This window comes from Lysobacter sp. TAB13 (genome assembly GCF_052113885.1).
GTDB classification, from domain to species: Bacteria; Pseudomonadota; Gammaproteobacteria; order Xanthomonadales; family Xanthomonadaceae; genus Lysobacter; species Lysobacter gummosus.
In genome coordinates, this window is record NZ_JBFRDR010000003.1 from 57,106 (window position 1) to 113,757 (window position 56,652).

The following is a 56,652-nucleotide window of genomic DNA, read 5'->3' on the forward strand; positions in this document are numbered from 1 at the left end:
CAAAGTCCGCAAACAGCTGTACGTGCGGCGCAAGCGCGACCGCTGAATGCCGCCGCGGGCGCGCCGCGCGGGACCGCTTTGAGACGCAAACCAACATTCGTTGCACGCCCCGGAAGTACGGCCGCCGCGCATACAGGCTTGTAAATAAAGGCATAGAAAAGTCACACTACGCGTCACGCGGGCACTGCCGCAGCGTTATGCTGCACAGTCGCGACACGGGGCCGCGAATGTCGAATGTCACACCGCAAAACGATGCAGTCAGCGCGCCGATGCCGGAGATTCCCGGCTACCGGTTGAGCCGGATCATCAACCACGGCGGCTTGTCCACGGTTTACCTGGGCGAGCAGATCGCGCTTGGGCGCGAAGTGGCGATCAAGATCATGCTGCCGCACGCGCTGGCCGACGAGGTCAGCCGCCGCCGCTTCGAAAACGAAGTACGCACCATCGCGCGGCTGGAACACCCGCACGTGGTCAGCATCCACGAAGTCGGCCGCACCCGCGACGGCCTGCCCTACTACGCCATGCCGTTCCTGCCGCGCGGCCATCTGGGCAAGCGCATCGAGCAGGGTTTCGCCCGCGGCGAAGCCGATGTCATCTCGATCATGGAGCCGCTGCTGTCGGCGCTGGAGTACGCGCACGCGCGCGGTGTCGTGCATCGCGACGTCAAGGCCGAGAACGTCCTGTTCGACGTCACCGAGCGGCCGCTGCTGGCCGACTTCGGCATCGCCCTGCGCCGCGGTTTCGGCGCGCGCATGACCGCGACCGGCCTGGCCGTGGGCAGCACCGCCTACATGGCGCCGGAGCAGGCGCGCGGCGAAGAAGTCGATGGCCGCGCCGATCTCTACAGCCTGGGCGTGCTGTGCTGGGAAATGCTCACCGGCCGCCTGCCGTTCGAAGCGCCCGATGCGCTGTCGATGGCGGTGATGCACGCGCAGAACCCGATTCCGAAACTGCCGCCGCCGCTCAAGCACTGGCAGCGCTTCATGAACCGCGCGCTGTCCAAGCAGCCCGACCAGCGTTTCGACGACGCCGCCGAAATGGCCGCGGCGCTGGCCGAGATCAAGCATCGCGGCGAAATGAGCGGCTTCGGCCGCATGATGAGCCACCTGCGTCCGCTCAAGCGCTGGGCCACGCCGGCCTGGGCCGGGCTGGCGGTGGTCGCCATCGCCGTGGTCACCATCGGCTTCGCTCTGAACCGGGTCGAGAAAGACGGCTTCTTCCGGGTCGATCCGGCCACCGCCGACAAGACCAGCGCGGCCGCCGCCGACAACGATCCGACCCAGGCGATGATGGCGCCGCTGCCGCAGGCGCCGCTGCAGGATTCGCTGCAGTCCGCGCGCACCTACATCGCGCAGGGACGGCTGGCCTCGCCGGCCGACGCCAACGCCTACAACAGCCTGTTGACCGCCTGGCATCTGGACAGCACCAATCCGGAAGTCGCGGTGGTGGTCAACGAACTCACCCAGGCCTTCGCCAACGAACTCGAACGCGATCTGCGCGAAGGCCGCGACCAGCGCGCGCGCGAACATCTGGTCAACGCCACCGCCCTGGGCCAGCAGACCGGCACCGCCGATTCCGAGGCGCAGCGCAGCCTGCGCGGGAAAGCCGAGCAGGCCTTGCAGGCGCGGCTGGAACTGGCCGCCCGCCGCGGCGACGGCGCCGACGCCGGCAAGGTGATCGCGCTGGCGGACGAATTCGGACTGTCGCGCGCGGCGTCCAGCAAGTTGATCGCCCAGGCCCGCGGCATCGCCGGCGACGGCAGCGTCGCGCGCGGTCTGAGCACCAGCGCGATCTCCCCGGCCGCCAGCGTCGCGGTGAGCTTCAACCCGCGTCCGGTCAGCCGCGGCGAGTACGCGCGTTTCGCCAGCGCCCATCAGCGTTCGCCAGCGCTGTGCCGCGAACGCGTGTCGCTGCTGCGGATGATCGCGCCGAAGGACTGGAAGGCGCCGGGCTTCGACCAGACCGAATCCGAGCCGGTGGTGTGCGTGTCGATCTCCGACGCCGAGGCCTACGCGCAGTGGTACAGCCAGCAGACCGGCCGCCGCTATCGCCTGCCGACCGCGGAAGAAGCCCAGCGCATGCCCGGCAGCAGCGGCCGCGCCTTGTCGATGTGGTCGGCCGATTGCGGCCGCAACTGCCAGCAGCGTCAGGTCGGCGGCAATTCCTGGCGCAGCGGGACGCCGCAGCGGCCGCTGAGCGCGGGGCGCGGGTACGACGACGTCGGCTTCCGCTTGGTGCGCGAGCGCTGAGGTAGGGCGCGGAGCGAATCCCCCGCGCCTTTGGTATTTCCGGACTTCGTAATGGCGCAAGGCGCCCGCCCCCTTTTTCAAAGTGGGCGACGAATAACGCGCTCGATCACCGGAGCAGCCCGCGACAATCGTCGCCCACTTTGAAAAAGGGGGCGAGCGCCTTGCGCAGCTCCCTGAAACGCCGTCCTCAACCGGCGCGGGGGATTAGCCCCCACATCGCACGAACCCACACCCGCCCCCGTCCCCTACAATCGCGCCCATGCGCTCGTCCAACCTGCAACGCCTGTTCCTCACCGGCCTTCTCACCCTGCTGCCGATCTGGCTGACCTGGGTGGTGGTCAAATTCGTGTTCGTGCTGCTCTCCGACACCAGCCGGCCGCTGATCGGGCCGCTGCTCAACAATCTCGCCACGGCCTCGCCGCAAGCACTGGGCTGGTTGAACGATCAATGGGTGCAGACCGCCATCGCCCTGGCCGCGACGATCGGCGTGATCCTGCTGTCCGGCGCGATGGCGCGGCGCGTGGTCGGCCAGACCGTGCTGCGCTGGTTCGAATCGCTGATCAAGCGCATCCCGCTGGCCAGCACCATCTACGGCAGCGCGCGGCAATTGCTCGACATCCTGCAGACCAAGCCCGACGGCACCCAGCGCGTGGTGCTGGTGGATTTCCCGCATAACCAGATGAAATCGATCGGCTTCGTCACCAAGGTCATGCGCGAGGAAGGCACCGGCCGCGAACTGGCCGCGGTGTACGTGCCGACCACGCCCAATCCGACCTCCGGCTATCTGGAAATCGTGCCGGTGGAACTGATCACTCCGACCGACTGGACCGTCGATCAGGCGATGAGCTTCATCATCTCCGGCGGCGCGGTATCGCCGGCGACGATTCCCTTCTCCGCTCCCGCCGCCAGCGCGGCGACCGATACGGATACTCCCGCATGATCCCTGCCCTGGTTTCCGCTTTGCGCGCGATGGCGGCCGCGACCGCGCTGCTGACCGGCGCCGCGCTCGCCGCGCCGGCCACGGCGCTGACGCCGCATCCGGTCAAGCTCGACGACGGCCGCAGCTTCACTCTCAACCTGCCCGCCAACCTGGACATCGTGCCGGTGGTGCAAGGCCTCAAGCGCGTGCGCTTCTTCGCCCGCAGCCCCGACGGCCGCCTGTTCGTCACCGACATGCACGATCTGAGCGACAACAAGCTCGGCCGCGTGTACGCGCTGGACGGCTGGGACGAGAAAACCGAGCGCTACACAAAGGTATCGGCGTATCTGGACAAGCTGCGCAATCCCAACAGCGTGGCGTTCTATACCGATCCGGCCGGCCAATCGTGGCTGTACCTGGCCAACACCGACAAGCTGCTGCGTTATCGCTATCGCAACGGCGACCTCAAGCCGTCATCGGAGCCCGAAGCGCTGGCGAGCTTTCCCGACTACGGCCTGAGCTACAAATACGGCGGCTGGCATCTGACCCGCACCCTGGCTTTCGGCGGCGGCAAGCTCTACGTCTCGGTCGGCAGCAGCTGCAATGCCTGTGTCGAGAAAGAAGACGTGCGCGCGGCCATCCTGCAGATGAATCCCGACGGCAGCAGCCGCCGCATCTACGCCAGCGGCCTGCGCAACGCGGTCGGCCTGCTGTACCGCGACGGCAAGCTGTTCGCGACCAACCAAGGTTCAGACCATCTGGGCGACCAGAAGCCGGACGAAACCATGTTCGTGGTGCAAGACGGCGCGGATTACGGCTGGCCGTATTGCTATTACAGCAACGGCAAGGTCGCGGCCGATCCCAAGTTTCCGCGCAAGAGCGGCTGCGCGAATGCGCCGAAGACGTTCTCGTATTTCCCGTCCCACGCTTCCGCGCTCGGCTTCGGTTGGTTTCCGGCGAGCGACAACGGCCAGTTGCGCGATGAGTACGTGGTCGCGCTGCACGGCGCCAGCAAGCTCGCGCTCAATCACGGCTACCGGCTGGTGCGGGTCAAGGCCGACGGCCGCAGCGGCGGCGACTTGGTCACCGGTTTCCTGGCGAACGGCAAAGTGCTCGGCCGTCCCTGCGACGTGCTGCGCACCGGCCGCGACAGTTTCCTGTTCAGCGACGACAAAAGCGGGGTGATCTACCGCGTGAGGCCGAAACGATGAGCGCCGGCGAATCCAGCATCCCCTTCGCCACCGGCGAAGGCACGCGCACCTTGCAGGATCGCTCGCTGCGATTGTTCATCGTGTTGTCGTCGTTCTTCTGCGTCAACGCGGCGCTGGCCGAGTTCATCGGGGTGAAGATCTTCGCCCTGGAAGACACGCTCGGGATCGCGCCGCTGCAATGGAATCTGTTCGGCCAGAGCGGCTCGCTGAACTTCACCGCCGGCACCCTGCTGTGGCCGGTGGTGTTCCTGATGACCGACGTCATCAACGAATTCTTCGGCCGTCGCGGCGTGCGCATGATTTCCTGGCTGGCGGCGATCCTGATCGCGTACGGCTTCTTGTTCGCCTTTGCCGCGATCGCGCTGGCGCCGGCCGGCTGGTGGGTCAAGGCCGCGCAGGCGCAGGGCGTGCCGGATTACCAGGCCGCGTTCGCGGCGATCTTCGGCCAGGGCATGTGGAGCATCGGCGGTTCGCTGGTCGCCTTCATGCTCGGCCAGCTGATCGACGTGGCGGTGTTCCATCGCATCCGCAGCGTCACCGGCGACAAGCACATCTGGCTGCGCGCGACCGGTTCGACCGCGGTGTCGCAACTGGTGGACAGCTTCGTGGTGCTGTACATCGCCTTCGTGCTCGGCCCGCAGCACTGGCCGATCCCGCAGTTCCTGGCGATCAGCTCGGTCAACTACGTCTACAAGATGCTGGCAGCGGTGGCGATGATCCCGCTGATCTATCTGCTGCGGGTGTGGATCCACGGCTACCTGGGCCATGCGCGGGCCAAGCAGTTGCAGGACGAGGCGGCGGCGGACTGAGCGGCGCGGCCGGCCGCGCGCCGGCCCCTGCCCGATCGCCGACGCGCGAAGGGTTGCGCGCGTAACCGCGCCGTTGGGCGCGCCGATCCGGCATCCGCGCGCATAACCCGCATCGCAGGCGCCGCCGCATGACCTTCGGCTCTTACGCCCGCCCGCGCCGCGCGCGAGCCTGCCGGTCCATCCGTCCGGATCGCCTGCGACATGACCGCTTCCTCGCTCCGCCCGCGACACCCGCGCGCCCGCGCGCGCTCGACCGTCTGCATCCTCAGCCTCGCCCTCGCCGCCACGCTGTGCCTGTCGGCGCCGGCCTTCGCCGCCGAACCGGCGCCGGCCGCGCCCAAGGTCACCGTGCAGACCAAGAGCCAGAAGCTCGACCGCCTGTACGAGCAGTACTGGGAAGAAAACCTCAAGCTCAACCCGTTGCTCGCCACCATGCAGGGCGATCCGCGCTACAACGACCAACTGCCGAACTTCGCCACCGCCGCGTTCCGCAAGCAGGACCGCGAGTTCACCCAGCGCTGGCTCAAGACGATCGAAGCGGTCGGCTCGCAAGGCCTGTCCGACCAGGATCTGCTGAGCTACGAGATCTTCGTGCGCAGCGCCAAGATCGACCTGGAATCCGACCAGTACCCGAACTGGCTGCTGCCGATCAACCAGTTCTACAACTTCGCCGCCAGCGTCGCCCAGTTCGGTTCCGGCACCGGCGCGCAGCCGTTCAAGACCGTGGCCGACTACGAAAACTGGCGCGCCCGCGCCGGCCACGTGCCGGCGATCTTCGATCAGTTCATCCTCAACAGCCGCGAAGGCGTCAAGCGCGGCGTGGTCCAGCCCAAGTCGCTGATGGTCAAGGTGCTCTCGCAGCTCGACGCGCTGATCAAGGACCGCGCGGAAGACACCTTGTTCTGGAAGCCCGTCGCCGGCCTGCCGGCCTCGTTCTCCGACGCCGACAAGGCGCGCCTGACCGCCGAATACCGGCGCAGCATCGACGGCGAGCTGATGCCGGCTTACCGCCGTCTGCGCGATTACCTGCGCGACGACTACATGAGACATGCGCGCGACACCGACGGCCTGGGCGCGCTGCCCAACGGCGAAGCCTGGTACGCGTTCAACGCGCGGCGCACCACCACCACTTCGATGAGCCCGGCGCAGATCCATCAGATCGGCCTGGACGAAGTCGCGCGCATCCACGGCGAGATGGACAAGGTCATCGCCGAGCTGAAGTTCAAGGGCACGCGGCCGGAGTTCTTCAAGTTCCTGCAGACCGACCCGCGCTTCGTGTTCAAGACCGAGGACGAACTGCTGGCGCATTACCGCGGTCTGGAAGCGACCATCAACGCGAAAATTCCCGCGCTGTTCTCGCTGACGCCGAAGGCGCCGTTCGAAATCCGCGCGGTCGAAGCCTTCCGCGCGCAGTCCGCCGCGGGCGGCTCGTACATGCGCCCCAGCGGCGACGGCAGCCGGCCGGGCATCTTCTACGTCAACACCTACGACCTGCCTACGCGCAAGACCTGGGACGCGGAGGATTTGTTCCTGCACGAAGCAATCCCGGGCCATCACTTCCAGCTGGCGCTGCAGCAGGAGCTCACCGACCTGCCGAAGTTCCGCCGCTTCGGCAGCGAGACCGCGTTCTCCGAAGGCTGGGGCCTGTACGCCGAATCGCTGGGCAAGGACCTGGGCGTGTACCGCAATGCCTACGACTACTTCGGCTATCTGCAGAACGAGTTGTGGCGCGCGATCCGCCTGGTGGTGGACACCGGCCTGCACAGCAAGAACTGGACGCGCGAGCAGGTGATCGCCTACATGCTGGCCAATTCGGCCGAGAGCGAGACCCAATCCACCGCCGAAGCCGAGCGCTACATGGCGATTCCGGGCCAGGCGCTGGCGTACAAGATCGGCGAGCTCAAGATCATGGAACTGCGCAAGCGCGCGGAGAAAGAACTGGGCGCGCGCTTCGACATCCGCGAGTTCCATGCCGAAATGCTCAAGGACGGCTCGCTGCCGCTGGAAATCCTCGACAAGAAGATCGACCGCTGGATCGCAGCGAAGAAGGCCTGAGCCGCGCGGCGGCGTCCGGCTGCGGCGCGAGCGCGGCCCATGGGAGCTGATCGAAACCCGCTGCGATTTGAAAGCCCCTCTCCCGCCCAAGCGGAGAGGGGCCGAGCCTGCGCGCCGGCGGACGCTTTGGAACTTGAGCCCTCACCCGACCGGCACCCGAGGGGAACCGGGCCGCCACGGTTGCGGCCCCCCTCACCACCCGCACAGCATCGGCGCTACGATCAGCCGGCGGGGCGCGCACAACGTGCCTCCCCGCAGCGTCTCACGCACCTGAGAGCCTCATCGGATAGCAACCGGATACGGCCGCCCAGCCGCCGTCCATCCGCCCAGACCGCCGCGCTGGAGGGTACAAAGCAGAAAAAATGTGACTGAAGCCGCATAATTGGGGGTTGCTGTGCCCACAGTCGCCGGCCCGGCCGGTGCTCGCCATCCCACTCAGCCACGGATTACGGATGTCTCCGATTACAGCGCTCCTGTTTCCGTTCACGCCCCGCGCCCCCCGGCGCGCGACCGCGTCCCGGGTCAAGACATCCCGCCGTTTCCTCGTTCTCGCGGCCCTGCTGTTCTGCGTTTCCGGCTTTGCCCAGGCGCAGGACTGGAGCTATCGCGTGCGCCCCGGCGACACCTTGTGGGACTTGGGCGCGCGGCATCTGAAAACCGGCATCAACTGGCGCCGGCTGCAGGAACACAACCGCATCGTCGATCCCTATCACCTGCCGCCGGGCACCAGCATGCGCTTCCCGATCGGCTGGCTGCGGATCGAGCCGGCCAAGGCGCGGGTGGTGGCGGTGCGCGGCGCGGTCAATGTGCTCGCCACCGATAAAACTCCGGCGCTTTTGGTCAGCGAAGGCATGCGCATCGGCATCGGCAGCCGCCTGGAAACCGGGCCCGGCGCCAGCGCGACCCTGGAATTCGCCGACGGCTCGCGGCTGATGGTCCAGGACAACAGCCGCGTGGTGTTCGACGAACTCAGCAGCTACGGCAGCACCGGCATGGTCGATACGCGCATGCGCCTGCAGCGCGGCCGCACCAGCAACCGGGTGATCCCGGCCAAAGGTCCGGCCTCGCGCTACATCATCGAAACCCCGTCGGCGACCTCCAGCGTGCGCGGCACCCACTTCCGGGTCAGCGCCGGCGACGCCGACGGCGGCGACACCGGCGCGATGGACGCGACCGAAGTGCTCGAAGGCAAGGTCCAGGTCGGCGCGCAGCGCGGCCAGGTGCTGGTGACCCCGGGCTTCGGTGCCGTCGCCGGTGCGGGCGCCGCGCCGTCGCAGCCGATCGAACTGCTGCCGGCGCCGACCCTGGCGCGCGCGGCGACCCAACTCGAACAACTGCCGGCCACCGCGAGTTGGGCCGCGGTGCCCGGCGCGACCGCGTACCGGGTCGAAGTGGTGCGCGACGACGCCCCGGAAGTGCTGCTGTTCGAAAGCCGGGTGACCGATACGAAGGTGCGCATCGACGACCTGCCTGCCGGCCGCCAGCGCCTGCTGGTGCGCGCGATCGCCGCCAACGGCCTGGGCGGCCGCGACAGCGCGCAAGTGTTCACCGTCAACGATCAACCGCTGCCGCCGCTGACCATCAGCCCGATCGACGGCCAGGTTCTGCATCAACCCAAGCCGCGCTTCGAGTGGGCGCGCGCGCAGGACGCCGAGCGCACGCGCCTGCAGATCGCGCGCGACGAGCACTTCGCCGAGCCGGTCGCGGACATGGAAGTCGGCGGCTTGCGCGCACGCCCCGAACAGGCCCTGCAAGCGGGCAGCTACTACTGGCGCGTGGCCTCGCGCGACGGCAACGGCCGCATCGGCCGTTTCGGCAACGCCTTGCCGTTCCAGATCAGCGATGCTCCGGTCGATCCCGGCCTGGAACCGCCGCAGGCGGCCAAGGGCCAACTGACCCTGCGCTGGCAGAAAGGCGAGCCCGGTCAGCGTTATCGTGTGCAGATATCGCGCAAGGCCGATTTCTCGCAACTGCTGTTGGAACAGGTGGTGGACGTGCCGCAGATCGAACTCAAGCGCCCCGGCGGCGGAACCTGGCACGTGCGCGTGCAGACCATCGAAGACGATGGCTACGAAGCGCCGTACGGCCCCGCGCAGGAAATCCGCCTGCCCTGCCGCCTGTGCTACGCCGGCGGTGCGGCCGGCGCGGTGCTGTTGCTGCTGGCCTTATGAGCCCCACCGCACTGTCCAGGCTGTTGCGTGGCGGTGCGGCCTTGTGCGCGGCCGGCCTGGCCGCGCTGCTGACCGTCAGCGGCGCCACCTGGCGCCTGGACGACTTCTTCTACGACCAGCACCTGTCGAACTGGGGCTACGTGCCCGACGACGACGTGGTGATCGTCGCCATCGACGATCGCAGCCTCAACGAACTCGGCCAATGGCCGTGGCCGCGCGACATCCACGCGCAGGTGCTCGATCGCCTGGGCTATGCCGGCGTGCGCGGCGTCGCCCTGGATCTGGTGCTGGCCGAAGCCGACCGCAGCGGCGACGACCACGACCTCGTCCTGGCCGCCTCGATGCGCCGGCTGGGCCGCGTCGCCCTGCCGGTGACCACCGCGCCGCTGCGCCAGAACGGCCCGCCGGTGGAAGTGCTGCCCACGCCGGTGATCGCCACCGCCGCCAACACCCTGGGCCACACCGACATCGAACTCGATGCCGAAGGCACCACCCGCGGCATGTACCTCAAGGCCGGCCTCGGCGATTCGCGCTGGCCGGCGCTGGGACTGGCCCTGATCGGCCTGGAACCGGGCGCCGCGCCCAACCCCTTGCCCGGGTTGCGCCGGCCCGCGCTGGTGCAGGGCTCGCCTTATCAATGGACGCGCGACAACTACGTGCGCATCCGCTTCGCCGGCCCGCCGGGCACCTTCGGCCAGGTCTCGTATTCGGACGTACTCAGCGGCCAGGTCCCGGCCGAACTGCTGCGCGGGCGCTGGGTGGTGATCGGCGTGACCGCGACCGGGCTGGTGCCGCGCTACCTCACGCCGATGTCCGACGACGTGCGCATGCACGGCGCCGAGTACCAGGCCAACGTCATCGAGATGCTGTTGCACAATCGCGCGATCGTGCCGCTGTCGCCGTTCTGGCAGGCGCTGCTGGCGGCGGCGATGCTGTTGGCGGTGGTGTCGCTGATGCTGCTGTCGCGCTTCCAGCGGCCGCTGCTGATCACCGGCGCGGCCGCGCTGTTGACCGCGGCCGGCAGCGTGATCGTGCTGCGCCTGGGCAACCTGTGGTTCCCGCCGGCGGCGACGATCGTGATGATCGCGCTGGCGTACCTGGCGTGGATGGTCGGCCATCTGCGTCACTGGCGCCGTGAAGCCAACCTGGACACCCTGACCCGGCTCGGCAACCGCCGTCGTTTCGACCACGTCCTGCAGCGCGAACTGGCCAGCGCCCGCCGCACCCGCGCGCCGATGTCGCTGGCGTTGATCGACGTGGATTACTTCAAGGCTTACAACGACTCGGTGGGCCATCGCGCCGGCGACAAACTGCTGCAGAAGATCGCCGAGATCATCGCCTCGCACGCGCGCCGCCCGCGCGACCTGGCGGCGCGTTTCGGCGGCGACGAATTCGCGGTGATCCTGCCCGACACCCACGTCGAAGGCGCCGCGCGCGTGGCCGACATGATCCTGGCCGACATGCGCAAGCTCGACGCGCGCTATGGCCAGGGCGAGGATCAGAAGGTGAGCCTGAGCATCGGCTTGTACACCTGCGTTCCGGGTGTGCACACGCACGTGCGGACGTTGTTCGACGGGGCGGATGCGGCGTTGTATCGCGCCAAGGAGAATGGGCGCGATCGGCGTGAGGCGGCGCGGTTGGGCGAGTTGTGATCGGGGCTTGAGCTCGGTCTTGTTGCGCCACTAACCGATACTGTTGCGATCGCGACGGGCGAACCGTTGCGGGGCCTTCGTTCAGCCATGCAGTTGCAGTTGCAGTTGCAGTTGCAGATATTTTGCTTCGGCTTCGGCTTCGGCTTTGCTGTGCGCTTCGACTTTGCCGTTGCCGTTGCTGGGCGCCGCTAGTAACTCGCGAGACCAGGGACACCCGGAGGGCGGCGCACATGGACGTGCGCCGGGTGCCACCTTGGGCAGGATGCCCAATGTGGCACCTGCCTGCGCAAGCATCGCACTCGTGGCTCTTGATTCGAAACAGCCAAAGCCCTTTCTTTGGTTACTTTCTTTGTGGCTTTGGACAAAGAAAGTGACCCGCCGCTCTATGGCGGAAGCGTTTAGCGTTTAGCGTTTGATCTTGCTCGAAGCTTCTGATCTTGCTTGATGCTTCTAAGAGCCCAACGATCCCTGATCGAAACAACCAAGCCTGCGCACTCCCTCCTACCGTCATTCCCGCGAACGCGGGAATCCAGGGCCTTTCGTGCGAGAACGCTTGAAGTCGCTGGATTCCCGCCTTCGCGGGAATGACGAGCAAAAAGCAGAAGCCTCAAGCAAGAGCAAGAGCAAGAGCAAGAGCGAGAGCGAGAGCAAGATCAAACGCCTAAAGCTTCCGCCATAGAGCGGCGGGTCACTTTCTTTGTCCAAAGCGACAAAGAAAGTAACCAAAGAAAACGCATTGACTGTTTCGAGTCAAAAGCCACGAGTGCGATGCCGACGCAGGCAGGTGCCACATTGGGCATCCTGCCCAAGGTGGCACCCGGCGCACGTCCATGTGCGCCGCCCTCCGGGTGTCCTTCGGTCTCGCGAGTTACAGGCGGCGCCAAACAACGGCAACAGCAAAGCCGAAGTGCACAGCGAAGCGAAGCCGAGCAAAGCAAAGCAAAGCAAAATCTCGGCAACAGCAACAGCAACAGCAGCAACAACAGCCACAGCGGCAACAGCAACGGCGATGCCGATAGCGACGGCGACGGCGACGGCGATCAGCAACATCAGCCGGCCGCCGAAACCACAAACAAAAAAAGGCCGGCAAAGCCGGCCTTTTTCTTCAGTCTCGATCAGCGCCGATCAATCAACCCGCGCTGCGATCCCGCCGCTGCCCCTGCTGAGCACCGGCACCCGCGCCTGCACCGCCACCGCGATGCTGCTTCGGACCGGCATGCGCATGACGCGGCGCCGGCTTGCCGTGCGGACGATGCGCCGGCTTGCGCGGAGCGTTGTTGCCGCGGTTGTTGCCGCCCGGAGCACCCGGACGACGCGCGCCCGGAGCGTCGGAACCCATGCGGATCGGACGCGACGGCTCGAAGCCGGCGACCGTCACCATCTCGATGTCGTCCTTCAAGATGCGCTGGATCTGACGCAGCAGACCGCCTTCATCCGGCGACACCAGCGACAGCGCCTCACCGGTCAGACCGTTACGGCCGGTGCGGCCGATACGGTGCACATAGTCTTCCGCGACCATCGGCAGATCGAAGTTGATCACCAGCGGCAGGCTCGGAATGTCCAGACCGCGCGCGGCGACGTCGGTGGCGACCAGCACGCGGGCCTTGTTCGCCTTGAAATCGCGCAGGGCTTTCTGGCGCTGCGCCTGGCTCTTGTTGCCATGGATCGCGACCGACTTCAGGCCGGCTTCTTCCAACTGCTCCGACAAACGGTTGCAGCCATGCTTGGTGCGGCCGAACACGATCACCTGATCGTTCGGGCGCGAAGCCAGGATCTGGATCAGCAGGTCGCGCTTGCGGCCGCCATCGACCGGATGCACGCGGTGCGTGATCGCGTCGGCGACGATGCTGTTGGAAGCGATCTGCACCTGTTGCGGCGAGCGCATGAACTCCAGCGCCAGCTGCTTGATCTGCGCCTCGAACGTCGCCGAGAACAGCAGGGTCTGGCGCTGAGGCGGCAGGCGGCCGAGGATGCGCTTGATCGCGGGCAGGAAGCCCATGTCGAGCATGCGGTCGGCTTCGTCCATGACCAGCATCTCGACCGCGTCGAGCTTGGCGCTGCCGCGCTCGAGGTGATCGATCAGTCGGCCCGGGGTGGCGACCAGCACGTCCACGCCGCGACGCAGCGCGTCGAGCTGCGGGCCCATGCCGGCGCCGCCGAAGATGGCGTGCACGTTCAGGCGCAGGTACTTGGCGTAACCGCGCAGGCTGTCGCTGACCTGCAGCGCCAGTTCGCGGGTCGGGGCCAGGATCAGCACGCGCGGCTTGCGCTGGGTGTTGCCCTGGGTGGTGGCCAGACGGTGCAGCAGCGGCAGCCCGAAGGCCGCGGTCTTGCCGGTGCCGGTCTGGGCGCCGCCGAGCAGGTCGTGCCCGGCCAGGGCCAGCGGGATCGCTTCGGCCTGGATCGGGGTCGGGTTGATGTAGTTCTGTTCGGACAGCGCGCGCAGCAGCGCGGGCGCAAGCCCAAGCGATTCAAACGTCATGTTGGAACTCCAGTGGTTCGCGGTGCGCCGACGCGCGCGGCCGAATGAACGGACGCGCGAACGAAGCGATCGCGTGATGACCCCAGCGTTCCCTTGAACCGCGCTGCGAGTATCTAAATTTGACGACGCCGGATGCTCCGGGCCGTGTCGGCGCTACGAAAGACGTGCGGGATAAAAAGTCGCGCCGGCGAATCCGAGAACTCGGTGCGGGGCGACAGGCAACCTGGGAAACGTACCCTTGCGGGAGGCAGCCGTGCGCTGAACGGCGCGAACTCTACGCGAAAGCGGGCAAAACCGCCAGTTGAGCTGGGCGGGAGGTGTTAGCGGGCGGTCATGTGGGCGGGGTTCGGGGGGCTGGGGGTGGGTCGATCGCTGAGTTTCGGGCGAAGCGGCCGTGGGTGGGTTCGGGGGCGAGAGTCATGCCACAGGGGCTCACGGGAGAAGGACGGCGCATGGGCTGGGCCTGGGCGGGGGTGACCGCTCCGGCAATTGGGCCGCGGCTTCATGTCGGCGGCAGATTCGATGCATCTTGCGGTTGCTAATTAACCAAATAGAAACCTGAAGTTGCAATTGTGCGCATCCTCCGTGCGGCTGTTCGGTACTACCTAGCCCCTCCTTCGCTTGGAGGCTGGCCCGCCCTCCTGCCCCGCCCCGGCTTTCGGCTATGACCCGGACCCCGAGGCCCGAGCCCCGCCCCACCCCGGGCTGTGGCTGTGGCCCTTACCGTTGCTGTGGCCCTTACCGTTGCTGTGGCCCTTGCCCTTGCCCTTGCCCTTGCCCTTGCCCTTGCCCTTGCCCTTGCCGTTGCCGTTGCCGTTGCCGTTGCCGTTGCCGTTGCCGTTGCCGAGATTTTGCTTCGCTCCGCTTTTGTTGTTGCCGGGCGCGGCTTGTAACTCGCGAGACCAGGGACACCCGGAGGGCGGCGCACATGGACGTGCGCCGGGTGCCACCTTGGGCAGGATGCCCAATGTGGCACCTGCCTGCGCAGGCATCGCACTCGTGGCTTTTGACTCGAAACAGCCAAAGCGTTTTCTTTGGTTACTTTCTTTGTCGCTTTGGACAAAGAAAGTGACCCGCCGCTCCATGGCGGAAGCTTTAGGCGTTTGATCTTGCTCTTGCCCTTGCTTGAGGCTTCTGCTTTTTGCTCGTCATTCCCGCGAAGGCGGGAATCCAGCGACTTCAAGCGTTCTCGCACGAAAGGCCCTGGATTCCCGCTTTCGCGGGAATGACGGTAGGTGGGAGTGCGCAGGTCGGGCTGCTTCGATCAGGGACGTTGGGCTCTTAGAAGCCTCAAGCAAGATCAAACGCTAAACGCTTCCGCCATAGAGCGGCGGGTCACTTTCTTTGTCCAAAGCCACAAAGAAAGTAACCAAAGAAAAGGCTTTGGGCTGTTTCGAGTCAAAAGCCACGAGTACGGTACTTACGCAGGCAGGTGCCACATTGGGCATCCTGCCCAAGGTGGCACCCGGCGCACGTCCATGTGCGCCGCCCTCCGGGTGTCTCTGGTCTCGCGAGTTACAAGCGGCGCCCAGCAACAACAAAAGCAAAGACAGGGCAAAACACAATCTTGGCAACGGCAACAGCAACAGCAACAGCAACCACAACGGCAACTGCACCCTCAACGGCAAAAGCCACCTCAGCCCTCGCCCCTCACAACCGCTTGCGATTATCCGAAGGCACCCGATCGATCAACTTGTTGTAAGGATCGAACCCCACCTCATACGGCTCGCGATCCACCACCACCGTCACCTTAGTCTCTGCCTGCGTCACCCGCCTGCGCTGCAACGACAACACCTGCTCATCGGCTTCCTTGCCCGACGGCCCGCGCGCGAACACGCCGACTTCGATCCAGTCGTCCACCGCGCCCTGCGTTTCCTTGCCCTTGCCGTCGGCGTAAAGCTTGCCCGCGTGCAACTGCATCGTGACCTCGTACTTGCCGTTGGCGAGCTTCTTCGACGACGCCGACACCACCCGGTTGTCGTAGAAACCGATCTTCTCGAACAAGTCGGTGATCAAGCCCTGCTGATCGGGCCGGGCCTCGGCGCGTATGTACTCCAGCAACTCGGCCGAAGTCGTGTACGGCGGCGACTGATAGCCCTTGTCTTGCAGGAAACGCTTCAGCGCGCGGTTGAGCGCGGCTTCGCCGAGTTCCTCGCGCAGCCGGTAGAACACCAGCGAGCCCTTGCGGTAGTGGATGTACTGCTGGTTCTCCACCCGGTACAGCGGCATTTCCTCGACCCGCTCGCCGCCGCGATCGGACAGGTAGCGGTCCAGTTCGTACTTGAGGAAGCGGCGCATCTTGGCGCGACCGTATTCGTGCTCCATCACCATCAGCGCCGAGTACTGCGACAGCGACTCCGACAGCATGGTCGAGCCCTGCACCTGCGCGCCGATCACCTGATGCGCCCACCACTGGTGCGCGACTTCGTGCGCGGTCACGTAGAACACGTAGTCGATCGCCTCCGGATCGCGCAGGTCGGCGACGAAGCCGATCGATTCGGAAAACGGAATGGTGTTGGCGAAGCTTTGCGCGAAGGTCGCGTAGCCCGGGAACTCGATGATCCGCACCTGCTTGTGCTGATACGGGGTGAAGTTGGCCTGGTAGTAAGCCAGCGATTTCTTCACGGCGGCGACCATGCGATCGACGTTGTACTCGTGCTTGGGATCGTAGTAGATCTCGATCTTGATGCCGCCCGGCGCCTCATCGCTGCGCACCTTCCAACGCGCCGACAAGTACGAATAGAACGGCAGCATCGGCCGGTCCATCGCGTAGTCGAAGCACTGCCGGCCCTCGCGCTGGTATTGCCTGCGCAGATACCCCGGCGCCAGCGCGATCTGGTCCGGCGCGGTGCACACCGTGGTCTTGAAGTCGATCCAGTCCGCGTCGTTGGCGATGTAGTGATTGGCGCGCGCAGCCTGATCCTCCAGCTTGGCCATGCGCTCCACTTCGCCCATGCCGCGTTTGCGCCGCTCGTTGCGATCGGTCAGCTGGCCGCTCTGGTCGTAGCCGAAGTGCGGGAACACCGAGGAATTGAAGAAGCTGCCGTTGCCGACCAGCGCATACTGCGAGGGCTCGTTGGCGAAGCCTTCCACCGCCGAGGACTGGACGAAATCCAAAGTGCGGCGCTCGCCGGGCTGCATCGGCCGGTCGAGCCGGTAGATGCGATAGCCCAGGCGCTCATCGTTGCGGATCAGCTTGCCGCCGCCGAATTCCAGGCGCTCGATCTTCGCCTCGGAATCGACCCTGATATGGAATTCTGCGATCGGCGCCGGATGCGGGTTGACCAGCTCATAGCGGCCGACGGCGCGCATGCGCAGGGTTTCCGGATGCAGATCGACCCGGTTGTCGACCGCGACGATGCGCGGCTGCGGCAGGTTCTTGTACTTTCCGAACTCGCGTTCGTACCGCACCTGCTCGTCCATCGTCACGTCCGACGGCAGGTAGTGGTTGAGCCTGTTGGTGTTCCAGTAAATCCAGGCGCCGGTCGCGACCCAGGCCAGCAGCACCGCGGCCAGGGCGATACGCGGCCGGCCGCGCAGGCGTTCGCGCGCCAGCCGCACGCGGTCGCGCCAGCCGGTGGACACCCCGCGCACCCAGAACGCCGCCGCCAGCAGCATCAGCGCGCCCAGCAGCGATCCCCAGTAACCCTGGAACCACAGCCGCGCGATCAGGAAATGGCCGTAGCCGTTCATGTCCGAATACGGCGCCGCCGGTGCCTGGGCGTAGTTGTAGAGGTTGTGATCGAAGTGCAGCAGGCCGAGCGAAGCCTGCACGATCACCACCAGCACGGTGAGGCCGTAGCCGATGAAGCGGTTGTTGCTCAACACCTGCAGAACCAGCGCCAATCCGCCCATCAGCACGAAGGGAATCGCGCCCAGCACCAGACCGCGCAGATACAGCATCGGTTCCAGCGCGGTATAGCCCTTGATCAACTGCAGCACCATCGCCGCGACGCCGCCGATGCACTGGAACACCGCCACCACCGCGATCAAGGTCAGGAACTTGCTCAGCAGCGGCAGCCAGTTCGGCACCGGCATCGCATCGACCACTTCGGCCAGCTTGGCGTTGCGTTCCTTGAACACCAGCTCGCCGGCGTAGAACATCGTCACCAGCACCAGCATGAAACTGAAACTGGCCTGCAATGCGATCACCATCAACGAGGTGGTCGGATAGGTCTTGGTGCCGAACATGCTCTGCATCGAGCTGACGCCGACCATGAAATTGGTGATCGCGAAGGCCAGCATGATCAGGAACGGCACGCTCTTGAGCACGCCGACCGTATCCAGGCGCAGCGACTGCAGGAACTGCGCGCGCACTGTCGCGGCGCCGAACGACGGCCGCACCCGCGGCGCTTCCACGCCGATGCTGCGCCGCGCCGGCGCCGCGGCCGGCTTGCGGCGGCGGCCGAACCAGGCCTTGCCGGTGCCGCTGCGCTGCGGTTTGAACAGGGCGAACGCGGCCGCGATCATGCCCAGGCCGACGCTGCCCCAGATCAGGCGGTTGACCAGCAGGAAGCCGCTGAACGCCGGCAACTGGCTGTTGAGCTCGACCGACGACCAGTAACGTATCGAGCGCTTGAACGCGGTGGTGCCGAACGGGTCGATCATCACCGCCAGCCACTCGTTGTCCAGGTCGGCGACCAGGGTGCGGGCGAGAAAGCGCAGTATCAGGAAGCCGATCACGCCCAGGTACACGATCAGCAGACTGCGCCCGGTCACCGCCAGCAGCGCCAGCAACGCGCCGATGAAGATCAGGTTGGGCAGCACCAGGACCGCGAAGCTCCAGATGTACGGCCACAGCGAGAACGGCCCGAGCCGCTCGGCATCGACCCACGGCATCGACGGCGCGATCAGCAGCCCGATCACGATCATCGCGTACACCAGCAGACACGAGGCGAGCGCGCCGCAGAAGCGGCCGATCAGGAAATCGCGCTTGCGCATCGGGCTGGAGAAGAACAGATCGGCCGTGCCCATCTCGAAGTCGCGCAACAGCGCGCCGGAGACGAACGCGGCGATCACCAGCATGCTGAGCACGCTGAAGGTGGCCAGGATATCGGCGATGGTGGTCGGCGCGTTGCGGTTGACGTTGCCGATGCCGCCGCCCATCTGCACCGCGTCGGAGCTGGCCACGGCGAAGGCCAGCAGGCCGAACATCGCCGCCAGCAGCCACAGCAGCGGCGAACGCAGTTGTTGCCGCAATTCGAAGCGGAAAAATTCCTTGATCATGATGACCGCCCCGCTCAGGCCGCGACGCGCGCGTGTTCGCGCAGGCGCTGGAAGTACACGTCTTCCAGATCCGGCGCGACGCGTTCGAAGCCCTCCTCGGGCGCATCGGCGCTGAACACGTGGATCACCGGCTGGCCGCCGACCAGGCGCGTGGACAGCACGGTGAAGCGGGTTTCGTAACTGGCCAGTTCCGACTTGGCCACCTGCTTGCGCCACACCTGCTGGTTGAGCGCGTCGATCGCCGCGTTGGGCTCACCGGTCAGCAGCACCTTGCCCTTATCGACGATGGCCATGGTCGGGCACAGGTCGGTGACGTCCTCGACGATGTGCGTGGACAGGATCACCGCCACGTTCTCGCCGATCTCGGCCAGCAGGTTGAGGAAGCGGTTGCGTTCTTCCGGGTCCAGGCCGGCGGTGGGTTCATCGACGATCACCAGACGCGGATCGCCGAGCAGCGCCTGCGCGATGCCGAAGCGCTGGCGCATGCCGCCGGAGTAGGTGCCCAGCTTCTGCTTGCGCGCGTTCCACAGGTTGACCTGATGCAGCAGCGCCTCGACCACTTCGCGCCGCTGCTTGCGCTGGCTCAGGCCCTTGAGCACGGCGAAGTGATTGAGCAGCTCCTCGGCGCTGACCTTGGGATAGACGCCGAAATCCTGCGGCAGATAACCCAGTTGCCGGCGCACGCTGTCTTTGTCGCGCAGCACGTCGATCGGCTGGCCGTCGGCGCCTTCCAAGGTCACGCTGCCCGCGTCGGCCTCCTGCAAGGTCGCCAGGGTCCGCATCAGCGACGACTTGCCGGCACCGTTGGGGCCGAGCAGGCCGAACATCCCGCGCGGGATGTCCAGGGAAATACCGTCGAGTGCGCGCACGCCGTTGGCGTAGGTCTTGGTGAGGTCGCGGATGGTCAGCATGCAAAGGGCTCCGTCGGTTCTATGCGCGGCTCGCAGGTCGGGCGGCATTGCGCTTATGGCCGATGCTAACGGCGAATCCCGCCGCGCCCAATGGGCGGTTGGTGGGCATGACCGATGGCATGGGGTATCGGATATGTATGCGGTATGCCGGGTTGGGTGATTCGAGCTGTGATGTGCGCGGGGAAAGCCGCGGGTTTCTTATGCGGCGGCTGCGCGTTCGCCTACCTGGCGGTGTGCTGGTGGGCAACGCTAATGAGCGCGGGGCGCGGGCCTGGGCGTGGCTGCGCGCGAAAGCACGCTGGGTATTCCGCTCTCTTCCATTTGCGGTGTTCCACTCCCTCTCCCGCTTGCGGGAGAGGGTTGGGGTGAGGGGTGAGCGCCGTAGGCGCGAGAGCTCTTGCATGGAGTTCTACCACTGCCCGCGCCCTCACCCCAACCCCTCTCCCGCGAGCGGGAGAGGGGCTCCAGATCTACATGCGCTCTGCACATGGCCTGCACGCGCCGACACGAACCATGGCCGTGTCGGTCGAGACGGCAGCCGCCGGCGAATTCGTCCGAACCAGTCACCTCCGCCGCGCCGCAGCAAACCACCGCCCCAGGGGAAAACACGATGCATACGATTCTGGTGATACTCGGCGGCTTCGTCCTGATGGCGCTATGCCTGCTCGGTGGCCGCATATTCGGCGGCGCCGGCGTGGCCTCGCTGATCGCCGGATTGAAGCTGTTCCTGCCGCTGTGGCTGCTGGGCGCCGGCATCAACATGTACATCGGCGTGGCCCGCGCCGGTTATTCGGTCGGCGAGGAATTGCCGATCTTCCTGCTGATCTACGCGATCCCGGCGGCGGTCGCCGGCTTGCTGTGGTGGCGACTGGCGCGCGGCTGAGACGCCGGCGGCCGATCCATCGCAACCACCGCGCGCATCGCTTACCGTAGCGAACGCGCCCCGACCCGAATCCGCCCATGACCCCGCCCCTGACCACCTTGCTGCGCATCCGCGAAGGCCACGCCAAGGTCGGCTACGCCGAACTGTTCTTCGATCTGGTGTTCGTGTTCGCGGTCACCCAGCTCTCGCACACCCTGCTCGAACACCTCACCCCGACCGGCGCGCTGCGCACCGGGCTGTTGTTCCTCGCGGTGTGGTGGCTGTGGATCTGCACCTCGTGGGTGACCAACTGGCTGGACCCGGAAAAAATCCCGGTGCGGCTGACCGTGTTCGGCCTGATGTTGGGCGGGCTGATGATGTCGTCGGCGCTGCCCGACGCCTTCGCCGAGCGCGGACTGGCCTTCGCCGTGGTCTTCGCGGCCATGCAGGTCGGCCGCAGCGCGTTCATGCTGTGGGCGCTGCGCGGCGGCCGCAGCCCGGGCAATTTCCTTAATTTCATCCGCATCACCCTGTGGTTCGCGATGTCGGCGGTGCTGTGGATCGCCGGCGGACTGGCCGAGCCCGAGTCGCGGGCGTGGTGGTGGCTGGGCGCGGTGGCGCTCGAATACCTGGGGCCGATCGCGTTCTTCCGTGTGCCCGGCCTGGGCCGCTCATCGCTGTCGGACTGGGACGTGGAAGGCGGCCATCTGTCCGAACGCTGCGGCTTGTTCATCATCATCGCGCTGGGCGAGTCGGTGCTGATCACCGGCGCGACCTTCGCCAAGCTCGAATGGAATCCCGTCACCATCGCCGCATTCTGCATCGCCTTTCTCGGCAGCGTGGCGATGTGGTGGATCTATTTCGACAGCGGCGCGGCGCGCGGCGAACACCGCATCACCCACGGCCACGACACCGCCAGCCAGGCGCGCCTGGCCTATACCTATCTGCATCTGCTGATCGTCGGCGGCATCATCGTGTGCGCGGTCGCCGACGAACTGGTGCTGGTGCATCCCGATCACGCCGAAACCGCCGGCGTGGCCGCGATCATCGGCGGCCCCGCGCTGTACCTGCTGGGCTGCGCGTTGTTCAAGTGGGTGACCAACACCCGCCGCTTTCCGCCGGCCTCGCATCTGGGCGGCTTGTTGCTGCTCGCCGCGCTGGCGCTGGCCGCCGCGCCGATGCATCTGTCGCCGCTGGTGCTGGGCGCGGCCACGACCGCGGTGCTGATGATCGTCGCCGGCTGGGAAACCGCGTCGATGCGGTATTCCGAAGCCGAACTCAAGCATTGAGGCAGCGCCCGCTCAGCCGCGCCCCAGTCGCCGCAGGGCGATGCCCAGGGCGATGCGGTAACTCGCCGCCAGATCGCGATTGATGACGATCGTCGCCATCGGCGCGGCGTGCGCGCGCAGGCGTTCGTCCAGGGTGGTGGCGCTGCCGTCGTGGACTTCGATGTAGGCGCTGGGCAACGCGTCCAGCGCCTGCCGCAGCGGTTCGGGCTGGGCCAGCGCCTGCGAGGCGAGTTCGCCCGGATCGATCAGCACGAACTCGGCGTTGCCGGCGCGCGCCGAGCCCAGTTGCGCGACGAACTCGCGCAGGCTCGCGCACGGCCGCACGTCCAGGCGCCGCCCGACCGCGGCCGCCAGCCGGCGCAGCCCGGCGTAGAAGTCCGCGCCCAACGGCGCCGAGTCGGAATGGGCGCCTTGTACGATCACGATGCTCACGCTTACCGCCTGTTGATGGTCCGGGCCGCAGCTTGCGGCCGGCGGGCATAAACGCGCCATTTCGCCGCGACACGGCGGCGTAAATTCTTCGCATAGCCCGCGCCGCCGATGCGGCGGCGGTCAGATCAACAAGTCTTCGTAGAACGCGCCGAACGCACGCTGCGGATGCGCGATCTGGATCTCCAGGATCCACAGGCCCGCCGCCGGGCAGGATTCGAATTCGCCCAGATCGCCGGCTTTGTAGATCGCGTGCGGAAAGTCGCTGACGCGGTGGCCCTGGATGTCGAGATTGAGAACCCAGCCCATCGCCTCGGCCTGCTCGGCCGCGTAGCGGTACAGCTCCGGGCCGCTCACGCGCTGGTCTTTCCAATAGCCGTGGACGCGATCGAACAAGGTCTTGGCCGCATCGGCGCAAGCGCGCATATCGGTATCGGCGCCGGTGACGAAGGTCGCGCCCGAATCGCCTTCGTGCCCGTCCCAGACCACGCCCATGTCGATGAAGTAGATGTCGTCCTCGCCCAGCACGACATCGCCGTCGGAGCGCTGACGGAAGGTCTTGAGAGTGTTGGCGCCGAAGCGGATCAGCAGCGGATGCCAGATGCGCGCCATGCCCAGGTCTTTCAGCACCGCCTCGCCGATAGTCTTGGCGTCCGACTCGCGCATGCCCGGACGGATCTGCGCGGCGATGCGGTCGATCGCCTGCCAGGTCATGGTGCGTGCGTGCAGCATGGCGGCGGGGTCGAAGGCGGGGCCTACGTTTTCTTTCGTGGTCATGGGTGCGAATGAGCGGATGCAGAGGCGGCGGATGGATTCTGCGCGCCGACGGTTCTCAGGTCGAGACCGAATCGCGCGCGACGATCAGGCTCCGTTGGCTGACGATTCGAACTGCACGTCCCCAGCGTCGTCCTCGCCGCCCAGACGGCCGTCGCGGCCCAGCGAGAACAGCACGAAACCCTTGCCGTCGTCGTCGGCGCGGTAATACACCGGCCGCTGCCACGGATCGGTCAGCTCCCACTCTCGCGCATACGGCCCGAGGCCGTTGGGCCAGGTCAGCTCTTTCAACGACAGCGGCAGCCGGCCGGTGTCGCTGCGGAATCCGTCGATCTTTTCGCCCAGGGTTTTGATTTGCGCCCGGGCCATGCTGTGATCGGTGCGGGTACAGCGCGGCATCATGAAGATATTCCACGCCACCGACAGCACCGCCAGCGACAACATCGAAATCGCGGCGATCTTCCACCCGCGCACGAAAGTCCGCTGCCGGCTGGACGGCATGTGCGTGGAATCGTCCCTGCTTTCGTCAGCGTCCATGTCCGCACCTAGACCTGCAAAGTCATCCCTGGCCGCGCCAGTTCCACCTTGACGCCGAAGCGCTCGCCGATCTCGCCGGCCAGCGCTTCGCGCGCCTTGTCTTCGCCGTGCACCAGCGCCAGCGGCGGATGGCCGGCGATCTGGCCGTACCACTCGATCAAGCCGTGTTGATCGGTATGCGCCGACAGTCCGCCGATGGTGTGGCGCTGCGCCAGCGCGCGCACGTCGCGGCCGTGGATGCGCACCCACTTCGCGCCTTCCACCAATCGCCGGCCGATCGTGCCTTCGGCCTGATAACCGACGAACACCACATGCGTCTGCGGCTTGCCCAGGTTGTGCTTGAAGTGATGCAGGATGCGCCCGGCGTTGGCCATGCCGGAACCGGCGATCACGATCGCGCCGCGTTCGAGCTGGTTGATCGCCATCGAGTCCTGCGCCGATTCGGTCAGCTGCAGATTCGGCAGATGGAAGGGATTGGGTTTCTGCTTCCACACCCGCACCGCGTCTTCGTCGAACAGATCGGTGTGGCGGTCGTAGACGGCTACCACCTTGGCCGCCATCGGGCTGTCGAGAAAAATCTTCCAGCGCCCGACGTTCCATTCGTCCCAATACTTGGCGAACCAGTACAGCAGTTCCTGGCTGCGGCCGACCGCGAACGCCGGGATCAGCACGTTGCCGCCGTCGTTCCAGGCGCTTTCGAGAATGCGCCCGAGTTCGAGGATGGTCTCGGCGCGGTCCTTGTGCAGACGGTCGCCGTAAGTGGATTCCATCAGCACCAGGTCGGCGCGATCGATCGGCGCAGGATCGCGCAGGATCGGCGTGCCCTTCGGGCCCAGGTCGCCGGAGAACACCAGCTTGCGATCTTCGGCGTACAGCTCGACCACCGACGAACCCAGGATGTGCCCGGCCTCGCGAAACGCGACCTCCACGCCGGGCAGAATTTCGCGGCGCGTGTCGTAGGCCAGCGGCTGCACGCGCTGCATGGTCGCTTCGACATCTTCGCGGGTGTACAGCGGAATCAGTTCGGGCTCGCCGTGCTGGCGTTTGCGGTTGCCGCGTTCGGCTTCGCTTTCGGCGATGGAGGCCGAATCCAGCAGCATGATCCGCATCAGGTCGGCGGTGGCTTCCTGGGCGTGGATGGCGCCGCGGAAACCGCGCTTGAGCAGCAGCGGCACGCGGCCGATGTGATCGATATGGGCGTGGCTGATCACCAGCGCGTCGAGCGCGGCGGCGTCGAAGGCGAACGGATCGAGATTGCGCCGTTCGGCCTCGGGACTGCCCTGGATCATGCCGCAATCGAGCAGCACGCGATGGCCGGCGGCCTCGACTTCGTGCAGGGAACCGGTGACCTCGCCGGCGGCGCCGTGGAAATGAACGCGCATGGGTGTGCTCCTGAGTGGACCGGCCGCGGTGGCGGCCGCGATCCAGGCGTCGAACTTAGCATGCGCGCGGCCGGGCTCCGGGTCCGGGCCGCGCCCTCGTTGCGCAACGGCTCAGCGCACAAATCGCAAGGCCGCCGGGCACCCCACATGACTGACGACACCCTTCCGGGCCTGCGAACCGGTCTATCGTCGGGGGATCGCGCTGGGGACCGACGACGACGGCCCGCAACGAGAGCCGCTGTTTCGTCATCTATCCCAAGTTCGCCCGGCCGGAGTGCGCCATGACCCGATTCGTCACGACCCGATTCAAATCCTCCCCACTGCTGCTGTCGCTCGCCATCGCCGCAGCCCTGAGCGCCTGCGCCAAGCCCGAAACGCCGGCGCCGGCGGCGAGCGCGCAAACCGCCGCGCCGCCCGCGGCCGCGCCCACGCTGAAGATCGACGAAAGCAAACTGCTGCAGCCGGTGCGCTTCGCCATCGGCGATCTGGACGCGTCCAAGAACGTCTGCGACGACCTCGGCCAGTACGTCAACGACAAATGGTTCGCCGCCAACGCGATTCCGGGCGATCGTTCGTCCTGGGGCGTGTCGGACGTGTTGGCCGAACGCTCGCTGGCGGTGCAGCACCAGTTGGCCGAACAGGCCGCCCAGGACGCGAACGCCGGCGGCATCGAGAAGATCGTCGGCGACCTGTGGGCCACCGGCATGGACGAGGCCAAGATCAACGCCCAGGGCATCGAGCCGCTGAAGAACGATCTGAGCGCGATCGCCGCGCTCGATACGCCGGAAAAGATCGCCGCCTATCTGCGCACTTCCGCCGCCGAGGGCCGCGGGGTGATCTTCGATTTCGGCGCCGAGGCGGACTTCAAGAATTCCTCGATGAACATGGCCTTCGCCACGCAAAGCGGCCTGGGCCTGCCGGACAAGGGTTATTACTTCGATCAGGACAAGCGCGACAAGCAGGCCGCGTATCAGCAGCACATCGCCAAGGTGCTGGAGTTGTCGGGCACGGCCGCGGCCGATGCGGCGGCGCAGGCCAAGGCGGTGATCGCGTTCGAAACCCGGCTGGCCAAGGCCTCGCTGTCGCGCGAGCAATTGCAGCGCGATGTCGCCTTGTACTACCAGCCCATCAGCCCGGCCAAGGCCAACGAGCTGACGCCCAACTTCTCCTGGACCGAGTTCTTCAAATCGCAGGGCGTGGAAGTGCCGGCGCAGTTCTCGCTGGCGATGCCGGACTTCCACAAGGAAGTCAGCAAGATGCTCGCCGACACGCCGGCCGCGGATTGGCAGGCGTATCTGCGCTATCACACCGTCGATGGCGCATCGCTGTATCTGAGCGATCCCTTCGTCGCCGAGCACTTCGAATTCCACAGCAAGGCCATGGTCGGGCAGAAAGAACAAAAGGCCCGCTGGAAACGCGTGTTGAACGCCGTCAACGGCTCGGCCGGCGAGGCGATGGGCCAGTTGTACGTGAAGGTCGCCTTCCCGCAGCAATCCAAGGCGCAGATGGACGCGCTGGTGCAGGGCCTGCGCACCGCGCTGAAGGCGCGCATCGAAAACCTGAGCTGGATGAGCGCCGACACCAAGAAGAAAGCGCTGGAGAAGTGGGCCAGCTTCACGCCCAAGATCGGTTACCCCGACAAGTGGCGCGACTGGAGCGGCCTGAAGACCGGCCGCGACAGCTACTACGCCAACGCCCTGGCCGCGGAGCAGTTCAACTACAAGTGGAACCTGGGCAAGATCGGCAAGCCGGTGGACAAGACCGAATGGGGCATGTCGCCGCAGACGGTCAACGCTTACTACAACCCGTTGCAGAACGAAGTGGTGTTCCCGGCCGCGATCCTGCAGCCGCCGTTCTTCGATCCCAACGCCGACGAGGCGATGAATTACGGCGGCATCGGCGCGGTGATCGGCCACGAGATGATTCACGGCTACGACGATCAGGGCAGCCGCTTCGATCCGTCCGGCAACATGGTCAACTGGTGGACGCCGGAGGACGCGAAGGGTTTCGCCGCGCGCAGCACCAAGTTGATCGAACAGTTCAACGGCTACGAAGCCGCGCCCGGCCTGCACGTCAACGGCAAGCTGACCCTGGGCGAGAACATCGCCGACCTGGGCGGCCTGGCCACCGCTTACGACGCCATGCGTCTGGCGGTCGGCGACAAGCCCGATCCCAAGACCGACGGGCTGACCCGCGACCAGCGTTTCTTCTACGGCTTCGCCACCAGCTGGCGCGATCGCTACACGCCGGATCTGCTCAAGGTGATCGTCAATTCCAACGAACACGCGCCGGCCAATTTCCGCGCGATCGGCGCGCCGTCGAATCTGCCCGCGTTCGCGGCGGCGTTCTCGTGCAAGGCGGGGCAGCCGATGGTGCGTGCTGCGGATAAGCAGGTGGTTATCTGGTGAGTTGAGAGCCAGTCGGCCTGATTCCCTCTCCCGCTTCGCGGGGTGAGCGGATGCGGCTTGCGAGCCGCTGGCTCGCGCGTCCGGGAACGCTCAAACGCCCAACGTTTGAGCCAGGGCGGGGCTAGGGTGAGGGCGCGCGAGCCGACACGCCCTCGCCCTCATCCGGCCCTGCGGGCCACCTTCTCCCGCCAAGCGGGAGAAGGCAACGGCCGCCCGAACCGCTGCATCGCGCTCATCCGATGCGCAAACCGGGCAAAACTGAACATTCCCGCGCCACCCCACATGACCTTCGACACCCTTCTCACGCCCGGATCGGGACTATCGTCCGCCCGGTGTCCCGGCCCGAGCCGCGTCAATCCGGCCCGAAATCCGCGACAATCCCCGTTCGTATCTCGCCAACGCCCTTCCGGCCGGAGCTCTTTGTGACCTTCAACAAACCGCAAGTCCTGCTGTTGTCCCTCGCCATCGCCGCCGCGGTGGCCGCCTGCGGCAAGCAGGAAACCTCCACCCCGGCCGCGGGCGGCGACGCCACCGCCGCCAAGCCGGCCGAAGCCGTCCAGTTCAAGCTCGACGAAAGCAAGCTGCCGCCGGTCAACCGTTTCCTCATGAGCGACCTGGACACCACCAAGGACGCCTGCACCGACTTCGGCGGCTACGTCAACGGCAAGTGGCTCGCCGCCAACGCCATCCCGGGCGACCGCACCTCGTGGGGCGCGTTCGAAATGCTCGACGAGCGCTCCGACGGCGTGCAGCGCCAGCTGGCCGAACAGGCCTCGGCCGACACCAAGGGCACGGGCGTTGAGAAGATCGTCGGCGACCTGTGGGCCACCGGCATGGACGAAGCCAAGATCAACGCTCAGGGCATCGAGCCGCTGAAGGCCGACCTGGGCAAGATCGACGCGATCAACAGCCCGGAAGCCATCGCTGCCTACCTGCGCGAAGTGTCCAAGACCGGCGACAACCCGCTGTTCGGCTTCGGCGCCGAAGCCGACTTCAAGGATTCGGCCAACAACATCGCCTACGCCTCGCAGGGCGGCCTGGGCCTGCCGGACGCGCCGTACTACACCGACGCCAAGTTCAAGGACAAGCTGGACGCCTACGAGCAGCACATCGCCAAGGTGCTGGAACTGGGCGGCGTCAAGCCCGAGGACGCGGCCAAGCAGGCCAAGGACGTGATCGCGTTCGAAACCCGCCTGGCCAAGGCCTCCAAGACCCGCGAGCAGCTCTCGCGCGACGTCTCGCTGTACTACAACCCGATCGCGCCGGCCAAGGCCGACGAGCTGACCCCGAACTTCTCCTGGACCAAGTACTTCGAGTCGCAGGGCGTGGCCGTGCCGAAGATGTTCTCGCTGGCGGTGCCCGGCTTCCATGAGGAAGTCAGCAAGATGATCGGCGAAACGCCGGTCGCCGCGTGGCAGGCCTACCTGCGCTTCCACACCATCGACGGCGCCTCGCCGTACCTGTCCGACGCGTTCGTGCAGGAGAACTTCAACTTCTACAACAAGACCCTGCGCGGCCAGAAGGAACTCAAGGAACGCGGCAAGCGCGTGCTCAACGTGATCGAAGGCCAGGCCGGCGAAGCGATGGGCCAGTTGTACGTCAAGGTCGCCTTCACCCCCGAGTCCAAGCAGCGCATGCAGGCGCTGGTCGAGAACCTGCGCCAGTCGCTCAAGACTCGCATCGAAAATCTCTCCTGGATGAGCGCGGACACCAAGAAGAAGGCGCTGGAGAAGTGGGCCAGCTTCACGCCCAAGATCGGCTACCCGGACAAGTGGCGCGACTTCAGCGGCCTGAGCACCGGCCGCGACAGCTACTACGCCAACGTCAAGGCCGCCAACGAATTCAACTACAAGTGGAACCTGGGCAAGGTCGGCAAGCCGGTGGACAAGACCGAATGGGGCATGTCGCCGCAGACGGTCAACGCCTACTACAACCCGCTGCAGAACGAGATCGTGTTCCCGGCCGCGATCCTGCAGCCGCCGTTCTTCGATCCCAAGGCCGACGACGCCACCAACTACGGCGGCATCGGCGCGGTGATCGGCCATGAGATGACCCACGGTTACGACGACCAGGGCTCGCGCTTCGGACCGACCGGCAACATGGAAGTGTGGTGGGCCCCGGCCGACGCCAAGGCGTTCTCGGGCCTGACCGCCAAGCTGATCAAGCAGTTCGACGGCTACGACGCCGGCAACGGCCAGCACGTCAACGGCACCCACACCCTGGGCGAGAACATCGCCGACCTGGGCGGCCTGGCGACGGCGTATGACGCGATGAAGAAGGCCGCGGGCGACACGCCGGACCCGAAGACCGACGGCCTGACCCGCGACCAGCGCTTCTTCCTCAACTGGGGCACCGTGTGGCGCCGCAACTTCACCCCGGAAGAGAAGAAGGTGCGTCTGCAGACCGACGAGCACGCCCTGGCCGACTTCCGCGCGATCGGCGCGCCGTCGAACCTGCCGAGCTTCGCCGCGGCGTTCTCGTGCAAGCCCGGCCAGCCGATGGTGCGCGAAGGCGACAAGCAGGTGGTGATCTGGTGATCGCGCCGGCGCGGCTGATTGCCGCGCCGTGACGATGTGCAGAACGAAGAAGGCCCGGGGATTCCCGGGCCTTTTTTTGTTTGCGCGAGGTGCGAGCGGATGCTTTTGTGGGAGGGCCTTCAGGCCCGATGCTTTTCGATCAAATCGCTGCGATCTGAGACAAGAGCATCGGGGCTAAAGCCCCTCCCACAACAGCAGCCGCGTCAGCCGCGGGATTTTTTGTCGGAGGGCCTGTTTTTGTGGGAGGGCCTTCAGGCCCGATGCCTTTCGGTCAAGTCGCGGCGATCTGTGACAAGAGCATCGGGGCTAAAGCCCCTCCCACAAAAGCAGCCCCTCCTGCACCAGCAACTCTTACACAACATCAATCGGACGACCGCTCGCGCGCCTGCATCAATGCAGCGATTTCACGGCTGGCTTCGCGCGGTTGCGCGGCCAGTTCGGCGGCCACCGCGACGCGGTTGGCTTCGGGATGGTTCTGACTGAGCTTCCACTTCATCACCGTGCCATCGGCGATGAAACGAAACCCGACGATGCCACGCAACTGGCTGAGGTGATCGGCGCGCTCGGGCTCGAAACGCCAATCGCGGCCGACCGAGGCTTCGTGCTTCACGCTCAGGTCCGACACCACGGCGGCCAGGAACTCGGTGTCCTCGAAGGTCTGCAACTGCCCGCGCAGATGCGCCACGGCGTAGTTCCAGGTCGGCACGCGCGCCTGCTCTTCCTTGTCGGTGTACCACGACGGCGACACGTAGGCGTGCGGGCCGTGGAAGATCAAGGTCGCCGGGCCCGGATGCTTCGCCTGCGGGTTGGGACGCGCCCAGTGGCCTCGGATCTCGATGCGGTCGCCATCGCGGCGATACAGCACCGGCAGATGCGAGATGGTCGGAACGTCCTCGCGCACGGTGATCACGGTGGCGAAGTTGTCGCGCGCCACCAGCGCGTCCAGCGAGGCGAGATCGGCTTCGGCGAAAGCTCTGGGCAGGTACATGCGCGTTCCGGTGCGGCGTTGCGGGAGCCGTCGATACTATCCCAGCGCACGCGGCGCCGGCTTCGGACGCGCGCTCGTTCCGGCATCGCGCCACCGCAACAGGCAACCAGCGTTGAAAGTCGCGGCACGACGACGCACCACGCACTCACCCGCCTCGCACCACAAAGCTGTACAGGCACCCGGATTCCACCCCCAGCCACCGCCGCCCGCCCCCGCCGGCCGCGCCGCCCCGCGCAACCCGAACCCCAAACCCGTTCACCGCCCACCCCACCCCAGTTGTTAAACTCGCGCATCCCCAGGATGGAATACGCGATGTCGAACCTACGCCCGCTTGCCTGTGCCCTCGCCCTGAGCCTGATCGCCGGCCTGGCCTCGCCCGCCGCCGATGCCGCCAAGAAGAAGGCTCCCGCCAAGTCCAAGGCGCCGGCCGCCGCCAATGCCTGCACCGATTTCTACGCCAGCGCCAACGCCGACTGGCTGCGCGCCAATCCGCTGTCGGGCGCCAGCTCGGTGTCCTCGCTGGAAACCCTGGCCGCCAACGCGCGACGCCAGCAGTTGGAACTGCTCAACACCGCCATGACCGCGCCGCAGGGCAACGTGCAGAAGCTGCTCGGCGACTTCTGGGCCAGCGGCCTGGACGAAGCGGCGGTCGAGCGCGACGGCTCGCAGCCGATCGCCCCGCTCCTGGGCCGCATCAACGCGATCAAGAAGGCGAAGGAAATCCCCGCCTCGATCGCCGCGCTGCATCAGGTCGGCATCCCGGTGCTGTTCAACTTCGGCGCCGACATCGACCTGCAGGACCTGGAACGCCACATCGGCTACTTCAGCCAGGGCGGCCTGGGCCTGCCCGATCCGGCCTACTACACCCGCAGCGATGCCGACACGCGCCAGTTGCTGGGCCACTACAACAACTACGTGCAGAAGATCCTCACCCTGACCGGCACGCCCAAGGAAAAGCTGGCGGCCGAAGCGCAGTTGGTGATCGATCTGGAAACCCGCATCGCCCGCGCCTCCAAGCCGCTGCCGGACCTGCGCGATCCGCGCGCCAACTACGCGCCGGTGCAGGTCGCCGCGCTCGCCAAGACCTACAAGGGCCTGCAGCTGGGCGACTTCCTCAAGGCCCAGGGCGTCAGCGACGACAGCGTCTCGCTGGCCAATCCGCAATTGTTCGCCGAACTCGACAAGCTGATCGGCACGCTCAAGCCCGACCAGTGGAAGGTGTATCTGCGCTGGCGCATCGGCGATTCGATGGCGCCGTACCTGGCCAAGCCGTTCCGCGACGCCGAGTTCGATTTCCGCGGCAAGGTGCTGCGCGGCCAGCGCGAGCAGCCCGCGCGCCAGCAGGCGGTACTCGACGCGATCACCCTCGCCGCCGGTCCGATGGTCGGCCACGAGTACGCCGCGCGCTACCTGCCCGCCGCCACCGATGCGCGCGCCGAGCAGATCGCAGGCCAAGTGCGCGAAGCGCTCGGCAAGGCCATCGACGCCGACACCCGTTTCAGCGACAGCGCCAAGGCCGAAGCGCGCGCCAAGCTGGGCAAGCTCAAGATCGAAGTCGGCACGCCCAAGCGCGATCTGGACTACAGCGTGCAGCCGATGGGCCGCGGCAGCTTTGGCAGCAACATGCTGATCGCCTCCACCTGGCGCCATCGCGAGGAAATGAAGCGCATCGGTCGCGGCAACGCCGACCGCCGCTGGGACGTGCTGCCGCAGGAGCCGTCGCTGGCCTACGACATCGCCCAGAACCGTTTGATCGTGACCGCGGCGATGCTGCAGGCGCCGGTGCTGGACCTGAGCAAGCCCGAGGCCGCGCAGTACGGCGCCTACGGCTCGCTGGTCGGCGCCGAACTCACGCACGGCTTCGACAGCCGCGGCCGCTACGTCAACGCCAAGCAGGAAGTGCGCGACTGGTGGACCCCGACCGAAGTCTCGGCCTGGGACGCACTGGGCAGCCGCGTCGCCGCGCAGTACAGCGCCGAGTCGTATCCGGGCCTGAGCGCGACCAAGGTCAACGGCAATCAGGTGCGCGAAGTCGCCATCGCCGATCAGGCCGGCGTCGAGCTGTCCTGGGCCGCCTACCGCGCCGCTCAGCCGGCGGCGAGCAAGGACGCCAATCAGGCCTTCTTCAAGGGCTGGGCCGGCCTGTGGGCGCAGCAGCTGAGCCCGGAAGTGGCGGCTCAGCGCTCGGCCTCGGGCATCCACGCGCCGGGCGTGTGGCGCACCAACCTGCCGCTGTCGAATCTGTCCGCCTTCGGCGAGACCTTCGGCTGCAAGGCCGGCGCGGCGATGACCCGCAAGGCCGATCAGCAGATCAAGATCTTCCCCTGATCGACCGGCGGCCTCGCACAAGCAAAAGCCCGGCGAATGCCGGGCTTTTTCGTTGTGGCCAGTACGGCTACAGCAAGGTCAGCGAACGCAGCTTCGAAGTCTGCGTATCGATCTCCATCACCCGCCCTTCGCGATCGAACAACACCAGCCGGTCGGGTTGCTCGCGCACCTGCACCTGGGTCTGCGGCCAATCGATTTCGGCCACGCAGCGCGCGCGCATCTCGGCGCCGCGGCGCACCAGGTACAAGCGCATGTGGTACACGCCGTAGACCATCACCAGGAACCCGTTCGCGAGCGGAATCACGCCGCATTCGGGATCGCCCGTGCTCGGCTCCGGCGCGGCCAGATCGATGCTGCAATCGTGCGGGCCCACCGTGCAGCCGAAATGCACGCCTCCGTTTTCGTTCGCGCCCAGCCGCAGCTTGGCGGTGATCATCTGCGGATCGAGCAGCGCCGACTGGCCGTCGTCGAGCGCCACCGGTTCGCGCGACACCAGCGAACGCCGCGGCACGGTGCGGTAATGCCAGACCACGATCTGCGCGCGTCCCGGCACCAGGAACAATTCGTCGTGTTGCAGGAACCGCGCCTGCGCGACCGGGCCGCCGAGATCACCGACGCTCCACAGCACGTCCAGCGACGGCCGCGTCGCGTCGATCACCGCGATGCGCTCGCCAGTCACCACCGACCAGGCGATGCCGTCGAAGCAATCGGCGAAGAACTGCAGCGGCATCGCGCCCAAATCGATGATTTCGTGACTGACCAGATCGAGCCGTGCAATGCGCCACACCGAATCGCGCTTGGCCAAGGCCAGCGCGATCTGACCGCTGTCGCCGATCACCAGACGGAACGCCGGCACCGCGTAACGGCGCAGGCAGCGCCCATTGCGATCGAACACCGCCGCGCCGGCTTCGCCCAGCGCGACCAGATAACGGCCTTCGCCGAGCGCGACCACGTCGCTGGGCGCGCGCAGGCCGATCTCGTCGGGCATGCGTTCGGACACCGGTTCGGTCGCCATCCACAGCCGCCGCACCGGAGCCACCGCGGGCATCTTCCACGCCGGCAGATCGGCGCGCAGCCACGGGTCGTCGGACAGGTCGCGGATGCGGTTGAGCTCGCGCACGTCCAGCTCGTTCGCGCCGAACCCGCGATCGGCGGCCAGCGCCGGCAGCACGTGGGTGGCGAGCAGGCTCAGCGCCGGATTGCGCGACTGGCAATCGGCCAGCGCGCGCCCGAGCGCGGCGCGCGGCGCCGCCGGCGAAGACGGATCGGCGTAGGCGGCGATGCGTTCGGCGTAGTGCTGCAGCGTATCGGGCAACAAGGTGGCGCGCTGCACCAGCGCGCGCGCCGACAGCAGCGAGCCAGCCGATTCGGCCGCGAGCAGCCAGCGCGCGGCCTGTTCGCGCGACTCCACGTCCGGCCAGACCGCATCCACCGCCGCCAGCCATTGGCCTTGCTCGACCAGCGCCTGCCCCCACTGCCGGCGCAGGCTCAGCGCGTGTTCGGGGTGCGTGGATTCCAGCATCGCGATCGCCGCGGCGAAAGCGTTGTCGCGGCGCGCGACCAGCACCGCGCGCTCGCTGTCGCCGGCCAGCATCAGCAAACGGATGATGGTGTCGGCCGGCATGTCCCAGCCCAGCGCCAGTTCCGCGGCCTGGGCGAAACGTTCGTGGCGGATCAGGTAATCCAGCGCTTCCTGACGCGCGTTGAGCAGCTCGGCGAGCACGAACACCGCTTCGTCGATCTTGCCTTGCCGGTCCAGCGCCCCGAACGCGGCGCGGTAGCGCTTGCGCAACAGCTCGCGCGCGTAGTCGCCGAAATCGAAACTGGCGTGAGCGCTCTTGCCGCTGCTCAGGCTCAAGCGGTCGCGGCGCCCCGGCAATGAGAACGCCTGGCCGAGCGAATCGTGGCCGTCGCCGTCGATCGGCAAGGCGTGGCGCAGCGCTTCGGTCAGGTCGCCTTCGTCGAAGCGCTGCATCAGCCGGCGCAGATACAGACTGTGGCGCATGCCCATCAGCTTGGAGGCGTGACTGGCCATCGCCGCCTTGACCAGCCACTCGCGCCAGCGCTGCTGCTGCACGGCGCCGCCGCGCGCCGACACGCCGCCTTGCGAACCCCGCTGGCCGCCGCGTCCGCCCTGCCCCGCGCCGCCGCCGGCCAGCGACGGGAACCGGTTCAGCAGCCAACCGGCGATGCCGTCGCGGGTGCCGATGACTCTTTCGCGCAGGCTTGCCTTCGATGCGCCGCCGCGTCCGGCTTCGCGCTCGCTGGCCGAATGCAGGAACGATTCGCGCTCCGCGCTCGGCGGCGGAATGCGCTTGCCGAGCACCTCGCGCAGCGCCTTGCTCGCCAGCCGGTCCTGGCGCGGCGCGGGCAGGATGCGGCTGCAGTCGAAAGTGTCGTGCAGCGCGTAGTCGTCGATGTCGACAATCAGCGACGGATCCAGCGCCTGCGCCTGAGCGAAATTCAGCGAATGCAGGCGCCCGCCGATCACCAGATGCACATCGGCCGGCGCCAGCGCGGCCAGTTCCTGCGCCGTCAGCGGCCCGCCGTACAGGCCGTGCGCGCCGATCCTGCACAGCGGCGTACCGCCGGCCTGCTCGCACTGCATCGGCCGCGGCGCGTCGAAGTACAGCACGTCGCCCTCATCGAAGCGCCAGGCGCGGCAGCCCGGCGTCCAGGCGCGCAGGATGCGTTCGAGCCGCCGTTGCGGCGGCATCGGATCGGCTGCGAACCACAGGCCCGCGACCGTCTGCCAGCCGCGCCAGAGCGGATGACGCACGTCGCTGCGCGCGTCTGGCGGCATGTCGCCGCCGGTGGAAGTTTCAGCCGGCACGTTTTCCCCCTTCGTACACCAGCACCCGCGGGTCGCGCTCATGCACCACGATCAAGCGCCCGCTTTGATCGATCAACGCAATCAGGTCACTGCCAGCGGCCACGCTGACCTGAACGATCGGCACCGGCGACTCGTACATCGTCCGGCGATGCCGGGCGCCGACGCGCATCAGGCCTTTGCGGTCCGGGCGCAGCGCGATCAAATACTGCTCGCCCCGGTGCAACATACCCAGGCCGACGACTTTCCAGTCGGCCGGAAGCACCACTTCGTACCCGTTCAGGACCTGCGCATTCGACGTTGCGCCGGGATTGCTTGTGAACACCTTCCAGACGCTGGAGCGCTCGCCGCCACGTCCGCCGACTGCCTGCTCGACGCAGAAGCCGCCGACCCAACCTTTTCCCCACGATCGCGCATGGATGAATGCCGCGCCCACGGCCTCCCGCATCGGCGTGCGCTGCAGCGTGTGCTTGTTCGCGTCGCAATCGATCTGCTGCAGGTCGAGATAACCGTCGGCATGGCGCAGATAGGCGATGTGTTCCTGCCCGCTCTGGGCGACGGCCAGGGTATCGGTGGCGACGTGGTAGTGGTCCGGGCCGAGGAAGCTAGCGTTCCACAGCTTCGGCCCGTCTGGCCCGCTGCTTAATCCAAGACCCCTCGTCCACGACAGCAGTTGCCCGTTATTGAGCAGTACGAACAGGCGCGGGACTCGGTCGCGATTTCTTTTCAAGAAAACCGCGCGCAAAATTTTTACGTTCTTTGGCGACACGCCCGGCCCGACGGCGCCAGAGAATTGATTGCTCCATCGCCTCAGCAACTGCCAGAAATCCACCTGATCGTGCTTCACCGTCACGCCGACCAACGCTCGGCCGTTCAAGGCCATGGCCTGCCAGCTCTCGTCCCGTCGCCACCACCGGCTCATCCTCGGCGGCCTGGAGCGGTACTGATTGACACCCGGCATCACGTAGATATTCGCCGCGCTCCAATCCGCCAATACCGCCGCGACATGCGGCGTGCCGTAGGAAATCATCGGCGCGTGACTCAGCGACAGCTTGCCGCTGCCGCGATCGTGTTCCCGCACCTGCGCCTGGGCCTGCACTTTCGTGCGCAAGGTCAGGTCGAACTCGCCGCGAAGCAGCAACAAGGACGGGCCCGGTGCCGGCAACCGCAACCGCGTCTCGCGCCGCGCCTGTCGCGAGGCGATCGTCACCGACAGTTCCTCCGCGCCGGCGCGCAGCACATCCACTCGATGGCCCAGGCCGTAACCGGGCGTGTGCAGGCCGATCGACCAACGCTCGCCCGGGCTGGGATCGGCCTGATCCAGTGCGATGACCCACTCGCGCTCCAATCGTTCGCGCGGCGACAACGCGGCCGCGCCGGCCTGCGCGTCGCCCGCGGCGCAGTCCGGTTCGAAGGTGCGCGATGCGAACAAGCGCCGCAGTTGCTCCGACGAATCGGCCGTGTGCAACTCGCCGGGCTTGTGCGCCACGCCCCAGGCGAAACGCGCCTTGGCCGCCTGCGCGCGCTGCGCCAGCAGAATCCACATCGCCGCGTGCACCAGACGCATCGCGCCCAGTTGCGAAGGGCCGCAGTCGAACACCGCCACGGTCAGCGCATCGACTTCGCGCGCGACCAGTTTCGGATTGAGAAACAGATGCTCGCCGCCGGCGGCGCGGCGGTCGAATTCCTCCGGCGCCGCGTCGGCCAGCGCCCATTCGCTGAGCAGCAGGCGATCGTAATTGCCGCGCCGGCGCAGATCATCCACACCCTCCGGCTCGGCCCGGCCGTCGTGCGCGCGCAAGCGGAACGCGCCCAGCAGCGGATGCAGGCGCAGCAGCAGGCCGCCGACGATGACCGCCAACTCCGGGTCGAACCAATCCAGCCAAGCGCGCCAGGGCGTCAGGGTTTCCGGCAGCTGCATCGCTCAGTCCTGCCACATCGCGCGGATCTGCGCGATCAGCGCCGCACTGGCCGGCAGCGCGCGATGCAGGGGCACGATCTGCGCCGGTTCGCGCAGCAACAGCAGCGGCGCCTGCGGATGGCGGCGGGCGATCTGGCGCTGCAGCAGATCCAGCGGCAGGTCCGGGCATTGCGTGGTGACCAGCCACAACGACGGCGCCTGTTCGCACGGCGCGACATACGCCACGCCCTCGAACCACGGCAGATTCGCGGCCGCGCCGGTGACCACCGCGACATCGGCGTTGGCGGTCAGCATCAAAGTCTCGCGCACCTCATCGTCCAGTCGCTCCAGCGCGCGCAGCAGCGCGCGCGAAGCCTGCGGACCGATGCCGACCGCGCCCTGCGGCGGCGGCGGCGGGTCTTGCGGGCGCCAATCCCACTTCATGCCGAAGCCGACACCCGCTGGATCAGGCGCGTGCGTTGCGCGGCGAGTTCGGCCGGAATCGATTGCGGGTTGAAGTTGGCGTCGATCTCTCGCAACAGCGCTTCGGCGATCACGCCGGCGCCGGGCGCGGCGGCGTCGCTGTCCAGGCAACTGCGCGCCGCCTCGATCAGCCGCGCCACCCGCGACACCGGCTGCAGCACCGCGTGCTCGACCGCCGCGCGCAGGGTCGGATTGGCCGCCGCGCTCAGCGAGTCGCGCAGCACGTCCTGCGCGGCGGCCTGCGCCTCGCGGGTCGGCATGACGTAGAACAGCGGCCACAAGTCGGCTTCGTCCGCGACCTCGCGCCCGGCCAGCACCGTGGCCGCGGCGATCAGCCGCTGCACCTTGACGATGCGCCGGTCCGACAGACTTAGTCCTGCGCCGCGCAGTTTTCGGATGGCATCGGCCAGCAGGCTGCGCGCGCGCTCCATGCCGACCTGCGGTACGCGCTGGCTCAGCGCGTCGATATCGCCCAGTTCGGTGCGGTGGGTCAGGGTCGCGCGCTCGGCCTGCCAACCGCCGGCGAGCAAGGCTTCGAGTTGATGATCCGGCACCGGCTCGACGAACAGATGCAGCAAGAAGCGGTCGCCGAAGGCGGCCAGCGATTCGTCGTCGGGCAAGGCGTTGGAGGCGCCGACGCAGACCCGCAGCGGACAGGCGATCTGGGTGTGGCCACGGCGGAAGCGGCGCTCGTTCAGCACGCCGAGCAAAGTGTTCAGGATCGCGGTGGAACCCAGGAACACTTCGTCCAGGAACGCGACCTCGGCCTCGGGCAGCATGCCGGTGACGTCGGTTTCGACCACGCCCTCGCGCAGCCGGCGCAGATCGACCGGGCCGAACAACTCCGACGGCTCGGTGAAGCGGCCCAGCAGGTATTCGAAATAGCGCCCGCCCAGCGCGGCGGCGACCCGGCGCACCACCGCGCTCTTGGCGGTGCCGGGCGGGCCCAGGATCAGCAGGTGCTCCTGCGCGACCGCCGCCAGCACGATCAGCTCGGCCAGCTGCTCGCGCTCGACCAGGCCGGTGGTGGCCGCGTGCACCGCGTCGCGGACGCGGGCCGCGGCCTGTTGCGCGTCGGCGGGAAGATTCGGAAGACTCATGTCGGGCGGCCTGGATCCTTGGCGGCGCGCGAGCGGCGCAAGCGGCTGAAGGGACGGCACGCGTTCCCGAGGCCTCGTCCCCCCTGGAATACGGCCGCTGTGACGAACTGTAGGCGCGAGCCTTGCCGAACCGCAACTGATGTCGCGGTACGATTGTGAATCCCGACCGGTTTGTCACGGTCATTTCAGTACGCTGCCGCGACCTCACCGTCCGGCCAGGATGCCTTCATGCCCGACACCTCCCTGGACGATCTGTTGGCCGCGCTGGCGGCCAGCCCGCACAACCCCGCGCTGGGGATGTTGGTGGTCAACGCCTGCCTGGCCGAGGCCGACCCCGATGCGCTGAGCCGCGCGCTGGACCTGTCCGGCGAGGTGCTGCTCAGCGACGCCACCCAGCGCGACGCCGCGCTGCGCCTGCTGCTGCAGCACCGGCGCGACGAACTGGTGCTGCGGGTGGCGCCGGAAAATTCCGCGGCCGGCTTGTTCGCCCGCGCCCGCACGCTGCTGGCGCAAGGCGAGCGCGATCAGGCGCGCGGCCTGTACCAGCAGGCGGTCGCGCTCAATCCGGCGCTGGAAGATTCGGCGCTGGCGACCGAACTGGCCGGCAAGGTGATTTCCTTCGCCAACGCCAAGCGCATCCAGTCCGGCCAGCTGCAGGCCAGCCTCGCCAACGACGACACCGACGCCGACGACGTCTCGCGCCTGTTGCAGCCGCCGCAGGCGCGGATCGGTTTCGACGATGTCGGCGGGCTGGATGAGGTGAAGCACCAGATCCGCCGCCGCATCATCACCCCGTTCCTCAAGCCGTCCTTGTTCGAGCGCTTCAAGCGCCGCTCCGGCGGCGGCATCCTGCTGTACGGCCCGCCCGGCTGCGGCAAGACCCTGCTGGCGCGCGCCACCGCCGGCGAATGCGGCGCGCGCTTCTACAACGTGGCCATCACCGACGTGCTGGACATGTACATCGGCGAGTCCGAGCGCAAGCTGCACGCGATCTTCGAAACCGCGCGCCGCACCGCGCCGGCGGTGGTGTTCTTCGATGAGGTCGAGGCGATCGGCGGCAAGCGCCAGTATTCGCGCGAAGCCACTTCAGCGAAATTGGTCAGCCAGTTCCTCACCGAACTCGACGGCTTCGCCCAGAACAACCAGGGCGTGCTGATCCTCGGCGCGACCAACGTGCCGTGGGCGGTCGACGCCGCGTTCCGCCGTCCCGGCCGTTTCGACCGCGTGCTGTTCGTGCCGCCGCCGGACGATTCGGCGCGGCGTTCGATCCTGGACCTGCTGCTGCGCGAGCGCCCACTGGCCGACGGCATCGAGACCGCCGAACTGGCGCGGCTCACTTCCGGTTACTCCGGCGCGGACCTGCGCAATCTGGTCGAGACCGCGATCGACGAAGCGATCGAGGATTCGATCGAACAAGGCCGCGAATCGCCGCTGACCATGAACCACCTGCGCAGCGCACTCAAGGACACCCGTTCGACCACGCTGGAATGGCTGACCACCGCGCGCAACCACGCGCGCTACGCCAACCAGGGCGGCCAGTACGACGAAGTGCTGGAATTCCTCAAGCGCCACGGAGGCGGCTGATGGCGGCCAGCGCCTATCGCCTGCCCGATGAGCCTTTGCCGTCGGGATGGTCGCGCTACGCGGTCGATCCGCTGTGGCCGTTGCTGACCTTGATGCTGGCCGGCGGCGGCTTCGGCCTGCTGTGGTTCGCCTTCAACACCGCCGCGCTCGGCAGCCCGACGCGCTGGCGCGAATGGGGCTGCATCGCCGTCAGCGTGATCGGCGGGCCGCTGCTGGCGCTGGCGATCTACGCCGGCGAATACCACGACCTGCTGTCGCCGGCGCAGGTGCCTTACGCGATGCTGTCGATCCTGCTGCTCAAGCTCGGCGTGGCCTATGCGCTGTACCTGATGCAGCAGCGCTGTTTCGAAATCTGGGAGTACTACGGCGGGCAGGCGCGCAACGGCCTGCCGTTGATGATCCTGCTGGCGGTGGTCGGACGCGGCGCGCTCGACATGTCGCAATGGCCGCCGATGCTGAAGTTGGTGCTGCAATGAGCGCGCGCGGCGGCGACTACCTGTATCGCATGGCCGAGCGCTACTACGCGCACGGCCAGATCGACGAAGCCATCGACGCGCTGCTGCGCCTGCTCGGCGAAGACGCCGAACAGGCCGACGCGCACGCCTTCCTCGCCCTGTGCCTGGTCAAGCGCAAGCGCTTGCACGCGGCCAATCTGGAAGCCCAGCGCGCGCTGGAGCTGGAGCCCGAATCTTCGTTCGCGCACTTGGCCGCGGCGATCGCCGCGATCGCCAAGCGCAACCTGAAAACGGCCGAATCGCATCTGCAGGCGGCGCGCGCGCTCGATCCGGATTCGGCCCAGATCGCCGACTCTTTCGCGCGTCTGTATCTGGCCTGGGGCCGCGATGCGCAGGCGCTGGAACAGGCGCGGCTGGCCTGCGAACTCGATCCGGACGATCCCGACTACCCGGCCCTGCTCGCCTCGCTGGAACTGCGTCGCGGCGACCGCGCGCGCGCCGAAGCCTTGGCGCGCGAAGTGCTGCACGCCAATCCGGAACACGTCGAAGCCCTGTGCGTGCTAGGCCATTGCGAACTCGCCGCCGGCCGCACCGACAGCGCCCGCGATCACGCCGTGTGGGCCTTGCAGATCGACCCGACCGACAGCGACGCGCTGACCCTGATGGCCGCGGTCAAGGCGCGCCGCAGCTGGCTGCTGGGCCTGTGGTGGCGCTTCCAGAGCTTCGTCAGCGCCGGCTCGCGCACCCGCGCGGTCGTACTGCTACTAGGCATTTTCCTGATCTACCGCGTCGCCCTGATCGCCCTGCCGCAACAAGGCTATCCGCAGTGGACCGGCCCGATTTCCTACGCGTGGCTGGCGTTCTGCGCCTATACCTGGATCGCGCCGGGGTTGTTCTGGCGGTCGCTGAAGAAGGAACTGGAGCAGGTGAAGCTGCGGCCGGGGTTTTAGCCGGCCGGCTCGAACTCAGCGCATCGCCGGTTCGGCCTGGCCGGGCCGGCGCATCAGGCTGGCGCGAACGGTCGGATCGAACTGGATGTCGCGCACGGCGATGAGTTCATCCGCGGCCGCCTCGCCCGCGATCGAACCCGCATCGAAAGCGGCGCGCGCCGCGTCGGGCTCGTTGCCGACGAACTTCGCGCGGAAGTACGGCGAATAGTCGTCGGCGTCGGCGTCGTCGTCGAACCGCGATTCCAGCAGCCAGAAGCCGTGGTCCTGGCCGCCTGCCAACAGCCATCGCGGGATATCGTAGAAATCGGCGTAGCTGAGGATCGGCAACCACGTCGCGGAGGGTATCTGCATGGACCTCGCTCCTTCTCGGTTCACGGAACTACCGTGATGGAGGCCGGCGCGACCGAGTGCAAGGCCCTTACTTCACCACCCGCAACTTCGACGCCTTGCGCCGCTCGCGCAGCGCTTCCACGCGCGGGTCGCGGCGCGGGCCGCCGCCGGGGCCGCCGCTGCCGGGCGGATGCGCGCGCCAGTAACGGATCACGAACCAGCCGACGATCATGCCGCCCAGATGGGCGAAGTGGGCCACGCCGGTGCCGGTGGTGAACACGCCGTAGAACACCGAGGCCAGCGCGTAGATGATCACCAGCGTGCGCGCCTTGAGCACGATCGGGAACGGCAGCAAGGTCACGCGGCGGTTCGGGAACAGCATGCCGTAGCCCAGCAGCAGACCGTAGATCGCGCCGGACGCGCCCAGGGTGAGGTAGAGCTGGCCTTCGTAGATTGCGATCGAGGCGAACAGCAGCTGCAGCAGCGCCGAGCCGATCAGGCAGATGAAGTAATAGATCGCGTAGCGCCTGGCGCCCCATTCGTATTCCAGCGACGCGCCGAACATCACCAGCGCGAGCATGTTGAACACCAGGTGGCCGACGCCGCCGTGCATGAAGCCGGAGGTCAGCAACTGCCAGGGCATGAAGCCCGGGCCATCGACGCTGAACTGCGAAGGCACCCACGGCCACATTTCGAACCACAACGCCCAGCCGCGCGTGGACTCGCTCAGGCTCAACAGGGATTGCAGCAGAAATACAACGACATTGGCGATCAGCAGTTTCCTGGTGACCGACGGAATACTGGAAAACATCGCGGCTCCTCGAATCGGCCGCTATGGTAGCCGCGGCGAAGCCGCGATGACGTGAGTACGGCGTGCAGAACGCGCTCGCGCACGATCCCCGTTCAGTCCTGTGGCGGTCCCCAGATCTGCGCGTCCACGGTCGGCGCGGCGCGCTGGCCGCGCACGCGCCCCTTTTCGACCCGCACGCCCTCCGCGCGCAGGCGCTGGGACTGTTCGCGATAGCCCTTGGAGCCCTCCGGGAAGGCGATGCGCCCGTCCGAGCGCAGCACCCGGTGCCAGGGCAGCTTGGCGTCGTCGTTTTCGCTGAGCAGGCGCGCGACCAGACGGGCGCGTCCGGGCAGGCCGGCGCGGCGCGCGACCTCGCCGTAACCGGCGACCTCGCCCTTGGGAATGGCGCGGATCGCGGCGCGGATGAGTTTGGCGGCAGTTTCGCTGTCCATCGCGGTAGCATATGCGCTGCAATGCGCTGGAGTCGCCCCCATGCAATTCGAACAGATCCGCCATCAACTGACCCGGTCCGGGTTCCATCTCACCGTCCACGACGAGGGCGTGATCTGCATCGAGCTCTCGCTCGAACAGGGCACCCGCCATCAGGCCATCTTCCTGTCCGAACTCGAGGACGACGACGGCCGCCCGTTCCTGCGGGTCAGCACCGCGATCGCGCCGACCACCGGCCTGGACGCGCGCCGCGCGCTGGCGTTCAACTGGGAAAGCCACGTGGGCTATCTGGCCATCGGGGACCTCGACGGCGTGCCCTATCTGCAACTGTGCGAGAACCGCCCGCTGGAAACGCTGGACGCGGCCGAAGTGCAGCGGCTGGTGATGGAGATCGGCGGTGTGGGCGACCGGATGGAGCGCGTGTTGTCGGCAGACGGCGATTTGCTCTGATCGCGTTTTGCTGTCCGAAAGGCCCTCCGATTATCGGGGGGCTTTTTGTTTGTGGGAGGCGGCTTTTGTGGGAGGGCCTTCAGGCCCGATGCTTTTCTTTCAGATCGCCTCGATCTGAGCCGAAAGCATCGGGCCTGAAGGCCCTCCTACAAAAGACTTCGCGGCCGCGCAAAGAAAAGGCCCGCGATCAGCGGGCCTTTTCGTATCCCTTCGCCGGGCTCAGATCCAGCCCAGGAACCGCATCGTCTCGAACAAGATGTAAGCGATGCCGCCGGCCGCCGGGATGGTCAGAATCCACGCCCAGATCATCTTCTCGACCACGGTCCACTTGATCGAGTTGAAACGCTTGGCCGTGCCCACGCCCATGATCGCCGCAGAGATGTTGTGCGTGGTCGACACCGGAATGCCCAGCGACGAGGCCAGCATGATCACCGAGGCGGCACTGGTCTCGGCGGCGAAGCCGTGGATGGGATGCAGCTTCACCAACTTATGACCCAGGGTCTTGATGATGCGCCAGCCGCCCGCGGCGGTGCCGGCGGCCATGACCACGGCGCAGGTCAGCTTGATCCACAGGTCGATGTCGTTGTTGGCGATCGCGCCCGGTGAGGGATGCAGGAAGGCCAGCCACGACGGCAGGTTGTCCAGGGTGCCGGCGGTCTGCGCGCTCATCAGCGCCAGGGCGATGATGCCCATGGTCTTCTGCGCATCGTTCATGCCGTGGGCGAAGCCCATGCCGGCGGCGCTGACCAGCTGCGCCTTGCCGAAGAAGCCGTTGACCCAGCGCGGCCGCGCGGCGCGGCGCAGGAAACCGCCGCTGCGCGCCATGAACGAGATGATCGCGAACAGCACGCCCATCACCAGGAAGCCGGCGGTGAAGCCCAGCACGGGCGAGGTGAACATCGGCACGATCACCTTCCACAGCACGCCGGCGCTCTTCCAGATCGGCTCGGCCGGATGCGACCACACCACCGCGTGCCAGTTGTTGGAAGCCGCGGCCAGCGCCGCGCCGCACAGGCCGCCGATCAGCGCATGCGAGGACGAGGACGGCAGGCCCAGCCACCAGGTGATCAGGTTCCAGATGATGCCGCCGAGCAAGGCGCACAGGATCAGCTGCGAGCCGACCTCGACCACGCCGGCGTCGATCAGGCCCGAGGCGATGGTCTTGGCCACCGCCGTGCCCCACAGGGCGCCGACCAGGTTGGTCGATGCGGCCAGGATCACCGCCTGCATCGGCGAGAGCACTTTGGTCGCGACCACCGTGGCGATGGAGTTGGCGGTGTCGTGGAAGCCGTTGACGTATTCGAAGATCAGCGCGGCCAGCACTACCACGATGACGAGCGTAAGCATCGCGCGCGCCTCAGGAGTTTTTCAGGACGATCTGGTAGGCGACCACGCCGGCCTCGCGGCAGCGGTCGATCGCCTTTTCCAGGATCTCGAAGAACTCCTTGAGCAGGAACATCTGCAGGTTGTCGAGTTGGCCGGAGTAGATGTCGCGGTACAGCTCCAGCATGAGGCGGTCGGCCTCGTTCTCCAGCGCGCGCAGTTGATCGTTGAGCGCCTTCATCGGCTCCAGCTTGAGATGGCGCAGCTGGTGGACCATCTTCACCACCACGCCCGCGGCCTGTTCCAGCATCGCCGCGCGCGGCGCGAAGTCGATGTGTTCCAGGTGACGGGTGGCCAGCGAATAACGGTCGGCGAACTTCTCGACCTGCTTGGGGATCTTGTACAGCGCGGTGGACAGCGACTCGATGTCCTCGCGCTCGATCGGGGTGATGAAGCTGTCCACCAGTTCCTGGCTGATCTTGTCGGAGGCCTCGCGCTCGCGCTGGCGGGCCAGCTTGAAGGCGTCCAGGGCCGGCTGGCGGTCGGCCGCCTTGAGCATTTCGTGCAGGGCCTTGGTGCTGTCGTGAGCCGCCACCGCGGCCTCTTCGAGCAGGGTGTAGAACTGGTTGCCTTGGCCGAAAATCGTCTGCAGGGAGAACATGCTGGGGAGCCTCTGGGCCAGGGACGGTGTAGGCCGGCCACGGCGGATTCGGGGTTCGGCACGGCGGCGCCGGACCGGTGGTGGGCGCCGCGGCGGGCCGGGGCGGGGTTTGCGGGCGCGATTATGACGGTTTGATGTCCGCCCGCCCACCTCGGCGGCCCGTTCCTGCGACCCCGGGAACCGATTGGACCGCCCGAGTTTGCAGTTCCGCCCACGCCGGCGGCTTTCACGAAGGGCCGCCGCGCCGGCCTGCTAAGATCGGCGCCGGCCCCGTTTGGCTTGTTCAGGCTCGGCCACCCTTCCCTTCCCCGCACCACACAATGGACGACGACCCAAAACCGCCGCCTGGCCACGCATCGCTGGCCCCTTCCCATCACCGCCCCCGCTGCTTCCGTGAACCCACAGGCCACTGGAGGCGCTGCTGATGCTGGAATTACTGATCGTCCTGGCCCTGATCGTGCTCAACGCTTTCTTCGCGATGTCGGAGATGGCGCTGATGACCTCGCGCAAGCTGCGCCTGAAGCAGATGGCCGAGACCAGCCGCGGCGCGCGCATGGCCCTGCAACTGGCTGAGCACCCGGATAACTTGCTTTCGACTGTGCAGGTCGGCATCACCCTGATCGGCGTGCTCACCGGCACCTTCGGCGGCGAGTCGATCGGCCTGGCCATCGCCGGCTGGCTCGGCGGCGTGTTCCCCGGCGCGATCGAATACGCGCGTCCGATCGGCATCGGCACCGCGGTCGGCCTGATCACCGCCGCGCAGGTCATCTTCGGCGAGCTGATTCCCAAGCGGCTGGCGCTGACCAATCCGGAGAAGATCGCCAGCTCCGTGGCGATCGTGCTGGCCGGGCTGGCGCGCTTCGCCAAGCCGGTGGTCGCCACGCTCGGCGCCATCAATCGCCTCGTGCTGCGCTTGCTCGGTATCAAGGACGACGCGCGCAGCGAAATCAGCGAAGAAGAGATTCGGCTGTTGGTCAGCGAAAGCCACGAGCAGGGCGTGATCGACGCCGACGAACGCAAGATGATGAATCGCGTGCTCAGCCTCGGCGACCGCACCACCGACAGCCTGATGACGCCGCGCACCCGCATCACCTGGCTCGACGCCGGCGCGAGCATCGAGGACAACCTGGCGACCATGCGCGAATCGCCGTTCTCGCGCTTCCCGGTGTATCGCGGCAGCGATCAGGACGTGCTCGGCGTGCTCGAAGCCAAGTCGCTGCTGGCCAGCCTGGGCGAGGACCGGCTGCCGGACCTGTTCGCGCAGCTCACCGAAGCCTTGTTCGTGTCCGAATCCACCCACGCGCTGAAGCTGCTGGAAATCTTCCGCGAGGAACAGCAGTCGCTGGCGCTGGTGGTGGACGAATACGGCGACGTCACCGGCCTGATCACGGTCAACGACCTGATGGGCGCGGTGATCGGCCGCGTGCAGACCACCGAATCGGACGATCAACCCGGCCCGGTGGTGCAGCGCGAGGACGGCTCGTATCTGGTCGATGGCGCGCTGGGCCTGGAAGAACTGCGCGAAGTCATCGGCGGCGGACGCCTGCCGAACGAGGACGAGCACGACTTCCACACCGTCGCCGGCATGGTGATCGCCCACTTCGGCCGCATTCCGCACGTGGGCGAGCATTTCTCCTGGACCGGCTGGCGGATCGAGGTGATCGATCTGGACGGCCCGCGCATCGACAAGTTGCTGCTGCAGCGGCAACAGCAGCAGCAAGCCAAGCCTGCCGAGTCCAACGACGATGACGTCGGCGGCTGATCGCGGCGGGCACGGCGGGCGCGATCCGCAGCACGAGGGTCGCGACGGCGGCGACGACGATCGCCGCCGCCGCGAGCGTCCGCACGAAGCCGGCACCCGCGCCCTGCTCGACGCCATCGTCGCCGGCGACCCGGATGAGGTCGTCAAGTTCGGCGACGTGTTCAACGGCCTGGGCAATCGCTCGTTCGGCATGCTGCTGTTCGTCTCGACCCTGCCCGCTTTCATCCCGATCCCGGGCGTGGGTGGCGCCATCAGCGGCCCGCTGGTGGTGCTGGTGGGGCTGCAACTGCTGATCGGCCTGCGCAAACCGTGGCTGCCGGGCTTCATTGCCCGGCGCGGACCGCATCGCAGCGCGATGGTGAAGTTCCGCAATCTGCTCGCGCCGTGGCTGACGCGGCTGGAGCGTTTCGTCAGCCCGCGCGCGTCGGCGCTGCTGGATCATCGTGCCGCCAATGCCTTCACCGGCTTGTTGCTGGTGCTGCTCGGCATCTTGTTGTCGCTGCCGATTCCGTTCACCAATTTCTTGTTCGGCGCCTTGCTGCTGTTGTTCGCGTTCGCGTTGCTGGAACGCGACGGGAAGCTGATGGCGATCGCCTGGGTCGCGGGAAGCATCGCGGTGGTGGTGTTCGGGGTGTTGTCGGGCAGTCTTGCGAAGGCGGCGGCGGAGTGGATTGCGTTGGCTCGGGCTAAGTTGGGCTGAGGGGATTGCCTGTGTCGCTGCTTCGAGTTTTCGAAGCCGTGACGTCATCTCCCCCAATTGCTTCGGCCTTTCGAAGCAATGAGGCCCTCTCACCCGTTGCGCCGAATTTCCCAAGTCGTCATTCCCGCGAACGCGGGAATCCAGGGCCTTTCGTGCGAGAGCGTTTGAAGTCGCTGGATTCCCGCTTTCGCGGGAATGACGGCCTGGAAGGGCGACGCTTAAGTCTCTGGATTCCCGCGTTCGCGGGAATGACGGTCTGGAGGGATGGCGCTGAAGTCTCTGGATTCCCGCCTTCGCGGGAATGACGGCCTGGAAGGATGGCGCTAAAGACTCTGGATGTTCGGCTCCGCCGAAGTAAAGCGGAGCCCGCATTCGCGGGAATGACGGCCTGGGAAGATGCGGCGCAATGACAACGTAACTACGCCCCAACATCCAACCATCACCCCAACAACGCCAAAAACTCCTGCGCATTCACCGGATGCCCCAGCCAATACCCCTGCGCCAGATCGCAGCCGCGTTCGCGCAGCACCGCGTATTGCCCTTCCTTCTCCACGCCTTCGGCGACCACGATGATGCCCAGCGAATGCGCCATGGCGATGATCGCGGTGGTCAGCGCCAGATCGTCCGGATCGCGCAGCACGTCGGCGATGAAGCTGCGGTCGATCTTGACGCCGTCCACCGGCACGCGGCGCAGATGGCTCAGGCCGGAGAAGCCGGTGCCGAAATCGTCCAGCCACACCTTGACGCCGCTGGTGCGCAGCCGCGACAGCAGGTTGCTGGCGTGGGTCTCATCGCCGATCACCGCGGTCTCGGTCAGTTCCAGATGCAGATGCTGCGCCGGCAACCGGGTTTCGTGCAGGCAGGCGGCGACCACGTTGGGCAGGTCGCCGCTGCGCAGTTGGCGCGGCGATACGTTGACCGAGACGAATAAAGGGTCCTTGCCCGGCTGCGCTTCGTGCCAGCTCACCGCATCCTCGCAAGCCGCGCGCAGCACCTGCGGGCCCAGGGTTTCGATCAGGCCGCTCTGCTCGGCGACATCGATGAACACCGACGGCGCGATCAAGCCCTGCTCGGGATGCTTCCAGCGCAGCAACGCCTCGGCACCGACCATCTTGCCGTCGCCCAGTCGGAACACCGGTTGGTAGACCAGGCTGAGTTCGCCGCGATCCCAGGCGCCGCGCAGTTCGTGTTCCAGATGCACGCGGCGCTCGACCGCCTGATCCATCGCCCGGCTGTAGAAGCGGTAGCAATTCTTGCCGGCGACCTTGGCCTGGTACATGGCGATGTCGCCGTTCTTCATCAGCGCGGTGGCGCCGGAAGCGTCTTCCGGATACAGGGTCACGCCGATCGAGGTGCCCAGGAATACCTGGCGCTCATGCACCATGATCGGCTGGCCGAGTTCGGCCACCAGCACCTCGGCCAGATGGCTGGCGACGGTGCGCGCCTCGCCGTTGCGCTCGCGGCGGCCCTCGACCAGGATCACGAACTCGTCGCCGCCGAAGCGCGCGAGCAGGGCCAGTTCGCCGCCGATGCGGCGCACGGTCTCGTCGATGCGGCGGGCGAACTGCAGCAGCACTTCGTCGCCGGCGTCGTGGCCCAGGGTGTCGTTGACGCGCTTGAAATCGTCGATGTCCGCGAACAGCAAGGCCAGCTGGCCGCCGTCGCCGCGCAGATGCAGCAGCCGCTGATCCAGCGATTCGCGGAACGCCAATCGGTTGGCCAGCCCGGTCAGCGCATCGGTGTAAGCCATGCGGCGGATGTCGCGATCGTGCCGGGCCAGGCTTTGGCTCATGCGGCCGAAGGCGCGCATCAGGTCGCCGACTTCGTCGTTGTGATCGCCGGCCGCGGGCACGTGGTCGAACTGGCCGAACTGGCCGTCCTCGATCGCGCGCGCGGCATCGGCCAGTTCGCGGATCGGCTTGACCAGCCAGCTCTGGATCAGCCACACCATCAGCGCGCCCAGCGCGAGCAGGCCCACGCTCAGCAATCCCACCCACAGCAACTGCAGGCGCCCCAACGCGTCCAGGCGCTGGCGCAGTTTGTCGAGCGCGCTGTCCTGATAGGTGCGCATGGCCTTGAGGTCGTAGCCCACGCGCACGCCGCCCAGCCGCTGCTGGCCGATCTTGATCGGCGCCGACACGTCGAAGGTGTTCACGCCCCACTGCGTGTGCATGGTGCGCGCGGCGACGACCTGCGCCGCCATCGCATCGTCCATGCGCTTGCCGTAGCTGGGAATTTCCTCGCTGCCGTCGTGGACGATATTGCCTTCGTTGTCGTAGACGATGACGTAACGCACGCCCGGGTTGGTCATGGCCGCGCGGCTGAGTTCGCCGATCGCGTCCAGGTCGAAGTAGTACACCGGGTTGGTCAGCGAACCGGCGAGCTGGGTGACTTCGCCTTCGCCGTGGCGGCGCAGGCTCTCGACGAAGCTGTCGCGCATCGCGTCGCGGCTGACCCCGACCACTTCGCTCTGGATCCGCTCCTGCCGGTGCAGCAGCAACAGGATCAACACCACCACGACCAGGAAGGCCAGGCCCATGATCGACAGGAACTTGGCCTGCAAGCCCGCGCGCAGTCTCATTCGACCTCCGCGCGCACGCGCGCCACGCCCAGGGCGAGGTGATCGAGCGCGCGTTGCGAGGCCGGGTCGATCGGCATGAAACGCGTGGTCTTGAAGAAGCGCAGCAACGCCTCGCCGGCATCGGGATCGCCGGCGGCGTCGATCAGCACCTCGCGCAGGCGCGCGGCGACTTTCGGGTCCAGATCGCGGCGCACCACTTCCATCGCGCGCGGATATTCCTCGCTGCGGCCGATCTCGACCAGATCGCGGCGGAACGCGTCGGGTACCCGGCGCGGGTTGTTCCAGTCCAGATTGCTCATCACCCCGGCATCGACCAGGCGCTTGTGCACCCAGGTAGAGATGTTGAGTTCCGAACGCGCGAACAGGTAGCCGACCGCGCCCTGGTTGATGCGGTCGGTCGGCGACAGCAGGATTTCCAGGCTCAGCCCGCGTTCGAGCAAGGTCGCCGCCGGCACGAAGTAGGCGCTGGTCGAGGACGGGCGCTGGAAGGCGACGTTATGCCCGCTCAGATCGTCCAGCGAACGCAGTCCGCTGTCGCGGCGGGCGAAGAACACGCTGTGGTAGTGGCTGACGCCGTCGCGCTCGGTCAGCAGCATCGGCCGGGCGTCGGCGCGCTGATGCAGCAGCATCGCGGTGCCGGCGGTCTCGCTGACCCAATCGACCCGGCCCCGGCGCAGATAGCTGCCCATCTGCTGCACGTCCTTGGCCATCAGGATGCGGCCTTCGCGGATGCCGACGTCGGCCATGCGCGGGACGACATAGTCCAGCAGCGGCTTGAGCTGCTCGTAATGGGCCTTGGGGTCGTCGCTGATCCGGCCCAGCACCAGCACGTGGGCGTCGCTGCCTTGTTCGGCACGGCCGCGCGCATCGGCCGTCGCCGGCGACGCATCCGCCGGGCCCCCGGCCCCGAGCAGGGCGAGCCCGAACAACCAACCGAAACACCGAGCGCTAGCGATCAACCGTCGTCACCTGGCTGGATTGCCAGGGCAGCGTAATCGAAACCGCGGCCTTGCAGATACTTTCCACCCATCCCCCTCGCCGGCCGCGCTAGCGGCAGCCGGCGTATTCCAACGCACACGCGCTCAGCGGCGCTGCCCGGCCAGCATCGCCATGCGCTCCACGTCGGCCAGCACGCCGCGCAGCAGGCGCACCTCGCGCTCGTCCAGGTCGGCGCGCAGGAACAGCCGGCGCAGCTTGCGCATGGCCGATTCGGGCGCGCGGCCCTTGTGGAAGTCGATCGCGTCCAGGGCCTCGCCGAGCTGGCTGAAGAAGCCCTCCAGCTGCGCGTGCGAGGCCGGCGGGTCGAGGCGCTCGAAGGCGCCGCCGGCGGCGGTCGCGGCCAGCGCGGCCATGCGCAGCTCGTAGCTGAGCACCTGCACCGCCGCGCCGAGGTTCAGCGAGCTGTAGTCGGGATTGGCCGGGATATGCACGGCGGCGTGGCACAACTGCAACTCTTCGTTGTCCAGGCCGGTGCGCTCGCGCCCGAACACCAGCGCGACCTCGCTGCCGCCGCGGGCGCGGGCGTCCACCCGCGCCGCCGCGTCGCGCGGCACCAGTTCCTCCAGCGCGATCCGCCGGCTGCGCGCGGTGCAGCCCAGGACCCAGTGGCAGTCGGCCACCGCCGCGGCCAGATCGGGCAGGACGATGGCCGCTTCCAGCACGTCGTCGGCGCCGGCGGCCATGGCGTAGGCGTCGCGGTCCAGCGGTTTTTCCGGGGCGACCAGGACCAGGCGCGACAGGCCCATGGTCTTCATCGCCCGCGCCGCCGAGCCGATGTTGCCCGGATGCTGGGTGCCGACCAGGACGATGCGGGTGTGGGCGGCGGCCGGATCGACCGGTCCGGCCGGGGTGGGCGTGGGGGCGGCGGCGGGCGCGGCTGCCTCAAGTGAGTTGGCATTTTCGGGCGCCTGGGCGCCGGCGAGTTCGTCGCGGGGATCGTGGTTCATGCGCAAATGGTAAACTCCCCGCCCCGGCCACAGGTGCCGGCCCGCTCTTTACCCCCGTCAGTCCTTCTCCACCTCATCCGTTCGAGGCCGTAAGCCATGCAGAAACCCGCCGTCACCCTCATGGTCAAAGCCGCCCGAGCCGCCGGCAACGTCCTGTTGCGCCACATGCACCGCGTGGACGCGCTCAACATCGTCGAGAAGGACCGCATGGACTACGCCAGCGAAGTCGATCGCCTGGCCGAAGCCGAAATCATCAAGGAATTCCGCCGCGCCACGCCCGACTACGCCATCCTCGGCGAAGAAAGCGGCCCGCTCGGCCAGGCCCGCTTCACCTGGGTGATCGACCCGCTCGACGGCACCAGCAACTACCTGCACGGGTTCCCGCATTTCTGCGTGTCCATCGCCCTGTGCGAAAACGGCGAGCCGACCCACGGCGTGATCTTCGATCCCCTGCGCAACGACCTGTTCACCACCAGTCGAGGCAGCGGCACCCAGCTCAACGAAAAGCGCGTGCGCGTCGCCGAGCGCAAGGATTTGAACGGCGCCATGCTCATCACCGGCTTCCCACCGCGCGAACGCGCCCGCGCCAGCGCCCACCTCAAGTGCCTGGACAACCTGCTGGTGGATGCCGAAGACGTCCGCCGCACCGGCTCGGCCGCGCTCGACCTGGCCTACGTCGCCTGCGGCCGCGCCGACGCCTACTTCGAAGCCGGGCTAAAGCCCTGGGACGTGGCGGCCGGCGTGCTGATGGTGCGCGAGGCCGGCGGCAAGGTCACCGACTTCAAGGGCCGCTCGACCGGGCCGATGGACAACCGCGGGCTGCCGCCGCGGCAGATCGTCGCGGGGAATTTGAAGATTGCCGATGCGTTGCAGAATCGGATTGTTAATACGGGGTATGCGGCGGTGTTTGATTCTTGAGCGTTTGATCTGCTTAAACCGTTACACACAAAAACGCCGCGATTATCGCGGCGTTTTTTATTGGCCGGCCGAACAGCCGAGTTATCGAACCTGGAGCCGCATAAAAACTCTGGACGCGTCGTTGGCGGGTGGCCGCGCCGCTCATAAGACAGTGCCAATACCCAATGGCTCATCCCAATCAGCAAACGATAGATCCAATTCGTCGCCAGGGGAGATAGCCTCTCTAGAAAACATGATCAAACTCAGGCCTGAAGCATCGCTGGTCAACAATCCAAGAATCCCATCCGCTCGCACAGGATAAGGATCTCCTGACTTCGCACTAAAAATTCTATGGGCTTCGACGCCAGCCTGCATATCCAATGCAACACGAATGGGACCGCGCAACGTCAAATCACTTGACACAAGAAAAGGCACGACTGGTGGTTCTTCAACCCTCAGGCTCCATAGAAGTCCACGACCGGACAGATGAAACATCGTTACTTCTGCAGTCGTTTCTTCGCGTCCAGCAGCCGATAGCAACACCACCGGCCCATCGTAGCTTCGAAGATCATCGCCGCCGAAGCCAAAAGCCCCATCGAAAGAAACGCCTTCAGCAACCGGTTCATCGTTGACGACTTCTAAACGAGTGACCCATATGTTCAAGTTGACCTCGGCAGCCATGTCCAACCTCGCACCTCTTCAGTTGCCCGATCTGATTTTCAAGAGAATTCTGCAGCGGCTGACCCAACCTCAGCAATTTCGGCTTCTTGAAACCAGGCAGCCGAGCTGAAAAGCGACGTTTGATTCGTGAGCGGGTGAATTCATACAACAACGCCGCGATAATCGCGGCTCTATTTTTGGCGACTGCAGATCAAGGCGACCTCGCCGTAACCACCCAAGTCGCGCCGCCCACCTCGATCCCCTGCTCCGTGGCGATAGCCGCCAAGGCCGCGCGAATCGCTGCGGTCGCTCGCTCGCGAATCTCCTCGCTCTGCGCCGCCAGCAGGCGCGAGATCGGGCCGACGCGGAACACCTGCTCCAGCGCATCCTCGGCGACGGCTTCGCGGGTATCACCGCGGCCGCAATAGAACGGTGCCTGGAAAGGCTCCAGTTCGATCTGCTCGAAGCCCGCCTCGCTCAGTATCCGCCGCACTCGCTGCGGATCGCTGAAATTGAATGGGCCGGGCGCCTGAGTGTCGATCGGCGCCTGTTCGACGATGCCGCGGATGGCGTTCAACGGCAGCACGTACCAATCGTTCTTCGCCGGTTCCTGCCAGCACGCGAATGCGAGGCGGCCGCCAGGTTTGAGCGTCTTGCGCAACTCGGTGAAGGCCGCGACCGGGTCGTCGAAGAACATCACGCCGAAGCGCGAGAACAACAGGTCGAAGCTTTGCGGCGGAAACAGCGGCGCGCTGGCGTCGGCCAGACGAAACTCGACCGACAGATCGAGCGGCTGCGCGCGGTCGCGCGCGCGACCGACCAGCGGTTCGGACACGTCCACGCCGATCACCGACCCGCTCGCGCCCACCGCCCGCGCGAGTTCGAGCGAGGTCGCGCCGGCGCCGCAACCGATGTCCAGCACCGCTTCGCCGGGCTGTACCGCGGCCGCCTCGAACGCGGCGCGGCCGTAGGCGGCGGTGCGCTCGTCGAGCCACTCGTTATAGGTCAGCCAACGCTCGCCGATGGGGCCGTTCCAGTCGTTGATCTGTTGCTGGTTGTTCGCGCTCATGAAATCTCGCCGAATGGATGTCTGCGTTTAGCCTCAGCGCCCACGCAAGTCGGCGCGCCCTGAACATGCCTCATGTTTAGACCGGTTCGAAATCCAACCGCGCGGCCGTAATCGCGATGAATCCGCGAGCCAGATGGATATACGTCGTGCCCGGGCCTTGCGAAGGCAGCCAACTCACGACATTGCCCGCCCAGGCGTTGCCTTGCAGTTCTTCCAGGTCGGCGGTTTCCTGCATCCGCACGACATCGAAGAACTTCAACCGCGCATCGACGCGCTGCCGTGTGGCGGACACCGGGTAATACGCCAACGTCACGGTCACCGTACGCTCGCGGTGATCGGTGGCGATCGAAAGCAGATTCGCATCGTGAAGCTCGATGTCGTTGAGATCGCTTGCCATGTCCATCCGGCCCAAAGAGGGTGCAGCGGGGAGAATAACCGCTCCGCACAGGCGGCACCCGTTACCCGGCGCCATCGGGAACACCCACGAAAAAGGCCGCGACATGCGCGGCCTT

At 67.0% G+C, this 56,652-nt stretch carries 48 protein-coding genes and 1 pseudogene (1 of these 49 only partly in view); 23 read left to right on the top strand and 26 right to left on the bottom strand.

Annotated elements, in window-relative coordinates; all coding sequences use genetic code 11:
- The 8 genes from AB4Y92_RS04910 to AB4Y92_RS04945 form a co-directional block, all read left to right on the top strand.
- Positions 1-46, top strand: partial view of a DUF4442 domain-containing protein gene (locus AB4Y92_RS04910; RefSeq protein WP_441818620.1) — the 3' end only. Its footprint begins 404 nt before the window's first position; only the last 46 of its 450 coding nucleotides appear in the window; its start codon lies beyond the left edge, outside the window; the stop codon is at positions 44-46.
- A gap of 181 nt (positions 47-227) precedes the next feature.
- Positions 228-2,249, top strand: coding sequence for a bifunctional serine/threonine-protein kinase/formylglycine-generating enzyme family protein (locus tag AB4Y92_RS04915; protein ID WP_441818621.1), 2,022 nt, complete (start codon positions 228-230; stop codon positions 2,247-2,249).
- Positions 2,250-2,508: 259 nt separating this feature from the next.
- Positions 2,509-3,189, top strand: a complete 681-nt coding sequence (locus AB4Y92_RS04920; RefSeq protein WP_441818622.1) for a DUF502 domain-containing protein — start codon at positions 2,509-2,511, stop codon at positions 3,187-3,189.
- The gene (locus tag AB4Y92_RS04925) at positions 3,186-4,379 is read left to right on the top strand and encodes a PQQ-dependent sugar dehydrogenase (protein ID WP_441818623.1); all 1,194 of its coding nucleotides are present in this window, start codon (positions 3,186-3,188) and stop codon (positions 4,377-4,379) included. The genes AB4Y92_RS04920 and AB4Y92_RS04925 overlap by 4 nt, the downstream gene beginning before the upstream one ends.
- A complete protein-coding gene (locus tag AB4Y92_RS04930; protein ID WP_441818624.1) occupies positions 4,376-5,188 on the top strand; it encodes a queuosine precursor transporter in 813 nt (270 codons plus the stop codon). Before AB4Y92_RS04925 ends, AB4Y92_RS04930 begins: the two co-directional genes overlap by 4 nt.
- Positions 5,189-5,389: 201 nt before the next feature.
- Positions 5,390-7,243 carry a DUF885 domain-containing protein gene (locus AB4Y92_RS04935; protein ID WP_441818625.1) on the top strand — a complete coding sequence of 618 codons (1,854 nt, stop codon included), beginning with the start codon at positions 5,390-5,392 and terminating at the stop codon, positions 7,241-7,243.
- A 452-nt stretch (positions 7,244-7,695) separates the two neighbouring features.
- A complete protein-coding gene (locus tag AB4Y92_RS04940) occupies positions 7,696-9,414 on the top strand; it encodes a FecR domain-containing protein (protein WP_441818626.1) in 1,719 nt (572 codons plus the stop codon).
- The gene (locus AB4Y92_RS04945; RefSeq protein ID WP_441818627.1) at positions 9,411-11,066 is read left to right on the top strand and encodes a CHASE2 domain-containing protein; all 1,656 of its coding nucleotides are present in this window, start codon (positions 9,411-9,413) and stop codon (positions 11,064-11,066) included. Before AB4Y92_RS04940 ends, AB4Y92_RS04945 begins: the two co-directional genes overlap by 4 nt.
- An 81-nt stretch (positions 11,067-11,147) precedes the next feature.
- Here AB4Y92_RS04945 and AB4Y92_RS04950 read toward each other — a convergent pair whose 3' ends face one another.
- From AB4Y92_RS04950 to AB4Y92_RS04975, 6 genes are all read right to left on the bottom strand, one after another.
- Positions 11,148-11,360, bottom strand: coding sequence for a hypothetical protein (locus AB4Y92_RS04950; RefSeq protein ID WP_441818628.1), 213 nt, complete (start codon positions 11,358-11,360; stop codon positions 11,148-11,150).
- A gap of 456 nt (positions 11,361-11,816) precedes the next feature.
- A complete protein-coding gene (locus AB4Y92_RS04955; RefSeq protein WP_441818629.1) occupies positions 11,817-12,116 on the bottom strand; it encodes a hypothetical protein in 300 nt (99 codons plus the stop codon).
- Positions 12,117-12,195: 79 nt separating this feature from the next.
- Positions 12,196-13,548, bottom strand: a complete 1,353-nt coding sequence (locus AB4Y92_RS04960) for a DEAD/DEAH box helicase (RefSeq protein ID WP_441818630.1) — start codon at positions 13,546-13,548, stop codon at positions 12,196-12,198.
- A 662-nt stretch (positions 13,549-14,210) separates the two neighbouring features.
- Positions 14,211-14,633: a hypothetical protein gene (locus AB4Y92_RS04965; protein ID WP_441818631.1), complete on the bottom strand. Its 423-nt coding sequence runs from the start codon at positions 14,631-14,633 to the stop codon at positions 14,211-14,213.
- 565 nt (positions 14,634-15,198) lie between these two features.
- Positions 15,199-18,774, bottom strand: a complete 3,576-nt coding sequence (locus AB4Y92_RS04970) for an ABC transporter permease/M1 family aminopeptidase (RefSeq protein WP_441818632.1) — start codon at positions 18,772-18,774, stop codon at positions 15,199-15,201.
- A gap of 14 nt (positions 18,775-18,788) precedes the next feature.
- Positions 18,789-19,685: an ABC transporter ATP-binding protein gene (locus AB4Y92_RS04975; RefSeq protein WP_441818633.1), complete on the bottom strand. Its 897-nt coding sequence runs from the start codon at positions 19,683-19,685 to the stop codon at positions 18,789-18,791.
- Positions 19,686-20,295: 610 nt separating this feature from the next.
- On the opposite strand from AB4Y92_RS04975, the gene AB4Y92_RS04980 reads away from it, so the two are divergent.
- Both AB4Y92_RS04980 and AB4Y92_RS04985 read left to right on the top strand, forming a co-directional pair.
- Positions 20,296-20,568 (top strand): hypothetical protein, encoded by a 273-nt coding sequence (locus AB4Y92_RS04980; RefSeq protein WP_441818634.1) that lies wholly within the window; start codon positions 20,296-20,298, stop codon positions 20,566-20,568.
- Between the two features lie 77 nt (positions 20,569-20,645).
- Positions 20,646-21,836 carry a low temperature requirement protein A gene (locus tag AB4Y92_RS04985; protein ID WP_441818635.1) on the top strand — a complete coding sequence of 397 codons (1,191 nt, stop codon included), beginning with the start codon at positions 20,646-20,648 and terminating at the stop codon, positions 21,834-21,836.
- Between the two features lie 12 nt (positions 21,837-21,848).
- Here AB4Y92_RS04985 and AB4Y92_RS04990 read toward each other — a convergent pair whose 3' ends face one another.
- The 4 genes from AB4Y92_RS04990 to AB4Y92_RS05005 form a co-directional block, all read right to left on the bottom strand.
- The gene (locus AB4Y92_RS04990) at positions 21,849-22,268 is read right to left on the bottom strand and encodes a hypothetical protein (RefSeq protein WP_441818636.1); all 420 of its coding nucleotides are present in this window, start codon (positions 22,266-22,268) and stop codon (positions 21,849-21,851) included.
- A gap of 120 nt (positions 22,269-22,388) precedes the next feature.
- Complete coding sequence (locus AB4Y92_RS04995; RefSeq protein ID WP_441818637.1) at positions 22,389-23,042, bottom strand: M24 family metallopeptidase; 654 nt, start codon at positions 23,040-23,042, stop codon at positions 22,389-22,391.
- An 84-nt stretch (positions 23,043-23,126) separates the two neighbouring features.
- Entirely contained in the window at positions 23,127-23,576 is a 450-nt protein-coding gene (locus AB4Y92_RS05000) for a type II secretion system protein GspG (RefSeq protein ID WP_441818638.1), read from the bottom strand.
- Positions 23,577-23,584: 8 nt separating this feature from the next.
- The gene (locus AB4Y92_RS05005) at positions 23,585-24,958 is read right to left on the bottom strand and encodes an MBL fold metallo-hydrolase (protein ID WP_441818639.1); all 1,374 of its coding nucleotides are present in this window, start codon (positions 24,956-24,958) and stop codon (positions 23,585-23,587) included.
- 320 nt (positions 24,959-25,278) lie between these two features.
- Here AB4Y92_RS05005 and AB4Y92_RS05010 point away from each other — a divergent pair, with 320 nt between their 5' ends.
- The 4 genes and pseudogenes from AB4Y92_RS05010 to AB4Y92_RS05025 form a co-directional block, all read left to right on the top strand.
- Positions 25,279-27,366, top strand: a complete 2,088-nt coding sequence (locus tag AB4Y92_RS05010) for a M13 family metallopeptidase (RefSeq protein WP_441818817.1) — start codon at positions 25,279-25,281, stop codon at positions 27,364-27,366.
- 422 nt (positions 27,367-27,788) lie between these two features.
- Complete coding sequence (locus AB4Y92_RS05015) at positions 27,789-29,903, top strand: M13 family metallopeptidase (protein ID WP_441818640.1); 2,115 nt, start codon at positions 27,789-27,791, stop codon at positions 29,901-29,903.
- A gap of 107 nt (positions 29,904-30,010) precedes the next feature.
- Positions 30,011-30,061 carry a DUF6053 domain-containing protein gene (locus AB4Y92_RS05020; protein ID WP_441818818.1) on the top strand — a complete coding sequence of 17 codons (51 nt, stop codon included), beginning with the start codon at positions 30,011-30,013 and terminating at the stop codon, positions 30,059-30,061.
- Positions 30,062-30,142: 81 nt separating this feature from the next.
- Positions 30,143-30,232, top strand: a pseudogene (locus AB4Y92_RS05025) (DUF6053 domain-containing protein); the annotation flags it as partial.
- A gap of 32 nt (positions 30,233-30,264) precedes the next feature.
- Here AB4Y92_RS05025 and AB4Y92_RS05030 read toward each other — a convergent pair.
- Positions 30,265-30,891, bottom strand: coding sequence for an FMN-binding negative transcriptional regulator (locus AB4Y92_RS05030; RefSeq protein WP_441818641.1), 627 nt, complete (start codon positions 30,889-30,891; stop codon positions 30,265-30,267).
- Positions 30,892-31,203: 312 nt separating this feature from the next.
- Between AB4Y92_RS05030 and AB4Y92_RS05035 the strand changes: the two genes are divergently transcribed.
- Complete coding sequence (locus AB4Y92_RS05035) at positions 31,204-33,219, top strand: M13 family metallopeptidase (protein WP_441818642.1); 2,016 nt, start codon at positions 31,204-31,206, stop codon at positions 33,217-33,219.
- A 67-nt stretch (positions 33,220-33,286) separates the two neighbouring features.
- Here AB4Y92_RS05035 and AB4Y92_RS05040 read toward each other — a convergent pair whose 3' ends face one another.
- From AB4Y92_RS05040 to AB4Y92_RS05055, 4 genes are read right to left on the bottom strand one after another with little or no spacing between them, the layout of a single operon-like run.
- Complete coding sequence (locus AB4Y92_RS05040) at positions 33,287-36,052, bottom strand: bpX6 domain-containing protein (protein ID WP_441818643.1); 2,766 nt, start codon at positions 36,050-36,052, stop codon at positions 33,287-33,289.
- Positions 36,042-37,970: a hypothetical protein gene (locus AB4Y92_RS05045; RefSeq protein WP_441818644.1), complete on the bottom strand. Its 1,929-nt coding sequence runs from the start codon at positions 37,968-37,970 to the stop codon at positions 36,042-36,044. The genes AB4Y92_RS05040 and AB4Y92_RS05045 overlap by 11 nt, the downstream gene beginning before the upstream one ends.
- A 3-nt stretch (positions 37,971-37,973) precedes the next feature.
- Positions 37,974-38,393 (bottom strand): bpX5 domain-containing protein, encoded by a 420-nt coding sequence (locus AB4Y92_RS05050; protein ID WP_441818645.1) that lies wholly within the window; start codon positions 38,391-38,393, stop codon positions 37,974-37,976.
- Positions 38,390-39,532 carry an AAA family ATPase gene (locus tag AB4Y92_RS05055; protein ID WP_441818646.1) on the bottom strand — a complete coding sequence of 381 codons (1,143 nt, stop codon included), beginning with the start codon at positions 39,530-39,532 and terminating at the stop codon, positions 38,390-38,392. Before AB4Y92_RS05055 ends, AB4Y92_RS05050 begins: the two co-directional genes overlap by 4 nt.
- Before the next feature lie 228 nt (positions 39,533-39,760).
- On the opposite strand from AB4Y92_RS05055, the gene AB4Y92_RS05060 reads away from it, so the two are divergent.
- From AB4Y92_RS05060 to AB4Y92_RS05070, 3 genes are read left to right on the top strand one after another with little or no spacing between them, the layout of a single operon-like run.
- A complete protein-coding gene (locus tag AB4Y92_RS05060; protein ID WP_441818647.1) occupies positions 39,761-41,116 on the top strand; it encodes an AAA family ATPase in 1,356 nt (451 codons plus the stop codon).
- Complete coding sequence (locus AB4Y92_RS05065; protein ID WP_441818648.1) at positions 41,116-41,592, top strand: hypothetical protein; 477 nt, start codon at positions 41,116-41,118, stop codon at positions 41,590-41,592. The genes AB4Y92_RS05060 and AB4Y92_RS05065 overlap by 1 nt, the downstream gene beginning before the upstream one ends.
- On the top strand, positions 41,589-42,521 hold the full coding sequence (locus tag AB4Y92_RS05070) for a tetratricopeptide repeat protein (protein ID WP_441818649.1): 933 nt from the start codon (positions 41,589-41,591) through the stop codon (positions 42,519-42,521). The genes AB4Y92_RS05065 and AB4Y92_RS05070 overlap by 4 nt, the downstream gene beginning before the upstream one ends.
- A gap of 15 nt (positions 42,522-42,536) precedes the next feature.
- On the opposite strand, the gene AB4Y92_RS05075 is transcribed toward AB4Y92_RS05070, so the two are convergent.
- The 3 genes from AB4Y92_RS05075 to AB4Y92_RS05085 all read right to left on the bottom strand — a co-directional run bounded on the left by AB4Y92_RS05075 (position 42,537) and on the right by AB4Y92_RS05085 (position 44,093).
- Positions 42,537-42,872 (bottom strand): hypothetical protein, encoded by a 336-nt coding sequence (locus AB4Y92_RS05075; RefSeq protein WP_441818650.1) that lies wholly within the window; start codon positions 42,870-42,872, stop codon positions 42,537-42,539.
- Between the two features lie 67 nt (positions 42,873-42,939).
- A complete protein-coding gene (locus tag AB4Y92_RS05080) occupies positions 42,940-43,662 on the bottom strand; it encodes a rhomboid family intramembrane serine protease (RefSeq protein ID WP_441818651.1) in 723 nt (240 codons plus the stop codon).
- 92 nt (positions 43,663-43,754) lie between these two features.
- Positions 43,755-44,093 carry an MGMT family protein gene (locus AB4Y92_RS05085; protein WP_441818652.1) on the bottom strand — a complete coding sequence of 113 codons (339 nt, stop codon included), beginning with the start codon at positions 44,091-44,093 and terminating at the stop codon, positions 43,755-43,757.
- A 40-nt stretch (positions 44,094-44,133) separates the two neighbouring features.
- On the opposite strand from AB4Y92_RS05085, the gene AB4Y92_RS05090 reads away from it, so the two are divergent.
- Positions 44,134-44,541 carry a hypothetical protein gene (locus tag AB4Y92_RS05090; protein WP_057943630.1) on the top strand — a complete coding sequence of 136 codons (408 nt, stop codon included), beginning with the start codon at positions 44,134-44,136 and terminating at the stop codon, positions 44,539-44,541.
- A gap of 67 nt (positions 44,542-44,608) precedes the next feature.
- Entirely contained in the window at positions 44,609-44,659 is a 51-nt protein-coding gene (locus tag AB4Y92_RS05095) for a DUF6053 domain-containing protein (protein WP_441818819.1), read from the top strand.
- A 101-nt stretch (positions 44,660-44,760) separates the two neighbouring features.
- Here AB4Y92_RS05095 and AB4Y92_RS05100 read toward each other — a convergent pair whose 3' ends face one another.
- Together AB4Y92_RS05100 and AB4Y92_RS05105 are read right to left on the bottom strand one after the other, a co-directional pair.
- Positions 44,761-45,888 (bottom strand): anion permease, encoded by a 1,128-nt coding sequence (locus AB4Y92_RS05100; RefSeq protein WP_441818653.1) that lies wholly within the window; start codon positions 45,886-45,888, stop codon positions 44,761-44,763.
- A gap of 10 nt (positions 45,889-45,898) precedes the next feature.
- Positions 45,899-46,525, bottom strand: coding sequence for a DUF47 domain-containing protein (locus AB4Y92_RS05105; RefSeq protein ID WP_441818654.1), 627 nt, complete (start codon positions 46,523-46,525; stop codon positions 45,899-45,901).
- Between the two features lie 424 nt (positions 46,526-46,949).
- Between AB4Y92_RS05105 and AB4Y92_RS05110 the strand changes: the two genes are divergently transcribed.
- Both AB4Y92_RS05110 and AB4Y92_RS05115 read left to right on the top strand, forming a co-directional pair.
- Positions 46,950-48,287, top strand: coding sequence for a hemolysin family protein (locus tag AB4Y92_RS05110; protein WP_441818655.1), 1,338 nt, complete (start codon positions 46,950-46,952; stop codon positions 48,285-48,287).
- Positions 48,271-48,987, top strand: a complete 717-nt coding sequence (locus AB4Y92_RS05115; RefSeq protein ID WP_441818656.1) for an exopolysaccharide biosynthesis protein — start codon at positions 48,271-48,273, stop codon at positions 48,985-48,987. The genes AB4Y92_RS05110 and AB4Y92_RS05115 overlap by 17 nt, the downstream gene beginning before the upstream one ends.
- 439 nt (positions 48,988-49,426) lie before the next feature.
- On the opposite strand, the gene AB4Y92_RS05120 is transcribed toward AB4Y92_RS05115, so the two are convergent.
- The 3 genes from AB4Y92_RS05120 to AB4Y92_RS05130 form a co-directional block, all read right to left on the bottom strand.
- Entirely contained in the window at positions 49,427-51,568 is a 2,142-nt protein-coding gene (locus tag AB4Y92_RS05120) for a putative bifunctional diguanylate cyclase/phosphodiesterase (RefSeq protein WP_441818657.1), read from the bottom strand.
- Positions 51,565-52,398: a phosphate/phosphite/phosphonate ABC transporter substrate-binding protein gene (locus AB4Y92_RS05125; RefSeq protein WP_441818820.1), complete on the bottom strand. Its 834-nt coding sequence runs from the start codon at positions 52,396-52,398 to the stop codon at positions 51,565-51,567. The genes AB4Y92_RS05120 and AB4Y92_RS05125 overlap by 4 nt, the downstream gene beginning before the upstream one ends.
- A gap of 252 nt (positions 52,399-52,650) precedes the next feature.
- The gene (locus tag AB4Y92_RS05130; protein WP_441818658.1) at positions 52,651-53,514 is read right to left on the bottom strand and encodes an RNA methyltransferase; all 864 of its coding nucleotides are present in this window, start codon (positions 53,512-53,514) and stop codon (positions 52,651-52,653) included.
- Between the two features lie 96 nt (positions 53,515-53,610).
- Here AB4Y92_RS05130 and AB4Y92_RS05135 point away from each other — a divergent pair, with 96 nt between their 5' ends.
- Positions 53,611-54,432, top strand: coding sequence for an inositol monophosphatase family protein (locus AB4Y92_RS05135; protein WP_441818659.1), 822 nt, complete (start codon positions 53,611-53,613; stop codon positions 54,430-54,432).
- 141 nt (positions 54,433-54,573) lie between these two features.
- Here the strand turns inward: AB4Y92_RS05135 and AB4Y92_RS05140 are convergent, their stop codons facing one another.
- The 3 genes from AB4Y92_RS05140 to AB4Y92_RS05150 form a co-directional block, all read right to left on the bottom strand.
- Entirely contained in the window at positions 54,574-55,092 is a 519-nt protein-coding gene (locus AB4Y92_RS05140) for a hypothetical protein (RefSeq protein WP_441818660.1), read from the bottom strand.
- Between the two features lie 190 nt (positions 55,093-55,282).
- A complete protein-coding gene (locus AB4Y92_RS05145; protein WP_441818661.1) occupies positions 55,283-56,140 on the bottom strand; it encodes a class I SAM-dependent methyltransferase in 858 nt (285 codons plus the stop codon).
- Between the two features lie 76 nt (positions 56,141-56,216).
- The gene (locus AB4Y92_RS05150; RefSeq protein WP_441818662.1) at positions 56,217-56,537 is read right to left on the bottom strand and encodes a hypothetical protein; all 321 of its coding nucleotides are present in this window, start codon (positions 56,535-56,537) and stop codon (positions 56,217-56,219) included.
- Between the last annotated feature and the right edge of the window lie 115 nt (positions 56,538-56,652).

What these genes read in the sequence shown, in the direction of transcription:
- AB4Y92_RS04915 (WP_441818621.1), top strand. Translation starts at nt 228, where the DNA reads ATGTCGAATGTCACACCGCAAAACGATGCAGTCAGCGCGCCGATGCCG.
- AB4Y92_RS04920 (WP_441818622.1), top strand. Translation starts at nt 2,509, where the DNA reads ATGCGCTCGTCCAACCTGCAACGCCTGTTCCTCACCGGCCTTCTCACC.
- AB4Y92_RS04925 (WP_441818623.1), top strand. Translation starts at nt 3,186, where the DNA reads ATGATCCCTGCCCTGGTTTCCGCTTTGCGCGCGATGGCGGCCGCGACC.
- AB4Y92_RS04930 (WP_441818624.1), top strand. Translation starts at nt 4,376, where the DNA reads ATGAGCGCCGGCGAATCCAGCATCCCCTTCGCCACCGGCGAAGGCACG.
- AB4Y92_RS04935 (WP_441818625.1), top strand. Translation starts at nt 5,390, where the DNA reads ATGACCGCTTCCTCGCTCCGCCCGCGACACCCGCGCGCCCGCGCGCGC.
- AB4Y92_RS04940 (WP_441818626.1), top strand. Translation starts at nt 7,696, where the DNA reads ATGTCTCCGATTACAGCGCTCCTGTTTCCGTTCACGCCCCGCGCCCCC.
- AB4Y92_RS04945 (WP_441818627.1), top strand. Translation starts at nt 9,411, where the DNA reads ATGAGCCCCACCGCACTGTCCAGGCTGTTGCGTGGCGGTGCGGCCTTG.
- AB4Y92_RS04950 (WP_441818628.1), bottom strand. Translation starts at nt 11,360, where the DNA reads ATGCTTGCGCAGGCAGGTGCCACATTGGGCATCCTGCCCAAGGTGGCA.
- AB4Y92_RS04955 (WP_441818629.1), bottom strand. Translation starts at nt 12,116, where the DNA reads ATGTTGCTGATCGCCGTCGCCGTCGCCGTCGCTATCGGCATCGCCGTT.
- AB4Y92_RS04960 (WP_441818630.1), bottom strand. Translation starts at nt 13,548, where the DNA reads ATGACGTTTGAATCGCTTGGGCTTGCGCCCGCGCTGCTGCGCGCGCTG.
- AB4Y92_RS04965 (WP_441818631.1), bottom strand. Translation starts at nt 14,633, where the DNA reads ATGGAGCGGCGGGTCACTTTCTTTGTCCAAAGCGACAAAGAAAGTAAC.
- AB4Y92_RS04970 (WP_441818632.1), bottom strand. Translation starts at nt 18,774, where the DNA reads ATGATCAAGGAATTTTTCCGCTTCGAATTGCGGCAACAACTGCGTTCG.
- AB4Y92_RS04975 (WP_441818633.1), bottom strand. Translation starts at nt 19,685, where the DNA reads ATGCTGACCATCCGCGACCTCACCAAGACCTACGCCAACGGCGTGCGC.
- AB4Y92_RS04980 (WP_441818634.1), top strand. Translation starts at nt 20,296, where the DNA reads ATGCATACGATTCTGGTGATACTCGGCGGCTTCGTCCTGATGGCGCTA.
- AB4Y92_RS04985 (WP_441818635.1), top strand. Translation starts at nt 20,646, where the DNA reads ATGACCCCGCCCCTGACCACCTTGCTGCGCATCCGCGAAGGCCACGCC.
- AB4Y92_RS04995 (WP_441818637.1), bottom strand. Translation starts at nt 23,042, where the DNA reads ATGACCACGAAAGAAAACGTAGGCCCCGCCTTCGACCCCGCCGCCATG.
- AB4Y92_RS05000 (WP_441818638.1), bottom strand. Translation starts at nt 23,576, where the DNA reads ATGGACGCTGACGAAAGCAGGGACGATTCCACGCACATGCCGTCCAGC.
- AB4Y92_RS05005 (WP_441818639.1), bottom strand. Translation starts at nt 24,958, where the DNA reads ATGCGCGTTCATTTCCACGGCGCCGCCGGCGAGGTCACCGGTTCCCTG.
- AB4Y92_RS05030 (WP_441818641.1), bottom strand. Translation starts at nt 30,891, where the DNA reads ATGTACCTGCCCAGAGCTTTCGCCGAAGCCGATCTCGCCTCGCTGGAC.
- AB4Y92_RS05035 (WP_441818642.1), top strand. Translation starts at nt 31,204, where the DNA reads ATGTCGAACCTACGCCCGCTTGCCTGTGCCCTCGCCCTGAGCCTGATC.
- AB4Y92_RS05045 (WP_441818644.1), bottom strand. Translation starts at nt 37,970, where the DNA reads ATGCAGCTGCCGGAAACCCTGACGCCCTGGCGCGCTTGGCTGGATTGG.
- AB4Y92_RS05050 (WP_441818645.1), bottom strand. Translation starts at nt 38,393, where the DNA reads ATGAAGTGGGATTGGCGCCCGCAAGACCCGCCGCCGCCGCCGCAGGGC.
- AB4Y92_RS05055 (WP_441818646.1), bottom strand. Translation starts at nt 39,532, where the DNA reads ATGAGTCTTCCGAATCTTCCCGCCGACGCGCAACAGGCCGCGGCCCGC.
- AB4Y92_RS05060 (WP_441818647.1), top strand. Translation starts at nt 39,761, where the DNA reads ATGCCCGACACCTCCCTGGACGATCTGTTGGCCGCGCTGGCGGCCAGC.
- AB4Y92_RS05065 (WP_441818648.1), top strand. Translation starts at nt 41,116, where the DNA reads ATGGCGGCCAGCGCCTATCGCCTGCCCGATGAGCCTTTGCCGTCGGGA.
- AB4Y92_RS05070 (WP_441818649.1), top strand. Translation starts at nt 41,589, where the DNA reads ATGAGCGCGCGCGGCGGCGACTACCTGTATCGCATGGCCGAGCGCTAC.
- AB4Y92_RS05075 (WP_441818650.1), bottom strand. Translation starts at nt 42,872, where the DNA reads ATGCAGATACCCTCCGCGACGTGGTTGCCGATCCTCAGCTACGCCGAT.
- AB4Y92_RS05080 (WP_441818651.1), bottom strand. Translation starts at nt 43,662, where the DNA reads ATGTTTTCCAGTATTCCGTCGGTCACCAGGAAACTGCTGATCGCCAAT.
- AB4Y92_RS05085 (WP_441818652.1), bottom strand. Translation starts at nt 44,093, where the DNA reads ATGGACAGCGAAACTGCCGCCAAACTCATCCGCGCCGCGATCCGCGCC.
- AB4Y92_RS05090 (WP_057943630.1), top strand. Translation starts at nt 44,134, where the DNA reads ATGCAATTCGAACAGATCCGCCATCAACTGACCCGGTCCGGGTTCCAT.
- AB4Y92_RS05100 (WP_441818653.1), bottom strand. Translation starts at nt 45,888, where the DNA reads ATGCTTACGCTCGTCATCGTGGTAGTGCTGGCCGCGCTGATCTTCGAA.
- AB4Y92_RS05105 (WP_441818654.1), bottom strand. Translation starts at nt 46,525, where the DNA reads ATGTTCTCCCTGCAGACGATTTTCGGCCAAGGCAACCAGTTCTACACC.
- AB4Y92_RS05110 (WP_441818655.1), top strand. Translation starts at nt 46,950, where the DNA reads ATGCTGGAATTACTGATCGTCCTGGCCCTGATCGTGCTCAACGCTTTC.
- AB4Y92_RS05115 (WP_441818656.1), top strand. Translation starts at nt 48,271, where the DNA reads ATGACGTCGGCGGCTGATCGCGGCGGGCACGGCGGGCGCGATCCGCAG.
- AB4Y92_RS05120 (WP_441818657.1), bottom strand. Translation starts at nt 51,568, where the DNA reads ATGAGACTGCGCGCGGGCTTGCAGGCCAAGTTCCTGTCGATCATGGGC.
- AB4Y92_RS05130 (WP_441818658.1), bottom strand. Translation starts at nt 53,514, where the DNA reads ATGAACCACGATCCCCGCGACGAACTCGCCGGCGCCCAGGCGCCCGAA.
- AB4Y92_RS05135 (WP_441818659.1), top strand. Translation starts at nt 53,611, where the DNA reads ATGCAGAAACCCGCCGTCACCCTCATGGTCAAAGCCGCCCGAGCCGCC.
- AB4Y92_RS05140 (WP_441818660.1), bottom strand. Translation starts at nt 55,092, where the DNA reads ATGGCTGCCGAGGTCAACTTGAACATATGGGTCACTCGTTTAGAAGTC.
- AB4Y92_RS05145 (WP_441818661.1), bottom strand. Translation starts at nt 56,140, where the DNA reads ATGAGCGCGAACAACCAGCAACAGATCAACGACTGGAACGGCCCCATC.
- AB4Y92_RS05150 (WP_441818662.1), bottom strand. Translation starts at nt 56,537, where the DNA reads ATGGCAAGCGATCTCAACGACATCGAGCTTCACGATGCGAATCTGCTT.